The organism is Nocardioides sp. NPDC057577 (genome assembly GCF_042801335.1).
GTDB lineage: Bacteria > Actinomycetota > Actinomycetes > Propionibacteriales > Nocardioidaceae > Nocardioides.
The window spans coordinates 1-49,859 of the sequence record NZ_JBHVGB010000025.1; the positions used below are offsets into that span (position 1 = coordinate 1).

Here is a 49,859-nt window from a genome sequence, read left to right on the forward strand (position 1 = left end):
GCCACCGTGGTGGCCGCGGCGACGTACGAGGTCAGCTGGGTGCGCCCGCCCACGGCGTGGCCGATGGCGGTCCTGCTGCCGCTGCTGCTGACCGGGAACCCGTGGACGAGCGCCGAGCCGAGATTGGCCCCACCCAGGGCGAGCAGCTCCCGGCGAGCGTCGACGCGTTCGCCGCGGCGGGCGAAGGCGCGGCCGGTGAGGATGTTGTCGGTGTAGCCCACGAAGGCGACGCCGAGCGCCGGGCCGAGCATCGAGACGATGGCGCCCGGGTCGAGTGCCGGTAGGCCCGGGGCCGGGGGCCGGCTCGGGATCTCGCCGACCAGCCGCAGCCCGGAGTCGTCTCCGAGCAGCGCCACCAGCGCGGTGGCGGCAAGCATGCCGATCAGCGCGACCGGGGCGCGCGGGGCGAGCAGGGAGCCGACGATCATCGCGGCGGCCGCGCCGCCACCGAGCAGCAGCGTGGGGACGTGGACCTGGTCGAGGTTGCCGATGAAGCTGCCCACCTCCGCCAGCACCCCGTCGCCGGTGACCGTGACGCCGGTGAGGTTGTCGAGCTGGGAGACGACCATGAGCACCGCGATTCCCGCCATGTAGCCGACCAGCACCGGCCGCGAGAAGAGCTCGGCCAGCACCGAGACCCGCAGGAACCAGCCCACCACGCAGATCGCGGCGACCACGAGCGCGAGCGTCGCCGCGAACGAGGCGGGGTCCTCGGCCGCGGCCGGGATGGCGCCGATCGCCGCCGCCGTCATCAGCGCGGTGGTCGACTCCGGACCGACCGAGAGCAGCCGGGAGGTGCCCAGCAGCCCGTAGACCACCATGGCGCCGACGCACGCCCACAGCCCGGTCTCGGGAGGCAGACCGGCCAGCTCGGCGTACGCCATCACCTGGGGCACCAGGTAGGCGGTGATCGTCACCCCGGCGAGCAGATCGAGCCACAGCCAGCGCCGCTGGTAGCCGCGGGCCCACGACGGCATCATGCGGCGTACGTCCATGGCAGCACTGTCCCACGAGCCGCCGTCCGCCGGCCGCGGTCAGCCCAGAGGGACCGACCACTCCACCAAGGTCCCCTTCGGGGGCGCCGGTTTCACGATGCACCGCCCGCCGTGAGCCTCGGCGCGGTGGCGCATGTTCGCGAGACCGCCCTCCACCACGCCCTCCGGAATCCCGTCTCCGTCGTCGCGCACGCGAAGCACGAGGTCATCGGCGGCGGAGAGCGACACGTGCACCGCGCTCGCGTGCGCGTGACGGACCGTGTTCGAGAGTGCCTCGCCGAGGACGGCGACGACGTCCTTGGCCAGCTCCGGAGAGGTCCGCAGCCGGATCGGGCCGTCGAAGTCGAGCTTCGGGCGGAACTTGAGGGACGCCGCCGCTCGGTTCACCAGGTCGGTGACCTGGGACTGGATGTCGCCGTCGTGCTGGGGAGTGCCGAGCTCGAAGACCGCGCGCCGGAGGTCACGGATGGTGTCGTCGATGTCGTCGACCGCCTGGTCCAGGCGGTCGCGCAGCTTCGGGCTCTCGGCCATGTTGAGGCCTCCCTGGAGGCGTAGGCCGATGACGAAGAGCCGCTGGATCACGATGTCGTGCAGGTCGCGACCGATCCGGTCGCGGTCGTCGTAGACGGCGAGCCGCTGCCGCTCCTCACGGTTCTGAGCCAGCCGGATGGCCAGCGCCACCTGGCCCGCGAACGCGTCGGCGACAGCCAGGTCGATGTTCTGGGCCTGCTCGGCGTTCGCCCGCCGCCAGGTCAGGGCGAGCACGCCGACCGCGTTCATCTCCTCCGACGGGTCGGTACGTCCCAGCGGCACGAACACACCGGGGCCAAGGTCGCTCATGTCGATGACCGCGGCGGCGCTTCCGCCCGCGGCCGCGCTGGCGACGTCCTCCACCATCATCGGCACTCCATCGAGGATCGCCCGTCCCGCGATCGACTCCCGCAGAGGGGCACGCTTCAGCACGTCGAGGTCGACCTCGGTGCCGGAGACCACCTCCACCCGCAGACGGTCGGCGGCGGGTCCCGTCACGATCCAGGCGACGTCGGCGCCGGAGATCTCACGGGCCCGGTCCGCCACGAGCTGAAGGGCGGTGCCGCGGTCGATATCTCCCATGAGCGCGCTGGTGATCTCGGCGCGCGCGTCGAGCCAGCGACCGCGGCGCGCGGCCTCCTCGGCCAGCAGAGCGTTCTCGATCGCGACGCCGGCAGCCGCTGCCAGGGCGACCACGATGCTCTCGTCCTGGTCGGTGAACTCCGCGCCGTCGGTCTTCTCGGTGAGGTAGAGGTTGCCGAACACCTTCTCACCGATGCGGACGGGAACACCCAGGAAGGAGCGCATCGGCGGATGGTGCGCGGGGAACCCGAAGGAGGCCGGATGCTCCTCGATGTCGCGCAGACGGACCGGCTCCGGATGGTCGATCAGCAGTCCGAGCAGACCGTGACCGGTGGGCAGATCTCCGATCCGGAGCTCCTGCTCGGGGGTGAGACCACGGTTGATGAACACCCGCAGCCGCCGCTCGCCACCGCTGGCCAGGACCCCGAGAGCCGCGTACCTCGCTCCGGCAAGGGCCTTGGCGACCTCCACGATCCGGTTCAGCAGGTCATCGATCGACAACCCGGCACCCATCGTGACGATCGCGTCGAGCAGCAGTCTCCACCGCACCTGCTCGTCTCGAGCGACCGTGACTCGGTCGAGCACTTCGGTCAACAGCTCGTCGAGCGGTGTGTTGCTCAGCGTCTTCGTTGCCGTGTCATCCGGTGAACGGCGCGGCCGCGGTGGCGTACTTCCCACGTCGACCCTCCACGTCACATGAGTGGTACACCCCTTAACGTATCAGCCTTGCAACGTCTTGGTGACAAGAATCGCGGCCTGCGTCCGGCTCTCCAGGCCCAGCTTGGCGAGCAGGGAGGAGACGTAGTTCTTGACCGTCTTCTCCGCCAGATGCATCTCCTTGCCGATCTGCCGGTTGGTCATGCCCTCGCCGATGAGCTCCAGGATCCGGCGCTCGTGGTTGGTCAGGTTCTCGAAGACCGAGTTGGACTTCGGCCCGCTGCGGATCCGCTCGAGGACCTGTGCGGTGACCGCGGGGTCCAGGGTCGATCGGCCCGCGGCGACCTGGCGCACGGTGTCGACGAGGTCGGCGCTGCGGATCTGCTTGAGCAGGTAGCCGGCCGCGCCCGCCATGATCGCGGAGAACAGCGCGTCGTCGTCGTCGAACGAGGTCAGGATGAGCGCTGCGATGCCGGGGTCGACCGAGCGGACGTCGCGGCACACGTCGATGCCCGACCCGTCGGGAAGCCGGCCGTCGAGGATCGCGACATGGGGACGCAGCGCGGGGATCCGGCGCCGGGCCTCCTCGGCGAGCCCGGACTCACCCACGACGACGATGTCGTCCTCGTCCTCGAGGAGATCCTTGATCCCGCGGCGGATCACCTCATGGTCGTCGAGCAGGAAGACCCGAATGGGCTCTGCTGCTCTCTCGGGGTCTGCAGATTCGGTCACCTGCTCAACCTACGACCGAGGACGGCGCTCGCCAATGCTCGTCTTACCCGTGCGCCGAGGACCAAGGTCCCGCGACGCACCCGCGGGAGCGCGCTCACGGCTGCCCGGTTCCGACCGGGTCCTCGACGGGCTGCGGCACCAGCGCCTCACCCGTCGGCGCGGACGGTTCCGGCGGCGCGGGCCCGACCGGGTCGCTCCCGCCCTGGTCGAGCCGGAAGGGCGGGTAGCTGTCGGTCATCAGGAAGACGTACGCCCCGACCCGGGCCGCCCACCGGTCCATCCCGAGGACGAGGTCGAAGATGCCTCGCGGGTAGCCGCGCCCGAAGAGCATCGCCACGCCGGCGAAGAGGACCAGCAGCCCGATGATCCCGCTCCCCCAGGCCCAGGCCCAGGTGTCGGGATCGCCGCTGGTCTGCGCCACGTACAGGCCTCCCCCCAGGAAGAAGCTCAGGAGCATCAGGTGCGGGATCGCCAGCAGCCACGACTTCACCAGCACCAGACCGCGCGAGAGCCGCTCGGGGTAGGCGATGTGCAGACGTGCCGGGTATCCGGGGACGTCCTCGAGCGTGAACGGCGGGTAGGCGTCGGTGCCGAGCGCGGCGTAGCCGTAGTAGTCCACCCGCCAGGTCCAGCGCAGGACGCCGAGGTTGAAGTCGAAGATCGCGCGCGGATAGCGGGCGGTGAACAGGATCGCGAACCAGGCGACGACGGTGAGCACGGAGAAGGCGATCCAGAGGAAGAACAGGATGATGTAGTGCGGGATCAGCAAGAGCCACTTGATCAGCCACAGGGCTCGACTGACCCTGGTGTCCAGCTGCCCCTCGAGCACTACCGGGGAATGGGAAGTGTTCATGCCTCCAGCCTCCGCACCGCAGGACGCCATGGCATCGGACCAAGGTCCTCTGGTCGGGGACGTGTGCCACTGCCTGGGCACGTACGTTCGGCCGCAGCGTGGTGCCAACGGCACCACGCAGGGGGCGTGGCGCTGACGGAAGGACGTGAACAAGATGCGAGCAGCCGTCGTCTACGAGTCGATGTTCGGCAACACCGCGACCATCGCCACCTCGGTCGCCAACGGTCTGCGCAGCGCCGGTGTACAGGTCAGGGTGATCCCGGTGACGGCGGCCGGCGACGACGTGCTCCGCACCCACGATCTGGTCGTCATCGGCGCCCCGACGCACGCATTGGGCCTGAGCAGGCCGAGCACGCGCGCCGACGCCGTCCTGCGGGGCGCCCCGGCGGAGGTCGAGGCCCGTGGTGTCCGCGAGTGGCTCGACGACCTCCAGGACGCGCGCTCGGTGCGCATCGCCGTGTTCGACACCCGGGCGCGGGCGATGCGCCGCCTCCCCGGCTCCGCCGCCCGGCACGTCGCCCACCTGCTCCGCCGCCGCGGCTACGACGTCGCCCCCTCGGCGAGCTTCTACGTCGGCGGCACGGAGGGACCCCTGGGCCGCCACGAGGAGGCGCGCGCCGGTGACTGGGCCACCGACCTGGGCCATCAGGTGATGCGGCAGGTCGTGGCCTGAGATGTCGGTGCTCCCCGACGAAGCGACGCTGCGGGCGATCCTGACGCTGGCCTGTCGCGCACCGTCGGTGCACAACACCCAGCCCTGGGTATGGGCCGTACGCGATCGGATGCTGGTGCTGCGCGCCGACCCGCATCGCAAGCTCCTCCACGCCGACCCGAACGAGCGCGCAGCGATCAGCTCCCGTTGTGCTCGATGGCGACGCGCGTGGTCTTCGGCTCCCCGACGGCGTACGGGACCCGGACCTCCAGCACGCCGTTGATGTAGGTGGCACGGACCTCTTCGGCCTTGGCACCGCTGGGCAGCTGAAGGGTGCGCTCGAACGAGCCGTAGTGCAGCTCTCGCCGGTTGCGGTCGTGCTCCTCCTCCCGGCGCTCACCTCGGATCGTCAGGAGGTCGCCGCTGACGTCGATCTGGATGTCCTTGTTCGGGTCGACCCCCGGCATCTCCGCGCGTACGACGTAGTGGTCGTCCTCGACGAAGTCCTCGACCCTGATGTAGGGCGTCACACCGAAAGAACGCATCGCCGCCGACCCCGACTCCAGCCAGCCCAGCAGGTCCGCGAGCGGGTTGGCCGGGCGCTTGATGATGGTGCTCATCTGATCTCCCTCGATCTGCGGGCGCCCGTGCGGCACCCCGTGCGGTCCCCAGTCTTGTTCCGATCGAACCCGACCTCACGAGACCTTGGTCATCTGTGCCGGGACCTCCGCCACCTGCCTCGTCCAGCCCGCGATGGTTGCCTGGGAGGCAGCCCGACGACTCAGGAAGGTCCCAGATGCACGCCTCACCCGACGTCGTCACCATCACCTTGAACCCGGCGCTGGACGACTCCTTCTCCGTTCCTCGGCTGATCCCGGGCAGCAAGATGCGATGCAGCACACCCCGGATCGATCCCGGCGGCGGCGGCATCAACGTGGCCCGGGTCCTGCACGTGCTCGGAATCCCCACGCTGGCGGTCTTCCCGGTGGCAGGCCATATCGGCCGGGCCCTGAGCGAGCGGCTCGAGATCGAACGGCTTCCGTTCGCGGGGGTCGAGGTCCCGGGTGAGACCCGGCTGAGTCATCACGTGACCGAGCTCGAGACCGGCTTGGAGTACCGCTTCGTGCTGCCTGGGACGGAGCTCGCCCGCGCCGATCTGGATCGTTGCCTCCAGGCGGTGCGGCGCGGAGGGCGACACGCGGCGTACGTCGTCCTCAGCGGCAGCCTGCCGCCAGGGGTCTCCGCAGACGTCGTCCCTCGGGTGCGGTGCCTGAGCGATGCCCTCGGCGCCCGGCTCGTCCTGGATGCCTCCGGGGGCGCCCTCGCCCAGGCTCACGGGGCCTATCTGATCAAGCCGAGCGTGCGGGAGCTGAAGGAGCATCTCGGGCGCGAGCTGGACACGCTCGCCGAACAGGTGGCGGGAGCGCGAGAGCTGCTCGACGACACTCACGCGAGCGCCGTCGTGCTCTCCCGCGGTCACCTGGGGATCGCACTGGTCACCCCGACGGGTACGCAGCTGCTTCCCGCGGTCGCCGGCGACGTGGTCAGCGGCGTGGGTGCCGGTGACGCTCTCGTCGCCGGGATCGTCGCCGGACTGACGCGCGGGTGGGATATCCCCCGGGCGGCCCGGCTCGGTCTCGCCTGCAGCGCGGCCATGATCGCGACCGCGGGCACCTCGGTGTTCTCCCGCGACGACCTCGCCGCGTTCACCGACGTCCTCCCGGGCGAGGCCGCCCGAGGGCGGACACTACGGCGCGACGCGGTCTGAGCCTGATGGCTTCGTGCCCCGCCCGCTCGTCATCGGGTCGCGTCCAGGACCGCGACGCCACGCACGCGGTCCTCGGCGAGGTCGGCGAGTGCCCGGTCGGCCTCCCCCAGGGCGTACGGAGTGACCTCGGCGCGCAGGCCCAGCCGGCCGGCGAGCCGGAAGAGCTCGGCCCCGTCGGCACGCGTGTTGGACGTGACGCTGGTGAGCGTGCGCTCGCGGAAGAGGTGGCGCTGGTAGTCGAGAGGGGGGAGGTCGGAGAGGTGGATGCCGGCGACGGCGCAGGTCCCGGACGGGCCCAGGCCGGCCAGCGCCTCGCGGACGACCTCGCCCGCCGGCGCGAACACGATCGCGGAGTCGAGCGGCGGGACGGCATCGCCGGGCGCGACCGCAGAGGCAGCGCCGAGGTCGAGCGCGAGCCGGCGCGCCACCTCACCCCGGGTGACGACGTGCACCTCGGCCCCTTGGCGGATCGCGATCTGCGCGGTCAGATGAGCGCTCGCCCCGAACCCGTAGAGCCCCAGGCGACCTCCCGGCGGGAGGACCGAGCGCCGCAGGGCCCGGTAACCGATGATCCCCGCACACAGCAGCGGCGCCGCCTGACTCGGTTCCAGCGAGTCCGGGATCCGGTAGAGGTACGCGGTCGGGGCGACGGCGTACTCGGCGTAGCCGCCGTCGGCGTCCCACCCGGTGTATCGAGACTGCTCGCAGAGGTTCTCCGCGCCCGTACGGCACCAGCGGCAGCGCCCGCACGTGGAGCGCAGCCACGGCACGCCGACCCGGGTGCCGATGCGCGGTCCGTCGGCGTGGTGGTCGAAGCGGGCCAGCACCCGACCCACGATCTGGTGACCCGGCACCACCGGGCTCCGGCGAGCGGGAAGGTCGCCGTCGACGACATGAAGGTCGGTCCGGCACACGCCGCACGCCTCCACCCCCACGAGGACCTCGCCCGAGTCCGGCTCCGGGACGGGGAGCTCGGCGATCGAGAGGCAGCCGTCGCCTCTCGTCCGCCACCCTCGCATCGCCGCCATCAGGGTTCCTGTCCGGCGCCGGCGGGCGGGAGCAGGCCTCTCAGGGCGGGCTCCGGGGCCTGCGGCGACGGTTGCAGCCGGACCTTCGCATCGACGACGGAGATCCCGCGCTCGTGCACGATCAGGGGATTGAGGTCGATCTCGGCCACCTCGGGCAGATCGTCGGCGAGACGCCCGAGGGACACCAGGAGATGCTCGACGGCGCCGGCGTCCGCCGGCGGTGCGCCGCGGTATCCCCACAGCAGCGGCGCGGTGCGCAGGTCCCGGAGCGCCGCTGCCGCATCGGAGCGGCTGAGCGGCGTCAGCCTGAAACTGCGATCACCGATCAGCTCGGTGAAGGCGCCTCCGTATCCCACCATGACCAGCGGCCCGAAGAGCGCGTCCTGGGTGACGCCGGCGATCAGCTCGACGCCGGCGGCGACCTGGCGCTGGACGATCAGGCCCGGATGCTCGACCCGGACGCCGAGGAGCGCGTGGGCGGCGACGCGTACCTCGTCGGGACCCTTCAGGCCGACACGAACGCCACCTACATCGGTGCGATGCACCAGACCGGGGTCGGCGACCTTGAGCACGACCGGGTAGCCCACCCACTCGGCGGCGTCGACAGCCTCCTCGACACCGTCGGCGAGCACGCTCGGCAAGACACCGATCCCGTACGCAGCGAGCAGCTGGCGCGTGTCCGGCTCGGTCAGCCGGCCCCCTTCCGGTGTCGCCCGCAGCGTACGGGCGATCACGTCGCGACCGGTCGCGCGGCTTCCGGGAGGCGCCTCGGTGACGGGGGTGTGGGGCCCGGCGCGCCACTCCGCGTACCTGACGATCGGGCCGAGGGCACGCGCGGCATCCTCCGGGAACGCGAAGACGGGCACACGACCGGTTCCGACGCTGATCGGCCGGCCGGGGCCGTGCGGGTCGAGCATGACGGCCACGGTCGCGACCGGCGGTGCGGTCTGTCTCGGATCGGCGCGCAACGCAGTGCGCAGCGCACGCGTGAAGGCTGCGTACGGAAGAGCCGGCAGCGGCGTGCGCAAGGCGATCAGCATGTCGACCTCGCCGCTGCGGATGATCGTCGAGACCACCTCGGAGTAGGCCTCCCAGCCGATGCCGGAGCCGAGGTCGATGGGCACCTGGACGGACGACGCGTCGGGCACGATCGCCCGGATCGCGGCCATGGTCTCCGCGCTCAGCGTGGCGAGCCGCAGATCTTCGCCCTCGCAGGCGTCGGCGGCCAGGACGCCCGGCCCGCCGGCGTTGCCGACGATCCCGACCCGGCGGCCACCGGGCAGCGGCTGGTTCGCGATCACGCTGGTGGTCTGCAGCAGCTGCTCGAGGCTGTGCACGCCGATCACCCCACACTGCCGGAAGAGCGCGTCGACGGCCTCCGCGGACGTCACCGCCGAGGCGGTGTGGCCGACCGCCGCCCGCCGGCCGGCTTGGCTTCTCCCCCCGACCAGGGCGACGACCGGCGTGTGGTCGGCCAACCGCCGGGCCAGCCGAGAGAACTTGCGCGGGTTGCCGAACGACTCCAGATAGAGCGAGACCACCTCGGTCGCCTCGTCCTCGGCGGCGTACATGAGGAGGTCGTTGCAGCTGACGTCGGCCTTGTTGCCCGCGGAGATGAACGCCGACAGCCCCACGCCGAGCTCGTCGGCCCGTTGCAGCGCGGCGATCCCCACCGCGCCGGACTGCGCCATCATCGCCACCCTCCCGCGGCCGGTCGAGGTGGGCGAGAAGGTGGCGTCCAGACGGACGTCGGGGTCGGTGTTGGCGATCCCGAGGCAGTTGGGTCCCACCACCCGCATGCCCGATTCGCGGGCGACCGCCAGGATCTCGTCCTGCAGGCGTCGTCCGTCCGGGCCCGCCTCGGCGAAGCCGCTGGAGAGGATCACCAGGTCGCGTACGCCGCTGCGGGCACACTCCTTCACGACCTTCAACACCTCGGCCGCCGGCACCGCGACCACGGCCAGGTCCACCGGCCCGACGTCGAGCACCGACGGGTGGCAGCGCTGGCCCAGCAGGAAGTCACAGTGGGGGTTGACGGGGTGGACCGTGCCGGCGAACCGCGCCCGCAAGAGGTTGCGCACGACCTGGTGGCCGGGATGGTCCGCGCGCCGGCTCGCGCCGATCACCGCCACCGAGCGCGGCCGCAACAGCGCGGCGACGGAGTCGGCGTCCGTCCGCTGCTCACGGGAGATCATCGCCTCCAGCACGCGCTCGGTGAGCCGCACCGGGAAACGTACCTCGACGGTGTCCTCGTGCGCGGTCGAGGTGAGGTCGAAGCCGGCGTGCTGCAGGACGTCGAACGCGGGGGCGTTCTCAGCCATCACGTACGCCACCAGGTCAGTCACGCCCGCTCCGGCCGCCGCGACGGCCAGGTGCTCCAGGAGAAGGGTGGCCACGCCGTGGTGGACATACCGGTCGGCGACGACCAGGGCCAGCTCGGCCTCCCCGGCCGCACCCGTCCTCGTGCCGCTCGCCAGCCCGACGATGCGGCCGTCGACGACGACCACCTTGGCGACCGCCTCGCCGACGGCCAGGCGCGGCAGCAGGTCCTCGACGAAGCGGAGACCGTCGAGCTCCCCGACGTGGAAGAACCGCTCGTAGCGATGGCGGTCGGAGAGCAGGTCATGGAGCTCGACCAGCTGGCCCCGGTCCCCCGCCGCGGCATCGCGTACGCGGGCGATGGTGCCATCACGTAGCAGCACGTCCTCCCCGGCAGCTCCCTCTCCCTCGGGCACTCTCATGGAGCCTCTGCCACCGGAGGAACCACCTCGACGGGACATCCGGACTCGCGCAGCAGAGCGTGGCCGGTGCCGCCCAGGCGGCGCAGCGGGAAGGCGTGCCCGCGGCGGCCGATGACCAGTAGGGCTGCCTTCTTCGCTGCCTCCATGACCACCTGGGCCGGCTGACCCCGGTGTACCTCGATCCACGCGTCGACGCCGGCAGAGTTCGGGACCAGCTGTCGTGCGCGTTCGAGGGTCTGCATCAGCTGGTGACGCGCGTCCGCCGCCAGACCTGCCGCATCCAGCTTCCCCAGCGTCGACTCGTAGTAGATGGCCGGGACCTCCCAGGCGTGCACGATCACCAGGCCGCCACCACGCTCCACCGCCTCTCCGAGGGCCCGGACGACGAGCTCCGTGGAGGCGTCGCAGTCGGCGACGGCCACGACCACCGTGCGGGCGTCCTGGCCGTCGGGCCAGACGGCCGGCACGATCACGACGGGCACCGGCGCGCGAGAGGCGACCCGTCCGGTCACCGAGCCCGTCACGATGCGCGACAGGCCGTGGTGGCGCTCGTCGCCGAGAACGACCATCGTCGAGTCGGCCGCCGCGTGCACGAGCTCCGTCACCACTCCCCCGTCGCGGAGCGTCGAGGTCACGTTCTCCGGCCCGACGATCTCGGCGGCTTCCTTCTCCGCGTGCTCGAGCGCGGTCGTCCCGGCCTCGCGAATCTGGTCCGCCAGGCCCGCATAGCCGTACGGGTAGAAGACGCCCGTCGCGATGGCGAGGTCGATCACATGGACGAGCCACAGATGTGCACCGCTTCGGCCGGCTCGCTCGGCGGCATGCCGGATCGCCGCTCGGCCACCTTCTCCCCCATCGATGCCGACCAGGATCCGGTCGTGCTCGGCCATCTTCCCTCCTGCGGGCTCGGTGTGTACGTCGGGTGATGCTCCCAATCTCGCCGGGCCTCTTCACGGGTGTCAGGGCCATCGGTGCCGCGGGAACGGGACCTAGGTCCGCAGCCCGCACGGGGTGCCGGCTGGTCCGGACCCTGATGACGTTCGTCCGTCGGATCGATGACGAAGGTCCTTCCGTCGGGCCGAAGGTCTTGTGCCGACGGGACCTTGCACTCATGACCGCTCTCGACCGCTCCACGAGGCTCGCCCCATAGCAACCGAACCCTTGCCACGGAGTTGATCATGCTGGTCCGAGAGATCATGACCTCGTCACCCGTCACCGCACGGAGAGACACTCCCGTCCGGGAGGCGCTCGCGCTTCTTCGTGACCACCACATCACCGCGATGCCGGTGGTGACCTCCACGGGACGGCTCTGCGGCGTCGTCGCCGAGATCGACCTGATCCGCGACCGTGTCCTGCCGGACCCGCGCGCCCACGTGCTCTCGCCGGAGCCGGTGACCGACCTTCCCCCCGCGTACGTCGAGCGGGTGATGAGCCCGGTGACGGTCGCCGTACGCGAGAACGCGGAGGTGTCCGTCGCCGTCGACATCATGGCCGAGCGGGCCCTGAAGAGCCTGCCGGTCCTCGATGACGACGACGCCCTGGTCGGCGTGATCAGCCGGAGCGACGTCGCCGCCGCCCTGGCCCGCGACGACGACACCTTGGATCGGGAGCTGACCGCGCTCATCACCAAGCTCGGCCATCCCGACTGGCTCGTCGTGGTCGCCGACGGGAGCGTCGTGATCAGCGGGCCGAGCACGCCGAGGGACCGCGCCCTGGCCGAGTCCGCCGCGGCGACGGTCACCGGAGTCACCCGGGTGCGGATCCACCAGCCGGAAGCCCTGAGCCCCGAGGTGTGAGCGGGGCGCCTCTCGGGTCGGCAGGCGCTATCCCTTCACCGCCCCCTCGAGCCCCTCGCTGCGCAGGAAGAGCCGCTGGAAGAGGAGGAAGAAGAGGATCGGCAGCGCCGCGGAGATCGCCATCGCGGCGAGCAGGACGGAGAGGTCGGTGGTCGGGGCGATGGACGGCAGCCGGACCGCGATGGGCTGCTTGGCCGGGTCGGGCAGCACGATCAGCGGCCAGATGAAGTCCTTCCACGCGGCCAGGACGGCGAAGACCGACACCACGCCGAGCACCGGGCGCGACATCGGCAGGACCACCGACCAGAAGAGCCGGTACGGCCCGGCGCCGTCGATCCGCGCGGCGTCCAGGATCTCCCGGGGCAGGCTGTCGAAGAACCGCTTCATGATCACCACGTTGAACGCCGAGGCGCCCGCGGGCAGGAAGGCTCCGGCGTACGTCCCGACCAGGGACCAACCCACGACCGGCAGGCTGAGCACGGTGAGGTAGAGCGGGACGAGGAGCAGCACGATCGGCACGAACATGGTGGCGAGCACGGCTCCGTAGATGACCCGTCCGAACCGCGGCCGCAGCACCGAGAGCGCATAGCCCGCGGTCGTGGCGACCACCACCTGGACGGCCCAGGACCCGGCGGCGATGACCACCGTGTTGACCAGGTAGGCCGACAGACCCAGCTCGGTCCACGCCTGCGTCACGATCGAGAGGTCCGGCCCGTTCGGCCACAGCGAGATCGGCGAGCGCAGCGTGTCCTGGGTAGGGGTCACCGCCGACTTCGCCAGCCACAGCAGCGGCCCGAGGCAGACCACCACCAGTCCGAGCAGCATCGCCGCCTGCACGCCGCGAAGACCCCAGCGCACCGAGGTACGCCGCCGGTCGAGGGAGGAGACGAAGCTCATCAGTCGCTCCATCCGCGAGTCAGCCGGAAGTAGAGCCACGACAGCAGCGCCAGCCCGACCGCCATCATCAGGCTCAGCGCGGTCGCCGAGCCGTAGTCGCCGCCGCCGGTGGTGCTGCCGAAGGCGTACTCGTAGATCAGGAGCAGCAGCGTCAAGGACGCGTGCGAGGGTCCGCCGCCGGTGAAGAGGTAGGGCTCCAGGAAGACCTGGGCGGTGCCGATGATCTGGAGGATCAAGGTGATCAGCAGCACCGGGCGCAGGTGCGGGAGGGTGACGTGCCAGACCTTGCCGAGCACGCCCGCCCCGTCGGCCGAGGCGGCGTCGTAGAGCTCCTGCGGCACCGTGGTCAGCGCCGCGAGATAGATGATCACCGTGCCGCCTGCCGCGGCCCAGGTCGCCTCCATCACCAGCGAGGGCAGCACCCAGTCGGCCGACTCCAGCCAAGGCACCGGCCCGAGCCCGACCCAGCCCAGGACCGTGTTGAACACTCCCCCGGACCCGGCGTCGTAGAAGGTCTTCCACAGCAGCACCGCAACGGCCGGCGGCACCACGACCGGCAGGTAGGCCAGGCAGGCGTAGAGGCCGCGCAGCCTCCGCAGCGAGCTGAACACCACCGCCATGACCAGCGGGATCGGATAGCCGAAGACGAACGCGATCGCCGCGAAGACGGCCGTGTTGCGCAGCGCCACCGGGAGCAGCGGGTCGCTGAGCACCGTGCGGAAGTTGTCCAGGCCCACCCACTCCGCGGGCCCGACGAGGTTGGTCTCCTGCAGGCTCATCACCACGGTCCGGGCGATCGGCCACCACGAGAACAGCCCGAAGACGAGGAGCATCGGCAGCAGGAAGACCAGGGTCGCCGCGCTGCCGCGCCACCATCCCGCGACCAGGGAGACGAAGGACGTACGCCGGCGGGCCGGCCCTCTCACGAGAGCCGGCCCACCCACGCGGGAGATGTCGACGGCCACCCTCACCCCTTGTCCAGGATCTGCTGCACCGAGGCGTCGGCATCCTTCAGCAGCGCGGGGATGTCGGCGCTCTCGTCGCTGAGCACCTTCTGAACGACCGGGTCGAGCGCGCCGTACACGGCCTGCGTCTGCGCGGGCGGCTCGGCGACCAGCGTGAGGTCGAACATCCTCGAGGTGTAGCCGGTCATCTGGTCCAGAGGCACGTTGACGTAGTCCTTCACCCAGCCCTGGTAGGTGGTGTACGACGCCTCGTCGAAGATCGGGAAGGTCGGCGTCCCCACGGGCTGCTCGGCCGCGGTCTGGGTCTTCGCGTCGGCGACGGCCGCGTCCTCGTCGGTGTACTTGCGGACCCGGAAGAAGTCCGCCCAGGCCACGGCTGCCTCGGCCTCCGCCTCGCTCGCCTTGGCGCTGACGACGTTGACAGAGCCACCGCCGAGAGCGCCGGCGTCGGCCGAGTCCCCCATCGGGACCGCGGTGAGCCCGTACGACTCGGGGTCGATCGCCGCGGTGGTGACGAGGGAGTTGTAGACGTCAGAGCCGCTGATGAACATCGCGACCTTCCCCGCCGCGAACGCCTGGTTGATGCTGTTCCAGTCGTAGGCGGTGCTGCCGGAGAAGGACTTGTCGGTCCAGCGCATGTCCTGCAGCAGCTGCAGCGCCTGCTCGGTCTGCGGGTTGTCGACGGTCGCGGTGAACGCGTCCCCGTCCTGTGTCTCCATCCGGCCACCGAGGGCATAGACCAGGGTCGTGAGGATCCAGCCGCCGGTGTTGCCCGTGGTCATCTCGGCATACCCGGTGGCACCGGTCCGGTCGTGGATCTGCTTGGCGGCCGAGCGCAGCTCCTCCCACGTGGTCGGCGGGTTGTCGGGGTCGAGACCCGCCTTCGTGAACAGGTCGCGGTTGTAGTGGAGCGCGTTGGCGTAGACGTCGGAGGGCAGCCCGTAGACCTTCCCGTCGGTGCCCTGCGCCGCGGCCAGCACCGTCGGGTTGAGCTGATCGAAGTAGGGCAGCTCACGGACCTCCGCGTCGACGTCGGCGACCTGCTTGCGCTCGACGAGACCCTTGGTGTCGGTGAACGGCACCCGGAACGAGATCGGCAGCGTGCCGCCCGAGAGCTGGGCAGGGAAGGTCTGCGCGTTCCACTGCCACTCCACCGGCTTCACGGTGATGTCGGGATGCTCCTTGTTGAAGGCCGCCGCCTGCGCCTTGACGGCGTCGATCGTGGCCTGCTTGTCGCCGGGGCGCCAGCCCTCGACGGTGATGGTGACTCCGTCGCCGTCGTCCGACGACTCGCCGCAGGCGGCGAGCGAGCCGAGCGCGACGGCCGCGACCGCGGCGAACGCGACACTGCGCAACCGAGTGGATCTCATGGGTCTGTCTCCTGGAATGTTGTGGTGGGGTCTCAGGTCGTGGGCCGCAGCCAGACCGCGGCATCGGGGGCGAGCCGACCCGCGTCGAGCGGCGAGCTGGCGAGCCAGACGTGGTCGCTGCTCGGCAGCTCCACGGACGTGTCGGTCAGGTTGACGACGCACGCGAAGTGCGCGCCGCGGCGGAAGGCGATGATCCCGGGAGCGGTCTCGATCCAGCCGAAGTCGCCGGTGGCGAGGTCGGGATGCGTACGCCGGATCAGCAGCGCCATCCGGTGGAGGCTGAGCATCGAGCGCGGGTCGGCCGACTGCGCCTGCGCGGTCAGGTGCGCCCAGCCCTCGGGCTGAGGCAGCCAGGTCTTCGCGCCCGTCGGGCTGAAGCCGTACGGCGGCCGGTCCCCGCTCCACGGCAGCGGCACCCGGCAACCGTCCCGGCCGGGGTCGACACCACCGCTGCGGAAGTGCATCGGGTCCTGGATCCGGTCCGGCGGGATGTCGGCCTCGTCCAGGCCCAGCTCCTCGCCCTGATAGAGGTAGTACGCCCCGGGCAGCCCCATCGCCAGCATCGCCGCCGCCCGCGCCCGCCGCTCGCCGAGAGCTCGGTCGGTCGGGGTGCCGTAGCGCTTGGTCTCGAACGCGAACGCGGTGTCCACGCGGCCGTAGCGGGTCACCGGACGGGTGACGTCGTGGTTGGAGAGCACCCAGGTGGCCGGTGCGTCGGCCTCGCCGTGCACACGCAGCGTCGTCTCGATGGAGGTACGCAGCGCCTGGGCGTCCCACGGCGCGGTCATGAAGTCGAAGTTGAACGCCGCGTGCAGGGCGTCGGGGCGCAGGTAGCGGATGAACCTGGCGGTGTCGGGGAGCCAGACCTCGCCGATCAGGGCCCGGTCGGTGCCGTACTCCTGGGCGATCCGGCGCCAGCCACGGTAGATCTCCTGGAGCTCCTCGCGGTCGACGTAGGGGTGCTCCCCCGGTCGCGGGTCGGCGGGGACGTCGGGGAGGTCCGGGTCCTTGGCGAGGAGCGCGGCGGAGTCGATCCTTATCCCGGCAACCGCGCGGTCGAACCAGAACCGCAGGATCTCCTCGTGCTCGAGGCGTACGTCCTCGTGCTGCCAGTTGAGGTCGGGCTGCTCGGCGGAGAAGAGGTGCAGGTACCACTGCTCGGGGACGCCGTCGGGCGTCGAGAGCCGGGTCCAGGCGGTGCCACCGAACTCCGAGGTCCAGTCGTTGGGCGGCAGCTCGCCGTCAGGGCCACGGCCGTCGCGGAACCAGAACCGGTCCCGTTCGGGTGCGCCCGGTCCCGCGGCGACCGCGGCCCGGAACCAGCGGTGCTGGTCGGAGACGTGGTTGGGGACGACGTCGATGATCGTGCGGATGCCGAGCTCGAGGGCGTCCTGGATCAGCGCCTCCGCCTCGGCGAGGTCGCCGAAGAGCGGGTCGATCGCGCGGTAGTCGGCGACGTCGTAGCCGCCGTCCGCCATCGGCGAGGGGAACCAGGGGGTGAACCAGATCGCGTCGATCCCGAGGTCGCGCAGATAGGTCAGACGGGCTCGCACCCCGGCCAGGTCACCGGTGCCGTCGCCGTTGGCATCGGCGAAGCTGCGCGGGTAGATCTGGTAGATCGCCGCGGAGCGCCACCAGTCGGCAGGGCGCTCGGTGAAGACCGGGAGCGGCGCCGGTGCCGGCTCGCTCCGTCGAGATTCCGTGGCGGTCACGGGCACTCCGTTCTCGGCAGCTCACACTCATGTGATAGCCGTCACCCTGACGGCGTGCAGCGACCGTAGAGCCAGCCGCAGAAGGTGCGCAAGAACTTGACAGTGCGTAATTAATTTCAGGACTTTGCGCGCCGGCTTGCAGGTCCGGTCGAGCGCCGGACCACCAGCTCGCCCTCGAAGAGCAGCTCGTCGACCGGCCCGAGCGTGCCGTCGATCTGGCTCACCAAGAAGTCGACCGCCGCCCGGCCCATCGCCTCGATCGGCTGCCGGATGGTGGTGAGCGGCGGGTCGGTGAAGGCCATGAACGCCGAGTCGTCGAACCCGATCACGGACACGTCCGCAGGCGTCGAGAGCCGGGCCCGGCGCACCGCCCTGACCGCTCCCAGCGCGAGCGGGTCGCTGGCACACACGATGCCGGTCGCGCCCTGCTCGACCAGCCGCGCCGCGGAGGCCTGTCCGCTCTGGAGCGAGTAGAGGCTGCGGACGACCAGATCCTCGTCGAACGGCACGCCGGTCCGGTCGCAGACGGCACGGAAGGCGGTCAGCTTGCGCTCGGAGGGAACGTGGTCGCGCGGGCCCAGGACCAGCCCGATCCGCTCGTGCCCGAGCGCGATCAGGTGCTCGGCGGCCTGCTCCATCGCATCGGCGTCGTCACAGACCACCCGAGGGAACGGCAGGTCGTCGATGGCCGCGTTGATAAGCACCACGGGAAGGTTGCGGCCGGCGAGGCGGTCGTAGTGGGCATGGCCCGCGTCCCGCTGTGCGTAGGCGCCGCCGGCGAACACGACGCCGGCCACCTGCTGCTCCAGGAGCAGGTCGACGTACTCCGACTCGGTCACGCCGCCGGCCGTCTGTGTGCACAGCACCGGGGTCAGCCCCTGCTGGGCGAGGTGGGCGCCGAGGACCTCGGCGAGCGCCGGGAAGATCGGGTTCTGCAACTCAGGCAGAACCAGACCCACCAGCCTGGCACGCTCACCGCGAAGCTTCACCGGCCGCTCGTAGCCGAGTACGTCGAGCGCGGTCAGCACCCGTTCGCGGGTCGCCGCCGAGACCCCCGGCTTGCCGTTGAGCACCCGGCTCACGGTCGCCTCGGAGACCTTGGCGCGGGCCGCTGCGTCGGCAAGACGTCTACTCATGAGCGCAAGAATATAACTGCTTTACGCAAGCTGTCTGCAAGCATCGTCGTCCTTGACGCACAATTCAATAAGTGATTTAGTCACTTTCTGTGACCAGCAACACACCATCGCTCTCTGAACGCATCGCCGACGGGATCGTCGCCATGATCGAGGCCGCGGGCCTGGAGCCGGGCGACGCCCTGGCCTCCTCCCGCGAGCTGGCCAAACGGTTCGAGGTGACCACACCGACGATCCGGGAGGCGCTGCGCCGCCTGGAGGCGACCGACGTGATCCGCTTCCGGCACGGATCGGGCACCTACGTGAGCGGCGGGGTGAACCGGCGGCTGCTGGTCAACCCGCATGTCTCGGAGTCGCGCAGCGAGTCGGTCATCGAGCTCCTCGACGCCCGGATCGTGCTCGAGCCGCCGGTCGCGGCGGCCGCGGCCGTGCAGCGCACCGACGAGGACCTCGCCGCGCTGACCCTCTCGGCCGACAACTCGCTCAAGCCGCAGTACGCCGACGAGCGGCCCGAGCTGCACTTCCACGTCGCGCTCGCCGGCGCGTCGGGCAACCTGCTGCTGCGCGAGACCGTCGAGGCGCTGCTGCAGGTGAGGGCCCGCGACCAGATCGAGATCCGGCACCGCTACACCGACCGCGACCGCGACCACGCCGACCACCTCCGGATCGTCGAGGCCGTACGCGACGGGGACGCCGACGCCGCAGCCGCCCTGACCCGTGAGCACCTGGTCGCGATCCGCGAGGCGATCGCCTCCACCCTCGGTCCGGAGCAGGCCCGATGACCCCGAAGCTCGCCGAGATGACCACCCTCGAGGCCGCGGCGGCCGCCGAGAGCGGGACGGTCGTGGTCATCCCCGTCGGTGCTTTCGAGCAGCACGGTGCCGGCCTGCCCCTGGCCACCGACCAGATCCGCGCCGAGGCCCTCGCCGACTCGGTTGCCGAGGCCCTCCCCGGCAAGGTCGTCATCGGTCCGGGCGTACCGGTCGGCGTCTCTCCCCACCATCAGGCCTTCGCCGGCACGGTGAGCCTGCGCCCGGCGCTGTTCGCCGCCGTCGTACGTGAGTACGTCGAGTCGCTGGCCGCCCACGGCTGGCGCCGGTTCCTCGTGGTGACCGGTCACGGCGGCAACAACGCCACTCTCGGCACGCTGGCCCAGGAGCTGCTGCGAGACCGGCCCGACCTGGAGCTCGCCTGGACTCCGGTGACCGCACTCGCCAAGGACGCCGTGGCCGGCATGGAGCTGAGCGAGGTCTCCGGTCACAGCGGCGAGGCCGAGACCGCCCAGATGCTGCACATCGCCCCTCATCTCGTACGCCACGACCTGCTCGCCCCGGGCACGACCGCGCCCGACCAGCTCGACCCGTTGGCCCGGTTGGCCCGCTCGGTGAGCCATCCCGCCGTAGCCCTCCCCTACGACCGTCTCTCCCCCACCGGCGTGCTCGGTGACCCGCGTCGCGCCACCGGCGAGGACGGCCGCGCGATCCTGGGCGAGGCCACCGACCGCCTCGTCGCCTTCATCAAGGAGTGGCTCGACACCTAGGCCACCCGCCCACCCTCCAGCTCGGGACCCCGACCGGGACGCGCACCGCGTCGCCGGGCGATCCAGCACACCCTCATGCACCCAGATGATGCCCCGAAAGGAGCACGACATGTCCCCACGACACCTCCGCCTGCTGGCGCCGGCAGCCGCTGTCGCCGCCGTGGCCGCGCTGTCCCTGGCCCCGACCGCGACCACCGCACTGACCTCGACCTCGGCCCCGGACCGTGCGACCGGCGAGACGACGCGCTGCGCCAAACCCACCGACCAGGAGCCCGACAGCAGCCAGAAGTACGAGCTGACCAGCGGCGACCTCGAGCGCAGCTACGTGCTGCGCCTGCCCGAGGGCTACGACCGCCGTGACGACTGGCCGCTGATCGTCGCCTACCACGGCCGCGGCAGCACCGGCGTCGAGGTCGAGGGCTTCTCCGAGCTCTCCGACCTACCCGCCGTGGTCGCCTATCCCGACGGCGCGATCGGCACCGGATCGGGCTACCGCAAGGCCTGGCAGGGCGCCCCCTATGAGGCACCGGGAGTCGACGACGTCGCCTTCACCCGCGACCTGCTCGCCGCCATCGAGGCCGACCACTGCATCGACACGACACGCGTCTATGCGACCGGCAAGTCCAACGGCGCCGGCTTGGCCGCTCTGCTCGCCTGTCAGCTCCCGAACACCTTCGCTGCCGTCGCCCCGGTCGCACCTGCGCTCTATCCCGGTGCCCGCACCGGCTGCGCCGAGGCGCCGCCGACGCCGATCCTGGAGATCCACGGTGTCGCCGACGCGACCATCCCCTACGCCGGCGACGCCGACCGTGACCTGCCCGCGATCCCCGAGTGGGTCCAGGGCTGGGCCGAGCACAACGGCTGCACCACCTCCACCACCCGCACCCGCCGCGACATCGCGACCACCCGGTGGACCGGGTGCGACCAGGGTGCCGAGGTCCAGCACGTCGCCGTCGCCGGCGGCGGCCACGTCTGGCCGGGCGGCGACATCTACTCCGGTGGCGGCCACGTCACCCACACCATCGAGTCCGCGACGGTGATCTGGGACTTCTTCTCCCGCCACCGCCTCACCAGCGAAGGGTGACTGACATGACCAGCACCGCAACCCCCACCAGCAGCGACAGACTGCCGTGGATCATCCGCGCCATGGGTGTGGTCGAGCGCGTCGGCAACGCCCTGCCGCACCCGTTCTGGCTCTTCTGGATCCTCGCCGCGATCCTCGCCGTGATCAGCGCGATCTGCGCCGCCGCCGGCGTCTCGGTGATCTCGCCGAGCGACGGGGAGGAGGTCGTCGTCCAGAGCCTGCTCAGCGGGGAGGGCCTGGCGATGGCGGTCTCCACGATGGTCTCCAACTTCGCCGAGTTCCCGCCGATGGCGACCATCGTCGTGGTCATCATGGGCGTCGCGGTCGCCGAGCGCACCGGGTTCCTGACCGCGGCGATGAAGACCGGCATCTCCCGGGTGCCCGTCGGCTGGGTGGTCTTCGCCGTCGCCTTCACCGGAACGGTCGCCCACGTCGCCTCGGCCGCGGCGTACATCATCCTGGTTCCGCTCGGTGGACTCGCCTTCCGGGCCGTGGGACGCTCCCCGATCCTCGGGATCGTGGTCGCCTACACCGCGATCGCCAGCGGGTACGACGCCAGCCCGATCCCGACGCCCAACGACGCGATCTTCGCCGGTATCACCACCGCCGCTGCCCAGATCGTCGACGAGAGCGCGTACGTCTCCCCCGTCAGCAACTGGTTCTTCAACATCGCCTCCTCGCTGCTGCTGGCCGCGGTGATCACCCTGATGACCAAGTTCGTCCTCTCCAAGCGGCCCGACCTCGACGCCGACGAGGACGCCGACGACGGCGACTTCGGCACCCTCGAGCTCGACGGCCGCGAGCGTCGTGCGCTGCGCTGGTCCCTGGTGAGCCTGCTGGTCGCGATCGTGGTCGTCGCCGCCGTCGTGATCCCGCCGTCCTCGCCCCTGCGCGGCGAGGACGGGTCGCTGACCGAGTCGCCGTTCCTCACCGGCATCGCCGCGATCGTCGCGGTGCTCTTCGGCCTCGCCGGCACCGTGTACGGCACGCTGTCCGGTTCGATCACCAAGGCCGGTGACGTACCGGCGCTGATGGGCCAGGGGATCAAGCAGATGGCGCCGGTGCTCGTGCTCTTCTTCGCGATCGCACAGTTCCTGGCGTACTTCGAGTGGTCCCACCTCGGCGACGTGCTCGCGGTCAACTCCGCCGAGGCCCTGGAGACCAGCAACATCCCGGTGTGGGTGGTCTTCCTGCTCGTCCTGGTGCTGCTCAGCGTCGTCAACATCATGGTCACCAGCGGCTCGGCGATGTGGTCCATCGCCGCACCGGTCCTGGTGCCGATGCTGATGCTGCTCTCGGTGCCGCCGGAGACCACCCAGGCGCTCTTCCGGATCGCCGACTCCGGCTCCACCGCGATCACCCCGATGAGCCCGTACTTCGTGATGGCCCTCGGCTTCCTGCAGCGCTACCGCAAGGACGCCGGCATCGGCACCCTCGCGTCCTACACGCTGCCGCTGGCGATCGCGATGAGCCTGGCCTGGACCGCCCTGTTCTTCCTGTGGTGGGCGCTCGGGATCCCGCTGGGGCCGGGGGCTCCGGTCCGCTGACCCACCTCCGGCAGGGCCGGCCGGCCTCGCCTCAGGCGCGCCCGGCCGGTACCGGCTCAGGTGAAGGTGAAGGCGATGGCGCGAGCGCTGTCGCCTGCTCCTCGGCGAGCTTCTTGTAGAGCCTGCGCAGCCGGACCACACCGAGGTCGTGCTGATAGAGGTTCTCGGCCTGGTCGGCGTCCTCGGACATGGCCTCGAGCATGACCCGGTCCTGCTCGAGCACGTGCCAGTGGCGGGCCTCGAGCTTGGTGCGGTAGAGGAAGCGCCACACGTCGCGCTCCCAGCCGCTGACCTTGCGGTAGCGCCAGAAGAACACGGCGGTGGTGTGCTCGTCGATCGGGGTGCCCATGCCGACGATGCCGAAGGAGCCGCCGGGGCCGGCGGTCGGCGGGTACGGGATGGAGAGGTCGACCCAGTCGATGCCGGTGCGGCAGAACTCGACCCAGTCGAAGTTCACGCCGCGCTGGTCGGTCTTCTCGAAGAAGAAGCCGCGGTCGGTCTCGCGGATGCGGAACCTGGCCTCGACGTCACCGCCGAACATCGAGTGTGACTCGCGGTGCAGGAACGCACCGTGCATCGGGTCGAGCAGGTTCTCCATGGCGTAGCGCCACGGGGTGTCCCACTCGGCGTAGCAGAGGAACGAGGAGATCTCCTCGTCGACCAGTGGGTCAGGCAGGGCGACCGGGGCGGGATCGGGGTGCTGCTCGTCGCCGATGTAGGCGAGGATCGCGCCGCCCAGCTCCTGCAGCGGCGGGCTGGGCACCAGCGTCTTGCCCTCCAGGTTGCAGCCGGGCAGGCCGGGAACCGAGACGACCTTGCCGGTGCCGTCGACCTGGACTCCGTGGTAGGCGCAGGCGATCTTGCTGCCGAGGTGCTGACCCTGCGAGAGGGGCGCGCCCCGGTGGGGGCAGCGGTCCTCGAGCATCCGCAGGGTGCCGTCGGACTCCCGGAACAGCACCCAGTCGATCCCGAGCCGGCGCACCCGGTGGACACCGCCCTGCGGCACCATGTCGGAGGGGCAGATCGCGTACCACTGGTTGCGCAGGCCGGTCGCGAGGATCTGGTCCGCGCTCAGCTGTCGTTTGACCATCGGTCCCATGGCTCAGTCCTCCTGCTTCCCCGCCGCGGCGAGCTCGGCGATCGCTGTCGTGAATCCCTCGGCGGTCCAATGACCGCCGCCGGGAGCCGGGATGCCGAGCTCGTTGAGCCCGTCGACGAGACCCGGCAGGTCGTGCCGCCCGCCACCGAAGACCTCTTCGATGGCACCGGCGAGCTTGGTCTCCCACGGCGTCGTCTCGGTGACCGCCGCCTGGATCGGCGCTAGATAGCCCATTGCTGTGTTCTCCCTCGTGTGCAGTCGATACGGCGCGTCAGATGTCGAGCGCCAGCTCGGGGGTCCGCGCCCGGGAGACGCAGATCATCATGGTGGAACCGGTCGCCTGCTCGGTGTCGCTGAGCAGGGAGTCGCGGTGGTCGGGGGTGCCGGCGAGCACCTTGGTCTCGCAGGTGCCGCAGATGCCGTCGCGACACGAGCTCGAGACCGTGATCCCGGCCCCCTCGAGGGCATCGATGACCGGTACGTCAGCAGGAACCTGCACGACCCGGCCCGATCGGCGGCAGTCGACCGAGATCGGCTGCTCGCCGTCGGGGTCGACCTCGATCTGCTTGGCCTTGAAGCGCTCGACCTGGAGCGTCCCGTCGGGCCAGCCCGCGGCGTGCTCCTCGACAGCGGCCAGCAGCCCCTCGGGTCCGCAGCAGTAGACCAGCGTGCCGGGGTCGGGCGTCGGCAGCGCAGCGGCGAGGTCGAGCCGGCCGTGGGTCTCCTCCGGGATGACCCTCACCCGGTCCCCGTACGCAGCCAGCTCGTCGAGGAACGCCATCGAGTCCTCGCGGCGGCCGCCGTACCACAGCTCCCAGTCGGTGCCCTGCCGCTCGGCCTCGGTGAGCATCGCGAGCAGCGGGGTGATCCCGATGCCGCCGGCGACGAAGACGTAGCGCTTGGCGGGCAGGAAGTCGAAGTTGTTGCGGGGGCCGACCACGCGGAGGCGGTGTCCGGGGCGCAGCCCCTCGTGGACGTACTCCGAGCCGCCGAGGGCGGCCTGCTCGCGCAGCACCGCGACCCGGTAGCCGCCGCGGTCGGCGGGGTCGCCGCACAGCGAGTACTGCCGCACCAGCGACCCCTTCAGGGTCAGGTCGACGTGGGCGCCCGGGCTCCACTCCGGCAGCGGGTCGCCGTCGGGGTGGACGAGCCGCAGCGAGAGTACGCCGTCGGCCTCCAGGGTCATCTGCTTGACCAGGAGCTCCAGCTCCTGCTCCTCGGTGGCGAGACTCATGACGACCTCCTCGTGGTCGGTTCGGGGACCTTGACCGGTGGGGTGAACGGCCGCGGCATCGGGCCGAAGGAGGTCAGATCGACCTCGACGAGCACCGGCCCGCGCCGGGCGACGGCTCGGTCGAGCTCGGTCGCGGCCTCGGCGGCGGTGCCGATGCGCTGGTACGGCAGGCCGAGCGCGCCCGCGAGCGCGGCGAAGTCGGGGGTGGTGAGGTCGACGCCGGCGCGGTCGACGCCGCGGGCCTCCTGCATGTTGCGGAGCACGCCGTAGCCGCCGTCGTTGAAGACCAGCAGCACCAGCCACGGACGCTCCTGGGCGAGGGTGAGCAGCTCGCCGAGATGTACGGCCAGGCCGCCGTCACCGGCGATCACCACGGTCGGCTCGTCGGGGCGGCCCATCGCGGCGCCGAGACCCATGCCGAGGCCCTGGCCGATGCCGCCGCCGCGCGGGAAGACGTTGTCGCGGGGGTCGTAGACCTCGAAGAGCCGGTTGCCCCACGACGAGGACGCGATCGTAACGTCGCGGGCGAGCACCGATCGGCGCGGCAGCGCGGAGCGCAGCGCGTCGGCGAGCACGGCGTGGTCGCCGAGCCCCTCGCGCTGGGTGGCGCGTACGTCCTCGCGGGCCCGGGTCACCCGGCCCCGCCACTCCCTCGAGATCTCACTGCGCTCGCGCACGGCGGCGGTGAGGGCGGGCAGCACGTCACGAGCGTCGGCGGCCACGCCGGCGGCGATCGGGAAGACCCGCCCGAGCGCGGCCGGGTCGAGGTCGACCTGGACGTGCACCGCGGGCAGGACGAGGTCGTAGTCGCGGGTCTCGTTGGACCGGAAGTGGGTGCCGATGCTGAGCAGCAGGTCGGCCTCGGCGAGCAGCTCGCCGCCACCGGGGGTGGCGCCGTAGTTGCCGACCACGAGCAGGTGGTCCTCGGGGACCGCACCGCGACCGGAGTTGGAGGTCAGCAGGCCCGCGCCCCAGGTCTCGACCAGCTCGGTCAGCTCCGCGCCGGCCTCGGCGACGCCGCCGCCGGCCCAGATCAGCGGCCGCTCGGCGGCGAGGATCAGCTCGGTCAGCGCATCGAGGCCCGCGGGCGCCGACACAACCGGCTCCTCGGCCTCCGCGACGACCTCGACGACCTCGCGCTGGGGCAGGTACTGCAGGTCGATCGGCCACTCGACGCTCACCGGGCCGCCGGCGCGCCCGCGACCACCGAGCGCCCGGTCGACGGCGGCGCGCAGGATGCCGGCCGACTCCTCGAGCGAGGGCACGGAGACCGCGTCGAGCGAGACCGCCTCGAGCATCCCGAGCTGGTCCTTGGTCTCATGGATGAAGCCGCGTCCGGAGCCGAGGTAGGCGGACTCGACCTGCCCGGTCACGTGCAGCACGGAGGTGGCCGAGCTCAGCGACTCGATCAGCGAGCCGGCCGCGTTGCCCGCGCCGGTGCCGGTGCTGGTCAGCGCGCAGCCGAGGCCGCCGGTCGCCCGGGCGTAGCCGTCGGCCGCGTTGACGGCGCTCGCCTCGTGGCGTACCGGTACGAAGCGGAGCTCGCGCGAGACCGCCTCGACGAGCGGCAGGTTGTGGACGGAGATGACGCCGAAGACGGTGTCGACGCCCACCTCGCGAAGCACCGCGACGAGCAGGTCGCCGCCGTCGGCGTAGGTCACCACATCGGGTGCGGGGGCGGTGGTCAGGTTGGTCATCTCGGTCTCCTCAGGCCACGTAGCGGGCAACGCCGCCACACACGTCGAGCGCAGCGCCGGTGACGTACGAGGCGCGCGGGGACAGCAGGGTCACGACCATCGCGGCGACCTCCTCGGCCCGGCCGAACCGGCCGAGCGAGATGCCGCGGTCGGCGGCGAGGTCGCGTTCGAACGCCTCGTAGGAGGCGGCGGTCTCGTCGGCCTCGAAGCGCCGCCGCCACTGGCCTGTGTCGATCAGCCCGAGGCAGACGCTGTTGACCCGGATGTCGGGTGCGTACTCGGAGGCCATCGACTTGGTCAGGTTGAGCAGCCCGGCGCGCGCGGCCGAGGTGGTGACCAGGCGCGGCTCGGGCTGGCGGGCGAGCACCGCGTTGATCGTGACGATCGCGGCAGCGTCGGAGGCCCGCAGGTGCGGAAGCGCGGCGCCGGTGACGTTCAGGACACCGCCGAACTTGAGGTCGAGCTCGTCGCGGAAGTCCGCGACGGTCGCCTTGTCCAGCCCGAGCATCCGGGACTGGCCGGCGTTGTTGACCAGCCCGTCGATCCCGCCGAACCGGGCCACCCCGGCCTCGACGAGCGCGTTCACCTGGTCGGCGTCGCGTACGTCGCAGCTGATCGCGAGCACCCGGTCGGCGGGCGCACCGAGGTCGGCGAGCGCCTTCTCGAGCACGTCGAGCCGACGGGCACAGGTGATGACGTTCGCGCCCTCCTCGAGGAGGGCGGCGACGGTCGCGAGGCCGACGCCGGAGCTGCCGCCCGTGACGAGCACGGTGCGATCGGCGAGATGGAGGTCCATGGTCTGGGGTCCTGTCAGTGGAAGACGAAGCCGCCGTCGACGACGAGCTGCTGTCCGGTGATGTAGGCGGCCTCGGGGCCGAGCAGGAAGGCCGCGGCTCCGACGACGTCGGCGGGCTCCTGGTCCCGGGTCAGCGCCCGGTTGTCGCGGTAGAGCTGGTGGCGGTGCTCGGGGATCTGCTGCGCCGCCTCGGTGGTCGTCAGGCCGGCCGCCAGGGTGTTGACGGTGATCCCGTAGGGACCGAGGTCACGCGCCATCGCCCGGGTCAGCGCCGCAAGACCGCCCTTGGAGGCGATGTAGTGGGCGAGGTTCGCCGAGCCGTAGAGCGCCGAGTCCGAACCGATGTTGAGCACCCGGCCGCCGCCCGCCTCGATCATCCCGGGGACGACCTCGCGGCTGACCAGCCACGGACCGCGCAGGTTGACCGCCATCAGCGAGTCCCACTCGGCGGGGTCGATCTCGTGGACCGGCTTGCCGCCGACCCCGTCGGCGCGGGCGGCGTTGTTGACCAGGCCGTGAACCGGCCCGGTCTCCTTCACCATCGCCCGCACCGACGCCTGGTCGGTGACGTCGACCGGGACGGTCGAGACGTCGTGGCCCTCCTCGCGGAGGGTGGCTCCGGCAGTCTCCAGCCAGTCCTCGCGAATGTCCGCGAGCCACACCCGGGCACCGGCCTGGGCCAGGCGCCGGGAGATCGCCAGCCCGAGGCCGCGGCCCGCGCCCGTGACCAGAACCGGTGCACCGTCGAGACTCATGGGTCAGTCCCGGGTGACGCCGTGCATCGCCGAGGTCTCCGGGTACGTCGGGACCTGCGGCTTCTGGGCACCGATGATCACGCAGAACAGCGCGTCGGTGTCGCCGTTGTTCTTCAGGCTCCGCGGCACGCCGGCCGGCACCACGATCATGTCGCGGTAGCCGAGGGTGCGCTTGACGACCTGGCCGTCACGGTGCACGCCGACCTCGACCTCGCCCTCGAGGACGAAGAAGGCTTCCTCCGCGTCGTGGTGGGTGTGCTCGGGGCCCTCGCCGCCCGGGGGCAGCAGCATGTTGGAGAAGGTGAAGCCCTGGGACTTGATGGTGCGGTTGTCGTTCTCGTGGTTTCCGGTCGCGCCGGAGCCGACGTAACGGACCTGGGCACGCTTGAACTGGTCGCCCGCCTTGGCCTGGAAGCCGAGCGTGTCCCAGTCCTCGTGCCGCGAGGCGCGGGTCAGGATGATGGAGTCGGTGAACTCCTCCAGGCTCTCGGCCGTCTCGTACGTGAGGGGCTGTTGGGTGATCGACATGGGGTGGTTCCTTTCGGTGCGGTGTTCGTTATCGGGTTTCGGGAGTGGCGTCAGCCGTAGAGGCGCTCGACGATCCCGACGAAGGAGGAGAGCCAGGCGTTGAACGCCTCGGGCGACTCCTGGTTGGCAAGATGGCCGGCCCCGCGCAAGGTCACCAGGACCGCGTCGGGGATGCCGCCGGCAAGCGCCTGCGACTCGGTGATCCCGGTGACCTGGTCCTGGTCACCGCAGAGCACGAGCGTCGGGGTGTCGATCGCGCCGAGCTCGGTGGTCAGGTCGGTCGCCGCCATCGACTCGGCCGCCAGGGCGTAGCCCGGGACCCGGATCGAGTCCCGCATCGTGGCGATCACCCGCTCGACCAGCTCGTCCGACGCCGCCGGGCTCACCAGCCGGGGGCCGCGGCCACCGGCGAAGGCCGCGCTGCCGGCGGCATCCAGCTCGGCGGCCCGCGTACGCATCGCCGCGGCCTTCTCCGGGGCCGTGCCGGAGCCGCGGCTCGCGTCGGCGAGCACGAGGCTGCGGACCAGCCCGGGGTGTCGGGAGGCGAGCCGGACCGCGATGACCCCGCCCCAGGAGACACCCAGGACGTGGACCGGGCCGGCTGCCGCGTACTCTTCGATGACGGCGGCCGCCGCGTCGGCGAACCCGTCGAGGTCGAGAGCGGTGTCGGGGTCGGCGGAGCGGGCGTAGCCAGGGGCGTCCCAGGCCAGCAGCCGGAACTCGCCGGCGAGCGCGGCGATCTGGGGCGCGAACGAGGCCGAGCTCGAGCCGATGCCGTGCAGGCACAGGATGGTCGGGCCGCTGCCGGCGTCCTCGACGTGGACCCCGGTGGCGCGGAGCGTGGTGGTGGTCATCGCGGCCTCAGATGATGCTGACCGCGCCGACCGGCCGGCCGACGAGCATGGACAGGGACCGGACCACGGCGCGCGAGACCACACCGCTCGTACGCGGGTTGGCGGCCGAGGGGTGGTTGCGGATCTCGAAGCGGTAGCTGCCGGCGTCCGCGTCCGCCTCGATGACATGGCTGGTCAGCGAGGCGGCCGGGTCGGCGATGAGGCGGACCTCGACCAGCTCCAGGTCGCCCACGGCCAGCCCGACGGTCGCCGCGACGTTGAGCGAGCGCGGGAAGTAGAGCGCGGCCTCCGCGGCCGAGCCCTGGAAGATGGTCGTCGGCTCGGTGGTGGCGCGGACCCGCGCCTGGGTCTCGTCGTCCATCCACGGCTGCAGCAGGGTCGCGGGCAGCTTGGTGGTGGTCACCGACGCCCGGTGCACCGCACCGTGGCTCGCGGCGCTGACCAGCAGGTCGATGCCGCCGATGGCGCCGGAGGTGATGAACATCCGACCCGGGCCGGCGGCCCTGAGAGCGGCCACCAGCTCCTGGTCGGCCAGTGCCCCCGCCGAGGTGATCAGCAGGTCACGACCGGCGTCGAGGATCTCGGCACCGTGCCGGGAGACGACCGCCTGACCGGCACACTCGACGATCACGTCGCTCGACTCGATCGCCTTCGCGAGCCGGATCTGCGGCACCGGACACTCGCCGACCGGGGTGTCGTTGACGACACCCACGACCTCGACGTCCTCGACGGCGCCGCCGACCAGTGCCTCGATCACGGGCCGGCCGATGGCTCCCGCGCCGATGATGCTGACCTTCGTCATCGGGCCACCTCCACCAGGTCACGAGCCGTCGCCGGGGCGTAGGACGCGGCCAGGTCAGGACGGTCGGCGAAGACGCCCGCGTCCTCGATGCCGGCCATGTGGCTGCGTACGTCCTTGGACGGCGGGCCTGCGGTCCCCCACAGGTCGGACAGCTCGGGGACCCGGCGCCAGACCTTGCACAGCCACTGGTCCTCGACGACCTGGGCGACGTCGGAGGTGTACTCGCACACGAGCCCGGCGGGGTCGGCGAAGTAGGAGAAGGTGTTGTTGCCCGGACCGTGGCGACCGGGACCCCACAGCGGGGGGACGCCCTGCTGCTTGAGCGAGCCGATGCCTCGCATGAAGTGGTCCATGCTCGGCATCTCGTAGGCGACGTGGTTGACCGAGGTCCAGGCTGCCTGGTTGAAGGCGATGCTGTGGTGGTCGGTGTTGCAGCGCAGGAACGCCATCTGGTGCTCGGACCAGTCCGAGACCCGCATCCCGAGGACGTCGGTGTAGAACGCCACCGCGCGGTCGATGTCGACCGTGTTGAGCACGACATGCGTCACCCCGATCGGGACGGGACGGTCCCGGTCGAGCGGCTTCACGGCGTGGACGTCGGCGACGAGCTCGATCACCCGGCCCTCCGGGTCGGCGAAGCGGATCCCGTAGCCGCCGCCCGCCTGGTCCAGGGCGCCCGGCTCGGCGAGCATCGGGATCCCACGGAGGGCGAGCCGGCGAGCGGCCTCGTCGACCTCGGCCGGCGTACGCACCGCGAACGAGATGGCGCCGAGACCGTTGCGCGCCGCGCGGGTCAGCTGGAGGACGTGGTGGTTCTCCCCGGTGCCGCGCAGCCAGGTGTCGTCGTGGTCCTGCTCGACGACCGAGAGGCCCCAGACCTCGGAGTAGAAGTCCGTCGACTCGGCGAGCGTCGGCACCTGCAGCTGGACGCTGCGCAGTGAGTGCAGTGTGGCGATCGACATCTCGACTCCTTTCTCTTAGTGATTAATATTTAAGCGCTTAGGCTTTTTCATGTCAAGAGGAAACCGTGGCCCAGGTCACCTTGTGCTCAGCCGGCCCAGGGGTGCGGCGCCTCGTCGAGCCCCCAGTAGAGGCTCTTCTGGCGCGTGTACTCCGCGATGCCGCGACGGCCCTTCTCGGTGCCGAGGCCGCTCTCCTTCATCCCGCTGAACGGGGTGGAGATGCTGAACTGCTTGTAGGTGTTGATCCACACCGTGCCGGCGTCGATCCGGCGGGCCACCCGCCAGGCGGTCCGGTAGTCACCAGTCCACAGGCCGCACGCCAGCCCGTAGACCGAGTCGTTGGCACGGGCGACGAGGTCGTCCTCGTCGTCGTAGGTGAGCACCGAGAGGACCGGTCCGAAGATCTCCTCCTGGCAGGTCGGCGCGGAGTTGTCCAGGCCCGCGATGACGGTCGGCAGGTAGTAGGCACCCTCTGCGTACGCCTCCCCCTCGGGCACGTCGCCACCGACCAGCACCTCCCCGCCGGCCGCGCGGGCGCGGTCGACGTGACCGGCGACGCTGTCGCGGTGCCGGTGATGGACCAGCGGCGCCACCTGGGTGAGCGGGTCGAGCCCGTGGCCGATGCGCAGCCGCGCGACGGCCTTGACCAGCCGTTCGAGGAACTCCTCGGCGCGGGCAGCGGGGAGGAAGAGCCGCGACCCGGCGATGCAGCTCTGCCCCGAGCTGGAGTAGATGCCGAACAGGATCCCCGCGATCGCGGCCTCGACATCGGCGTCCTCGAAGACGATGGTCGGGGACTTGCCGCCCAGCTCGAGCGTGACCGGCATCAGCTTCTCGGCAGCGGCGTGCGCGATGAGACGGCCGGTCGTGGTGCCGCCGGTGAAGGAGACCTTGCCGACGCCGGGATGGCGCACGATCGCGTCGCCGACGACCGATCCCCGGCCGGGCAGCACCGAGACCAGGCCGGACGGAAGCCCGGACTCGGTGATGATGCGGCCCAGGGCGAGCGAGACCAGCGGCGTCCACTCGGCCGGCTTGAGCACGACGGCGTTGCCGGCGGCGAGCGCAGGTGCGATCTTCTGGGCATCGCTGGCGATCGGCGAGTTCCACGGGGTGATCGCACCGACCACCCCGATAGGCTCATGGACGCTCATCGTGAGCGAGCTGCCCCGAGGAGCGGTCAGCTCATCGTCGAAGGTCTCCAGCGCGGCGGCGACGTAGCGGAAGGTGCCGGCCGCGCTCGCGACGAGGGCGGAGGTCTCGGTCAGCGTCTTGCCGGTGTCGCGGGTCTGCAGCCGGGCGAGCCGCCCGGCCGAGCCCTCGATCCCGTCGGCGATCCGGTGCAGGTGGCGCGCCCGTTCGTGCGGGAGCCGCCTGCCCCACGCTGCGGCGGCCTCCGCTCCACGAGTGACCGCCTCGTCGACATCGGCCTCCGTGGCGTGGTGCACGGTCGTGATCACGCTGCCGTCGGCCGGGTCGATGCTCTCCGACCCCGCTCCGCCGCCGCGGCGCCACTCCCCCGCGACCAGGATCTCGTCGGCGGGGACGACCAGGTCCGTCAGGTCCGGAGCGCTCACTGGGAGATCTCCTCCAACGTACGCTCGCGGGTCTCGACCGCGAACACGGCCGTGGTGAGCGCGCCGACGACGGCGACCGCACCCATGACGACGAAGACGTCGGCGATCGAGAACCCGCGGCCGATGAGGCCACCGACCACGAGCGGGCCGACGATGATGCCGAGCCTGCCGAACGCCCCGCCGACGCTGACGCCCAGCGCCCGCATCCGGGTCGGGTAGAGCTCGGCGGTGTAGACGTAGAGCGCGAGGCTCACCGCGAAGATGAACATCGCGGAGAGCGCCGACCAGATCAGGACGGTGCCCGCGCTGGTCGCGCCGGTCGAGGCGAGCACGAACAGGGTCGCGGCACTGCCGAGCATCGCGACCGCGATCGCCGCCCGGCGCCCGATGACGTCGATGGTCAGCGCGATGACGATGCAGCCGATGATGCCCGCGACGCTGGTGGCGACGCTGTAGCGCAGGGCGGTGTCGACGTCGAGGTGGAAGACCCGGCCGTAGATGGTCGGCAGCCAGGCGGCGATGCCGTAGTTGACGAAGTACGCCGTGAGCCAGGCCGTCGCCAGCATCAGCGTGCGCCGCAGGTAGACACCCTGGAACAGCTCCGAGAGACGGGCCCGGCCCTGGCGGACGGCCTGCGTCGCACCGGTCGCAGGCTCGGGCAGCTCACCCTTCTGAGCGGCGACCTCCGCCTCGATCCGGCGCGTCGCCTGGTCGGCCTCCTCCAGGCGGCCGCGGGCGGCGAGCCACCGGGGCGACTCCGGGACGCGCCGCATGAACGGCACCAGGATCAGCGGGATGGCGCCGAGCGCGAACAGCCAGCGCCAGCCGAAGGTGGGAACGACCCAGGCCGCCACCAGCGCCGAGGCCACCAGCCCGGCCGGGAAGATCAGCTCGTAGATCAGGACGAAGCGACCGCGGCGGTGGGCGCGGGTGATCTCACCGATGTACGTCGCCGCGACCGGGACCTCCGCGCCGAGCCCGAAGCCCTGGACGAACCTGAGCACCAGGAAGATCCACAGCGTGGAGGTGCCCGCCATGAGCAGGCTCATGACGGCGTACAGCACCAGCGAGCCGATGAGGACCGGCACCCGGCCGACCCGGTCGGCCAGCCAGCCACCAGCCAGCGCGCCGAGCAGCATCCCGATGCCGCCGATGGCGATCGTCCAGGCGATCAGGCCGGGGTTCAGGCCGAAGAACGGGATGAGCACCGGCAGCGCGTAGGCGATCATCAGCTGGTCGAAACCGTCGAAGAACGTGGCCACGCCGACGAGCACGCGGGTCTTGACGTGCCAGCGCGAGAGCGGCAGCCGCTCGAGCCGGGCACTGATCTGCTCGGCCGTGACGGCCGGCGGCACCGGGGTGATGTTGACCATGTGAGGGGTACTTTCGGTTCGCAGCACTCTACAGACGAAGAATCCCTAAGTGCTTAATCGTTAAGTGCTTAGAGTGTGCGCTGCGTCACGAACGGCCGTCAACCCCTCGTGCGTTAACTTCCTGTCTCATCACGCCCGACCCGGCTCGTACACTGCGACCATGACCGACACCGGATCCAGCGCCGACCAGCCCTCGGGCAGCGACGACGCGGTCGACGCGATCGTCTCCCAGTGGGCTCACGAGCGCCCCGACCTCGACCCCTCTCCGATCGCGCTGTTCGGACGGGTGCACCGGATCTACCTGCGCTACCAGTCGGTCCTGACCCAGGTCTTCGGCCGCCACGACCTCAACTCGGCCTCGTTCGACGTCCTCGCCGCGCTGCGCCGCGCGGGCGCGCCCTACCGCAAGACCGGCCGCGATCTCGCGAACGGCTCGCTGCTCTCCTCGGCAGGCGTGACCTTCCGGCTCGACCGCCTCGAGGCTGCCGGGCTCATCACCCGCCAGCGTGACGCCGACGACCGCCGCGTCGTCTACTCCCAGCTCACCGACGAGGGCCTCGAGGTGATCAACCGCGCGATCGAGGACCACCTGCGCGCGGAGGACGCACTGCTCCACCACCTCACCAGAGCGGAGCGCGACGAGCTCGCCCGGCTGCTCAGCAAGCTCGAGCGCTCCATCGTGGAGGCCGACTTCGACACCGACGGCGAGGTCGCCTCCTGAGACGTCCCCGGTGAGGACGTACGCCCGACGGTCAGGAATCCGTCGGCGATGACGGCGTCGCCTCGGGGCCGACGAGGTCGAAGAGTCGCTCGATCTCCTCAGCGGTCGGCTTGGGAAGGCCGGACCGGCCGTGGGCGAAGCCGATGCCCGCGTAGACCAGCAGGCCGGCCAGGACACGGGCCTCGGCAGGGTCGCCGCGAAGCTCGAGCAGGGCGCCCTCGACGAGGGAGAAGACGAACCGGTCGCCCTCGGCGATCACCTCGGCGACGGTGGGCTCGGTGCGGGCCCAGTCGCGCAGCGCACGCTCGACGCCCCAGTTGGAGTCGTCGAGGAGGCGCATGGTCATCGCCCTGAGTCGTTCGCGCGGTGGTAGCAGGTCGAGCTCGGCCAGCTGCTCGAGGACCTCCCGGGTCTGCGCCGACCAGTGCTCGGCCATCGCCGCATGCAGGGCGGCCAGGTCGGCGAAGTGCCAGTAGAAGCTGCCTCGCGTGACGCCCGCGTGACGACAGACGGCATTGATGTCGACGGCGCCGATGCCTTCGGCCACCAGCACGTCGAGAGCGGCCGCGGCCCAGTCGTCGGCCGTGAGCCGGGATCCGCGGGAGCGTCGCACCTGGGTCGCCATCGCCCCATCCTCCTCGGTCGGTCAAACAGAACCATACACAGATGTACGGTTCTCGGTTAGGGTGACGGGCAGCACGAGCGATCAGGAGATCCCATGAGCACCGACGTGCACACCCCGCCACCCCCGTCCGGAGCCCCGGGCGAGGTCTGCCCGACGCGGTTCCAGTACTGGAACCGCAAGGACCTCCCCCACTGGCAGCGCCGGCGCAACGTGTTCCGGAGGCTGACCGGGCACGACCTCTTCCCCACCGACGAGCAGGCCCGGCTGCTGTGCGAGGACCAGTTCGCCGGCGACCCGCTGGCTGAACGGTTCGTCGCCGAGGTCTTCTTCGGCGGGACGTACGGGCATGGCGAGGGCCGCGCGATGCTCGACCAGGCGCTCGACCACGGCATCGAGTCCGTGCCCGACGCACCGGAGTCGATGAAGGCACTCTTCGCCGACCTGGAGACCGTGCCGGACTGGGTCGACCGCGACCTCGTCGAGCAGGGGGCAGCCGTCTGGACCCGCTGGGGAACGATGCTGTTCAGCGTCGCCGGCGCGATCACGCTGGAGATCTACACCGAGGGCGCCGTGGCGATGCCGCTGTCCCTGGCGGGCGGGTACGCCGGGGACACCGCGTTGCGCCGCTTCCTCGAGACCGTGAAGTTCTGGATCGACGTCTCCGAGCCGGGCCAGCTCTTCGAGAGGAACTCCCAGGCGCGCAAGACCGCGATGCTGGTGCGGGTCATGCACGTCGCGGTCCGCAAGCGGGTCGGCGACCACCCCGAGTGGGACCACGAGGCATGGGGCCTGCCGATCAGCCAGACCTACGAGCAGATGACCCAGATCGGCGGCGCCGTCGCGCCCGCGCTGGCTCTGTGGCTCACCGGCGTCCAGACGACGCCGAAGGAGATGCGGGCGCTGATCCACTTCAACCGCTACATGGGCCACCTGCTCGGGGTGCAGCCGCGCTGGGCACCGACCACGATCATCGAGCAGCTGCAGGTGCTGTTCATGAGCACCGCGGCCCGCAGCTACGACGCCGGCCCCGCCGGCAAGGAGCTGATCGAGTCGTTCCCGGCGGCCTTCGCCCCGCGGCCGGGGCAGCACGGGCTCAAGCGGCTCCGGGCGGCGTACAACTACCGGATCTACTCGGCCTACTGCGCCCTGTGGATGGCTCCGGAGACCCGCCGGATGTACGACATGCCACCGGCGTTCCCGTGGCTGCTGATCATCCTCGTGCGGTTCCCGCTGGTGACGGTCGTCGAGCTGCTGCGTCGACTGCCCGGCCTGCGTCAGCTGCACGCGAGGGTGATGAACCGCCATCGCCGCAGCTGGTACGCGGCTCAGATGGAGGGCCGGCAGGCCGAGTTCGACGCGACAAGTGCGCTGCGGCGCTGACCCCAGGAGAGAGCGACGTGGCGATCACCATCACCGAGGGCTGGAGCGGCCCCGGCAGCAAGGACGGCAAGCTGACCGTCGTCGAGCCGCGCGACAACGCGCTGCACCCCGCCGACTCGAAGTGGGCCTTCGAGCACTGGTACTTCGACGCCCGCCTCGACACCGGTCACACCGTCGTCGTCTTCCTGCAGAAGCGCCGGCCCGAGGAGCCGCCGGGCAGCAAGCCGGTCGTGGAGGTCGTCGTCTACCACCCCGACGGCACCCGCAGGCAGGTCATCAAGCACTACCCGCACATGGCCTTCGAGGCCTCCGCCGAGCAGTGCCGGGCACGCGTCGGCCACAACATCGCCGAGCTGGTCGGCGCCGACCCGCTGCCCGCGCACCGGGTCAGGGTCGCCGAGGACGGCATCGAGTTCGACCTCACCTTCACCAACCGGACGCCGTCGTGGATGCCCGGCCAGGGCTGGACGAAGTACGGCGACAGCGACTTCTTCGGCTGGGTGGTCCCCGGCCCGCGGGCCGTCGTGACCGGCACCGTCGTCCTCGACGGCGAGACCATCGAGGCCCACGGCATCGGCTACCACGACCACAACTGGGGCGTCGGCAACATGCCCCGGATCATCGACCGCTGGCACTGGGGCCGCCTCTACACCGAGGACCTCTCGCTCGTCTACGCGATGGTGAGGACGCAGAAGCGGTTCGACCACCACGAGTCGAAGCCGCTCATGCTGGCTCTCGGCCACACGATCGTGCTGAGCACCGGGGAGGTCACCGTGACCGAGGGTCCGCTCGAGCACCATCGCGACGCCCATCGTGGCTACCCCACCTGGCTCCGCCTGAAGACCGCGGCATCGGCCGACGGGGTCAGCGAGGCATCCGTCGACCTGCGGCTCGACGTACGCGAGGTCATCCACGGCCACGATCTGCTCGACGACGTCCCGGTCGTCGGCACCAGGGTCGGCGGCGCGCTGCTCAAGCCGATCGTCCGTCGACTGGTCGGCGAGCCCGGCTACTTCCGCTTCCTCTCCGACTTCGAGCTCACCGTGACGATCGGCCGCGAGACCCGGGTCGAGCGCGGCCGCACGCTCCACGAGCTGGTCGCGCTGCACTAGTTTTCTAACCCACATTCAATTCTGACGCTACACTCGGAGTACGCCGAATCGGGACGGAAGGCAGGCCCGCATGAGCATCGCCGAACAACCCACCGAGACCAACGAGAACGATGCGTACGGACTGGCCGATCTCATCGCCGAGCAGGCGCTGATGCTCGGAGCCGGATCGACCGTGTTCTTCCAGCTCGCCGAGAAGGGGGTCGGGCTCGGCGTCGCCGAGCACAGCACCACGCTGCAACGACCCGCCGACCGGCTGCGGACGACGATGACGTACGTCTATGTCATGATCCTCGGCTCCGAGGAGGAGCGCCGGGCGATCTCGAAGATGGTGAACAGGGCCCACCGCACGGTCCGCTCCCCCGGCCGCTACACCGCCTTCGACCCCGAGCTGCAGCTGTGGGTCGCCGCGACGCTGGCGCACAACGGGATCTTCATCCACGAGCGGATCTGGGGTCCACCGAGCCCGGAGGTGCGGCTACGGCTCTACCGCGACGCGCAGATCTTCGGCAACGCCCTGCAGGTGCGCCCCGAGCAGTGGCCCGAGACGCTCGAGGAGTTCGACGCCTACTGGGAACAGAAGATCGCCGACCTGGAGCCCGACCCCGCCGTCCAGGACTTCTGCCACCGGCTGATCACCCAGGGCGCACCGGTCTGGCTGCGCTGGATGACGCCGCTCCAGGCCCTGCTCGACCGCGGCAACCTGGACCCGCACACCCGCGAGATCCTCGGTTTCGAGTGGACGGCGAAGGACCAGCAGCGCTACGACCTGTTCTGGAGGGCGTTCCCGCCGATCTACCGGCGGATGCCCCGCCGGCTGCGCCAGTTCCCCGCCCGCCTGACGCTGTGGGACATGCGCCGCCGGATGCGCACCGGGGCGCGGGTCATCTAGAGCTCCTCGAGCATCGCGACCAGGGCCGCGCCGAGCTGCCTGCGCGCCTGCTCCGGCGAGATCGTCCTGTGCTCGACGATCTCGCGAGCCATCGCCTTCACCGCACCGCCGAAGGCGCGTACGGTCGCGTGCGCCACCGCGCGCTCGGCCTCGGTGCCGGCGAAGCCGATCACGTCCAGCACCCGGTCCGCGGCCCGGTTGTCGGCTTCGTCGAGGATCTCGCGGACGTCTGCGTCGGCACCGCCGGCTCCGGCGTACCTGAGCCAGATGACGCCGTAGGTGTCGATGACGTTCACCAGCCAGCCGACAGCGGCATCGACCCGTTCGGCGATGGTGCCCGAGACCGGGCCGATCTCCTCCGGCGGCGGCAGGAACAGCATCGTGCGCACGGCCTCGAGGTAGAGGTCGCGCTTGGTCCCGAAGTAGTGGTTGAGCAGCCCACGCGCCACGCCCGCCTGCGCGGCGATCTCCGTGGTCGAGACCGCCGCGTAGGGACGCTCACCGAAGAGCCGGACCGCGCACGCCAGGATCTGGTCGCGCCGCTCGTCCGGATCCAAACGACGCCACCGTGGTGCGACAGCGGTGGTCATGTCCGCCATCGTAGGAGATCGCTAGAAGGGGCGGATGTCGGCAACCTTCCAGGTCTCGCCGCTGCGGCGCAGCTCCACGACGACACGGCTCTGCGCGACGACCATCGGCGCCTCGTTCTCGGTCTGCTTGCTGGCCACCAGCACCTGGTCGACGAAGACCAGCGTGGTCACCTTGCTCTCGCCCGCGCTGAGGACACCGCCACCACGGACGACCGCCCTGGTCACCGCCTGCTTGTCCTTCGCGAGCTTGCCGACGGTCTCGTCGTAGGTCCCCGCGAACTCCGCGGCGAAGGCCGGCGTCATCTGGGCGGTCGCCTTCGCGCGGCTCTGGTCGAGGGTGCGGTAGTCGTAGGTCAGCGCCGCGGGCAGGGCCTCGACGGCCACCTCGAGTGCGCCCTGCGCGGTCGGCACCGTGCCGGCCCGGTAGCCGTCCTTCGAGGTCACCGGGCGAACCGGGTCGTCCGCGGGTGCGCCGAGCAGCTGCCAGGCGAGCAGGCCCGCGGCGACGAGGACCAGGGCGGCCAGCGCGGCGTGGAGGCGGTTGGCGCCGAGCGTGGACCGCAGCGATCCGAGGTCGAGGCGGCGGGCCTCCTCGACCGTCCGGTCCGAGGTCTCTTCCGGGGTCTCCTCAGGAGTCTCCTCAGGGGTTTCCGGAGCAGTCTCCTGCGTGGTCTCGCTCATCCGATCTGCTCCAGTCCCGACACCTTCCAGGCGCCATCGTCCTGCTTCGTCAGCCGCACCCGGGTGCGGTAGCGCGAGTCGCTCGACTCGCTCTTCGAGGTCGAGTGCACGTCGACGGCGACGAGCACCTGGGCCGAGGTCCGCGACAGATACTCCAGCGCGGCGCCGTCACCGGGCACCGTCGCCTTCACGACCATCTTGTTCGTGGTGACGCTCTCGACGATGGCGGAGCGCTTGGCGGCGTACTCCTTCTTGAACGTGCCCGTCGAGAGCGCCACGACCGCGTCGACGTCCTTGCCGGGGTCGGCGTGGTTCAGGCTGAAGAACCCGGTCACGGCCTGCTGGGCGACCACGCGTGCGGCCCTGCCGTCCTCGTCGGTCGTGGCTCGGATCCTGACCACGACGTTGGCGGCGACCAGCAGCACCAGCGCGAGCGCCAGCACCCCGGTCACGATCTTTCGCGTGCTCATCGTTCTCCTCTCATGGCGCCGGTCAGAAGCCAACCGAGCCGGTCGCCCGCCGCGGACGGCGGCGCGGACGTGTCCATCCGCACCGTCCCGTCAGGGGTCGCGACGGTGTGGGTGGTGGGGTCGTAGAGCGCGATCTGCGGCGCCGAGGAACCCTGGGTGGAGTGCTGCCGTTCGACCCGTGGCGTCGCCGGGACCTCGACGTTCTGGGAACCGCGTACGTCGGGAGCGACCGGATCGGTCGGGTCGACCGTGCACCGTGCCTCGAGATTGGGATCGGCATCCTTCTCCTGCGGCGGCCCGTCGCCCTCGAGCGGGGTGCCGTCGGGCAGGTAGCGGGTGGTGCCCTCGTAGCCCTCGGTGCACGGGAAGTAGGACTGGCCGCCCCGACGGCCGGGGACCTCGGGGAGCTGCAGCCCCACGTAGGCCGAGTAGAGCGGTCGACCGTGCTGGTCGTAGTGGCACGAGCTCTTCACCGGCTCGGCCGTCTTCGGGTCGATCTCGTCGCAGTAGCGGAACACGGCCGAGACCGACTCCTGGATCCACGGCAGCATGACCAGCAGCTTGCGGACCGACGGCAGCCGCGCATCGAGCATCTCCACGGTGTGGAGCGTGTCGTCGAGGAGCAACGCGATGGCCGAGGAATTGGCGGAGAGCAGACCGTTGAGCTCGGTGCCGGCGCGTACGCCCTGGGTGAACACCTCGCCGATCTCCGGATCGATCGCCTCGAGCTGGGAGAGCAGCCCGGCGATCTGCTCGAGGAACATGCTCGTGGTCGGTGCCAGGTCGGCCTGGGTGTCGAGGACGGTGCGGGCGTTGTCGATCAGCGAGTTGATCTCCTCGACGTTGTCGAGGGCGACCTTGGAGATCTCGGCGGAGTCGTCCAGGATCTGCTCGGTGGCCGGTCCCGAACCGCCCGAGAGGCCGGTCGAGAGCTCGTCGAGCACCGTGCCGAGGTCGTCGGGATCGACCGAGCTCATCAGCGCGTCGACGTGCTCGAGCAGCGTCGCGGTGTCGACCGGCGTCTGGGTCGCCGCCACCGGGATCACGTCACCGGCCCGGAGATGGGGGGCGCCGGCACGGGTGGGGGTCAGCTCGACATACTGCTCCCCGATCGCCGATTTCACCCGGATCCGGGCCTCGACCGCTCGGGGGATCTGCACACCCTCCTCGACCGCCATGACCACGGTGGTCCCGGTGCCTGGGCCGGGCCTGAGCTCGGTGACCTCGCCGACCTTGGCGCCGAGCAGCTCGACGTTGGCCCGCGGGTAGACACCACCCGAGCCGGCGAACTCCGCCGAGACCTCGTAGGGCGGGGAGACGAGGTGGCCCGCGTCGAGATAGCGCACCGCTCCGTAGCCGATCGCCAGCACGGAGACCAGCACGAAGGCGGTCAGCTGGACCCGGGTCACGCGCCTCATGGGGTGCCTCCGCCCAGCATGCCGCCGAGGATGCCCTCGAGGTCCATGGGCGGCGCGGAGCCGAGCAGATCGCCCAGCGGGAGCTCGGCCAGCGGGTCCGGACCTTCCTTCTGCTGCGTCGCGCCGTCCCCGTCCTCGGCGTCCTTCGCCGTCTCGGCCGCCAGCGAGCCGGCCTGGGGCATCAGCAGCTGGTTGAGGAGGTCGACGTCGACCACGATGTTGGCGAGCGCCCCGCCGTAGTCGCCCTTCATCACCGCCATCGTGTTGGTCGGGAAGGGGAACGTGCTGAGCCGCTCGATCATCATCGCCAGGTCGTTTCCGCTGCTGGCCAGCGACTCCATGACCGGTACGAGCCTCTCCAGGTCGGCGACGGTGGCTCGCTTGCTCCGGTCGATCACGCTGGTCGCCCGCTCGGAGAGGTCCTGCACGGCGACCAGGGTGCTGACCACCTGGGGTCGCTCCTGCTCCAGCACCCGCAGCCCGGCGGGGACCGAGTCGATCGCGGCCGCGATCGCCCTGCGCTGCTCGGCCAGCCGGGCCGCGAACCGGTCGAGCGAGTCCAGCGTCCTCACCAGGGTGGCGCGGTTGGTGTCCATCGTGGCGACGAACCGCTCGAGCGCCTTCAGTGTCGCCGGGACATCGGTGCCGGCGAGCACCGCGTTCAGCTCGTCGACGATCGAGGCGACCTTGCCGAGGTTGCCTCCGTTGAGCACCTGGGAGAGGGCGCTGAGCACCACCTCGACGTTCGGGCTGATGTGGGTGGCGGCCTCCTCGATGGTGGCGCCGGCGGCGAGCACGCCACGCTCCTCCTCGCCCGCGGGCGGCTCGAGGGCGACGTACTTCTCCCCCAACAGGCTGGTCTCGGCCAGCGTCGGGGAGAGGTTGGCGGGCAGCTTCACCGACCTTCGCACCCGGCACACCACGTGTGCGCGCAGGTCCTTGCCCAGGGTGACCGACTCGACCGACCCGACGATCGCGTCGTTCATCCGGCAGGTCTCGTTGGGCACCAGGTTGTTGGCGTCGGCGAAGACCACCGTCACCGGATAGGTGTCGTCGCCGTGGACCGCACCGGGCAGCGGCAGATCCTGTACGCCGGTGAAGGAGCATCCGCTCATCGCGAGCGACCCGGCGGCGAGCGCGATGGTCAGCCTTCTCATTCGACGCCTCCGGTCAACAGACCCGGCAGGGTGGTGGTCCGGCCGCCGGAGAGCTGCAGGATCCCGTCGGGTGATGCGTGCACGAGCATGTCGAGCACCTTTCCGATGTCCCCGCCCGCGGAGCGCAACGCGCCGCAGATCCCCGCGAGCTGCACCTTCAGGTCGGCCGGGAACTCGGCGCAGATCGTGTCGAAGACCGTGGCCAGGGTGACGTCGAGGCTGTCGAGGAGGTTGGCCCGCAGCACCAGCGACCCGGCCCGCGCGGCCGGGTCGAGCTTGGTGACGTCCTCGATCTTCGAGTTGATCGGGACGAACGACTCGATCAGGTTCGACAGCCCCGCGGGGGTCAGGCTGAGCACCTCGCCGACCTCGGCGCTGTGGTCGTCGACCTGGTCCACGACCGCGGTCAGGTCGGCGATGGTCCGGTCGAGATTGCCACGGTTGCCGTGCACGAAGTCGGCGAGCGCCCGCAGCGCCAGCCGCAGCTGGACGACGGCCGCCTTGATGTCGCCGCGCTGGCCGTTGAGCTGCACACCGATGGTGGCCAGCGCGGTGACGACCGCCCGGATCTCCTCGTCGCTGCCGGCCAGGGTCTTGGTGGTGGTGTCCAGGTTGGTCACGGTCGCGGACGCGTCGTCGCTGCTGGTCGCGAGCGTGTCGAGCGCGGCGGCCAGCTCGGTCACCGTCTCGCGGTAGAGCTCACCGTTGCCGTCGAGCGCTTCCGCGGAGGAGGCGAGCAGGTCCGAGAGCGCACCGTCCCGGTTGGCCCCGTCCGGCCCGAGCCCGACCGCGAGCTCGTCCAGTCCCTCGAAGGTGTCGTCGAGCTCGAGCGGCACCCCGGAGCGTTCGACGCCGAGCCGGGAGTCGTCGGGCAGCACCGGCCCGTCGAGGTAGGCCGGCGCCAGCTGCACGAACCGGTCACCGACCAGCGAGGGCGGCACGATCATCGCGTGCACGTCCTTCGGCAGGAGTACGTCCCGGTCGTAGGTCATCGTGACCGCGACCTCGGTGCCGTCGACCTCGATCCGGGTGACCCTGCCGACCTTGACGCCGAGGACCTTGACCGCGGCGCCCTCGTAGAGGCTGGTGGTGCGGCTGAACATCACCGTCAGGCGACGTTCCCGCTCGTGCAGGTCGAGCACCGTGGCGCCGGCCGCGACGAGCAGGATCGCCACCACCAGCGCCATCCAGATCCTGAAGGTTCTCATCGGCTCACCTCTTCACCGCGGGTCCGGCCGGCAGGCACGGCTGGCCGGACTGGTTGAGGGCCTCGTTGACCCCGCTCAGCAGCCCGCCGACCAGGTCGCCCAGGTCGCCGGCGTCGGGCTGCAGGCACACCGCGGCGCCCTGGGGCAGCCCGACGGTCGCGTCCAGCCAGCGCCCGGTGCCGGCAACGCCCATGAAGGAGCGGGCGTAGGCGAGGCTGTTCTCGAAGATCGCGTCGAGCTGCTCGCGGTTGGCCCGCAGCACCTGGAGCACCGCGTCCAGCTTGGCCAGGGTGGGCTCGAGCAGCTTCTCGTTCTCGGTGATCACCGCGCGCGCCTGGGTGGCCAGCAGCTTGGTGCCGGCGATGAGCTGGTCGAGCACCTCACGACGCTCCTCGAGCATCTGCAGGACCTGCGCGGAGCTGGCCAGCAGCTCCTGGAGATCCTGGTCGCGGGCGGCGACCACGCCGGAGACGGTCCTGGTGTTCTCGAAGAGCTCGCGGATCTTCTCGTCGCGCGAGCTGATCGCCTGGGAGATGTCGGTCAGCGACCTCAGCGTCGGCTCCAGCTGGGGCGCGGCCCGGTCGAGCACCGTGGCCAGCGCCGCGAAGGCCTCGGCCATCTTGGCCGAGTCGAGCTCGGCCGTCTTCCTCCCGAGCTCGTCGAGCGTGGGGACGATGTCGACCGGGGTCGAGGTGCGCGCCAGCGGGATGGTGCCGCCGTCCTGCAGCGGCTCTCCGTGGGTGCGCAGGCTGACGTAGTGCTGGCCGAGCAGGGTCTTGATCTCGATCCGGGCCGTGCTCTGCTCGCCCACCTCGATGTCGGCGACCTCGAAGCCGACCAGCACCTTGCCTCTGCCGAGGCTGATGTCGGTGATCGTGCCGACCTTCACCCCGGCCACCCGGACGTCCTCGCCCTCGACGAGTCCGGAGGCGTCGGCGAACTCCGCGGTGTAGGTCGTGGTGCCACCGCTGACCAGCGGCAGCCGCTGCCAGTTCATGACCGTGACGAAAGCGAGCGCGATGGCGAGCGTGCCGAGCAGGGCGAAGCGTACGAGGTCCTTGTCCGAGCGTGTCCGGTTCACAGCTCACCCCCACCGCAGACCGTGTCGCGTTCGTTGGCCGAGACCGACGGGCTGCTCAGGTTGATCACTTGCCCGTCCAGCAGCGTGATCTGCAGGCCGATCTGGCAGGCGAAGAAGTTGAACCAGGAGCCGTGCGAGGCCGCCCGGTTGGCCGCGCGCAGCTTGATCGGCGCGCGATCGAGCGACTTGTCGAGGATGTCGCGGTCGTCGTTGAGCTGGGCAGCCAGGTCGCTGAGCGGGACGAGGTTGTCGTGCAGCGGGCTGCGTACGTCACGCAGCAGCGCCCCGCCCGTGGTCAGCAGCTCCGCGGTGTCGGTGAGCGAGGCGCTGATCGTGTCCTTGTCGGCGGCCAGGCCGGCCATCAGCTGCTTGAACTCCACGATCAGCGCGGTCAGGTTGGCGTCGCGCTCGCCGACCGTGGTGAGCACGGTGTTGAGGTTGTCGATGACCCGGTCGATGACCTGCTGGCGGTCGGCGATCGTGCTGGTCAGCGACTCCAGGTGGGTCATCAGCGAGGTGATCCGCCCGGCCTCGCCCTGGAAGGCGCGCACCAGCTCCAGGCTCAGCTGGTTGACCTTCTCCGGGTCGATCGCGCGGAACAGCGGCTGGAAGCCGTTGAACAGGTCGGTCAGGTTGAGCGCCGGGGTGGTGTGATCGACCCCGTAGGTGCCCTCGGGCGGCATCATGACGCCGGAGCCGGGCTCGGCGGCGATCGAGAGATAGCGCTGGCCGAGCAGGTTCTCGTAGCGGAGCTGGAGCCGCGCCGCGGCGTACATCGGGATCTCCTCGTCCACCTCGAAGATCACCCTCGCCAGGTCGTCCCCGTCGAGCTCGACGCCCTGCACCGAGCCGACGTCGACACCTGCGAAACGCACCCGGTCCCCGTGCTGTACGCCGGTGGCGTCGGTGAACAGCCCGACATAGGTGTGGGTGGTGCGGAAGCTGATGTTGCCGATCGTCACCGCGAGCAGGCCCAGCAGGACCGCGCACACCGCGGCGAAGCCGAGCAGCTTGACCGCGGAGGCCGGCAGCGGGCTCCTCCTCATGGCAGGTCCACCTCTCCGTCGGAGACCAAGGGGGTCAGCAGCATCCCGGCGTAGCCGGGCACCTCGTCCTGCGGCGTGCTGGTCAGCGAGGCGGCCATCGCCCGGGCCAGCGCCTCACGCGCCCGGGCGACCGCCGCGTCGGTCATCGCGGCGCTCTCGCGCTCGCCGGCCGGCGGGGTCTGGGCGCTTCCCGCCTCGTCGGTCCCGCGAGCCTCGTCCAGGTCGAGCACGACGCCGGGGAGCAGCTGGGAGTAGGGACCGTGGTTCCGCATCGCCAGCACCGCGTCGGTGAACTCCGGGCAATGCGGCTCCCAGCCCGGGTAGATCGCGGGCAGCCTACTGTCGTGAGCGGTCGACGACGGGTTGGTCGGAAGGTCGTCGGGGTAGGTGTAGGGCGCCTGGTCGGTGAGCATGTCGATGGTCAGGCTGACGTAGGGGCCACGCGAGCCCATCACCTCGTTGGCGAGGGTGTCGACGATCCGCGTGCCGGTGATCGTGCACCCGAGCACCGAGGAGTACTCCTCCAGCAGCTCGGTCACCGGCTCGAGGCGCCCGCTCACCTTCACCAGCGTGTCCCCGCTGGTGTCGAGAAGGTCCGAGGTCTGCTTTGAGACGCCCGTGACCTGGTCGAGCATCTGGTCGAAGGTGCGCTGTCTCGGCACGAGCAGGTCCTGGCTCAGGCCGGCGGCCGAGGTGAGGATCGTGCCGAGATCGTCGGCGCCCTCGGCGTAGACGTCGGCGGTGCGACCGAGCGAGCGCAGGTCCGCCACCAGCGTGGGTAGGTGGGGGTCGACCTGCTCCAGGAACTCGCGGGTCCGGTCGAGCGTGGCAGCGATCTGCCCGCCGCGGCCGTGGAGCACCTCGGCGATCACCGACAGCACCGTGGACAGCTTCGCCGGGTCGACCGCCGCCAGGATGGGCTCCAGCCGGCTGAACAGGTCGCTGACCTCGACCGCGACCTGGGAGACACGCAGCTCCTGGCCCGACCTCAGCCGCCGCGGACCGGGGTCGGGCGAGCCGACCAGGTCGACGAACTTGTCGCCGAAGAGGGTCTTCGGCACCACCCGCGGGGACACGCTCGCCGGGATGAGGGCGAGCTTGTCCTTCTCGATGGCCAGGTCGACGCGTACGCCGTCGGGCCGGGGGTGCACCGCCGAGACCTGACCGACGAGGACGCCTTGGAACTTCACGTCCGACTGCGGGTTCAGCCCGAGCCCGGCCCGAGCCGCGACCAGGGTGACCTCCGCGGTGCGCTGCCAGGGCATCGCCTTGCGGTAGATGCCGACGCACAGCGTGACCAGCAGCGCCAGGACGAGGCAGTAGACCACGCCGTACGCCGCTCGGCGACCGATCCGCGACATCACCTCACCCCGCGATCCGGACGGTGGTGGTCGACCCCCACAGCGCCAGGCTGAGGAAGAAGTCGGTCACCACGATCATCACCAGCGAGAGCCGCACCGCGCGCCCGACCGCGACCCCGACCCCGGCGGGGCCGCCGGTCGCGTTGAAGCCGTAGAAGCAGCAGATCAGCGTCATGACGAGCGTGAAGACGATGACCTTGCCGAAGGAGTAGAGGATGTCGATCGGCGGCAGGAACAGGTCGAAGTAGTGGTCGTAGGTGCCGACGGTGAGCTCGTAGTAGTGCACCGAGACGGCCTGGGTGGCCGCGTACGTCCCCATCAACCCGATCAGGTACAGCGGGATCACGGCGAGCAGCGCGGCGACGATCCGGGTGCTGATCAGGTAGCGGACCGAGTGGATCGCCATCACCTCGATGGCGTCGATCTCCTCGCTGATCCGCATCGCGCCCAGCTGCGCGGTGAACCCGGCGCCGACCGTGGCGACCAGGGCGTTCGCGGCGACCAGCGGCGCCACCTCGCGGGTGTTGAAGTAGGCGGAGAGAAAGCCGACGTACGGCTGGATCCCGACCTGCTTCAGCCCCTGGTAGCCCACCAGCCCGACGACGCTGCCGACCGCGAGCACCTCGAAGATGATGATGCCGACCGTGCCGGCGACCAGGACGAGCGCGCCGCGGCCGAAGCTCACCTCGGCGAGCTGGCGCAGCACCTCCTTGCGGTGGCGGACCAGGGTCAGCGGTACGCCGGCGAGTGCACGTCCGAAGAAGACCACCTGGTCCCCCAGGCCGGCGAAGGCCTCGACGCCGGCACTCACAGCTCGTCTGGTGGACGCCATCACATGCCCTTCGGCGGGACGATCTGGTAGTAGAGCAGCGTCATCGCGGCATTGACGATGAAGAGCAGCACGAACGAGACCACCACCGACTGGTTGACCCCGTCGCCGACGCCCTGCGGCCCGGACTTGGCGTTGATCCCCTGATAGCAGGCGACCGTGCCCGTGATCAGCCCGAAGACGAACGCCTTGAACTCCCCGATCCACAGGTCGGCGAGCTGGGAGAGGGTGGTGAAGGAGTGGATGTAGGCCCCGGGCGACCCACCCTGCACGAGTACGTTGAACGCGTAGCCGCCGCCGACCCCGACCGTCGTCGCGACCGCGTTGAGGAGCGTGGCCACCACCGCGAGTGCGACCACGCGCGGCACCACCAGACGGCGGATGGTGTTGATGCCCAGCACCTCCATCGCGTCGATCTCCTCACGGATCGTGCGCGCGCCCAGATCGGCGGCGACGGCCGTGCCCGCGGCGCCGGCCACCACGAGCACCGTGACCACCGGAGCGGCCTGCTGCACGATCCCGAGGACCGCGACCGACCCGGTGAACGACTGCGCCCCGAGCTGGGCGAACAGCGACCCGATGTGAAGCGAGAGAACCGCCCCGAACGGCACGGTGATCACCGCCGTCGGCAGCAGCGAGACGCGCACCGCGAACCAGGCCTGGTCGAAGAAATCCCGCGTCGCGAAGCCGCCGCGGAACAGCTCGCGCAGGACGTCCCAGGCGAAGGCGAAGTAGGCACCGACCGGCACCATCACACGCGTGGCGGCAACCGCTGGCTGCAGGCTCACGAGGGCCTCCTGCGTTGGGGGACGGTGCTTGTTGGCAAACTGACAACGAGAGAGGTGCACGAAAGTAACGCACGTCACGCCGATCCGTCGAGAGCACTAAGTAAATCGTGATTCACACGCTTGGTCGCTCCTCGGAAACGCGTCAGCCGTCCCGGGACAGCAGGAGGCCCCCCCACCAGGGGGGCGCCCGGCCCCCCCCCAACGGTCTGCACATGCCAGCCACACCAGGAGCGCCATGGCGGT

Annotated in this window: 48 protein-coding genes; 11 read left to right on the forward strand and 37 right to left on the reverse strand. The window is 70.9% G+C overall.

Annotated features, from left to right (window positions below):
- The 4 genes from ACFU7D_RS07760 to ACFU7D_RS07775 all read right to left on the reverse strand — a co-directional run.
- A partial coding sequence (locus ACFU7D_RS07760; protein WP_378865364.1) for a SulP family inorganic anion transporter occupies positions 1-995 on the reverse strand: 995 nt, incomplete at its 3' end.
- A gap of 39 nt (positions 996-1,034) precedes the next feature.
- A complete protein-coding gene (locus tag ACFU7D_RS07765) occupies positions 1,035-2,786 on the reverse strand; it encodes a GAF domain-containing protein (RefSeq protein WP_378865367.1) in 1,752 nt (583 codons plus the stop codon).
- A gap of 42 nt (positions 2,787-2,828) precedes the next feature.
- Positions 2,829-3,497: a response regulator gene (locus ACFU7D_RS07770; protein WP_378724103.1), complete on the reverse strand. Its 669-nt coding sequence runs from the start codon at positions 3,495-3,497 to the stop codon at positions 2,829-2,831.
- A 94-nt stretch (positions 3,498-3,591) separates the two neighbouring features.
- A complete protein-coding gene (locus ACFU7D_RS07775; RefSeq protein ID WP_378865370.1) occupies positions 3,592-4,350 on the reverse strand; it encodes a DUF4389 domain-containing protein in 759 nt (252 codons plus the stop codon).
- Between the two features lie 154 nt (positions 4,351-4,504).
- Here ACFU7D_RS07775 and ACFU7D_RS07780 point away from each other — a divergent pair, with 154 nt between their 5' ends.
- Positions 4,505-5,023: a flavodoxin family protein gene (locus tag ACFU7D_RS07780; protein ID WP_378865479.1), complete on the forward strand. Its 519-nt coding sequence runs from the start codon at positions 4,505-4,507 to the stop codon at positions 5,021-5,023.
- Positions 5,024-5,199: 176 nt separating this feature from the next.
- On the opposite strand, the gene ACFU7D_RS07785 is transcribed toward ACFU7D_RS07780, so the two are convergent.
- Positions 5,200-5,622: an Hsp20/alpha crystallin family protein gene (locus ACFU7D_RS07785; RefSeq protein WP_378865373.1), complete on the reverse strand. Its 423-nt coding sequence runs from the start codon at positions 5,620-5,622 to the stop codon at positions 5,200-5,202.
- A 176-nt stretch (positions 5,623-5,798) separates the two neighbouring features.
- On the opposite strand from ACFU7D_RS07785, the gene ACFU7D_RS07790 reads away from it, so the two are divergent.
- A complete protein-coding gene (locus tag ACFU7D_RS07790; RefSeq protein ID WP_378865376.1) occupies positions 5,799-6,770 on the forward strand; it encodes a 1-phosphofructokinase family hexose kinase in 972 nt (323 codons plus the stop codon).
- Between the two features lie 29 nt (positions 6,771-6,799).
- Here the strand turns inward: ACFU7D_RS07790 and ACFU7D_RS07795 are convergent, their stop codons facing one another.
- The 3 genes from ACFU7D_RS07795 to ACFU7D_RS07805 are packed head-to-tail and all read right to left on the reverse strand — an operon-like array spanning position 6,800 to position 11,429.
- Positions 6,800-7,798 (reverse strand): zinc-dependent alcohol dehydrogenase family protein, encoded by a 999-nt coding sequence (locus tag ACFU7D_RS07795; protein ID WP_378865379.1) that lies wholly within the window; start codon positions 7,796-7,798, stop codon positions 6,800-6,802.
- A complete protein-coding gene (locus ACFU7D_RS07800; RefSeq protein ID WP_378865382.1) occupies positions 7,798-10,539 on the reverse strand; it encodes a GNAT family N-acetyltransferase in 2,742 nt (913 codons plus the stop codon). Before ACFU7D_RS07800 ends, ACFU7D_RS07795 begins: the two co-directional genes overlap by 1 nt.
- Entirely contained in the window at positions 10,536-11,429 is an 894-nt protein-coding gene (locus ACFU7D_RS07805; protein WP_378865385.1) for a universal stress protein, read from the reverse strand. Before ACFU7D_RS07805 ends, ACFU7D_RS07800 begins: the two co-directional genes overlap by 4 nt.
- A 288-nt stretch (positions 11,430-11,717) precedes the next feature.
- Here ACFU7D_RS07805 and ACFU7D_RS07810 point away from each other — a divergent pair, with 288 nt between their 5' ends.
- Positions 11,718-12,335: an HPP family protein gene (locus tag ACFU7D_RS07810; RefSeq protein ID WP_378865387.1), complete on the forward strand. Its 618-nt coding sequence runs from the start codon at positions 11,718-11,720 to the stop codon at positions 12,333-12,335.
- Positions 12,336-12,362: 27 nt separating this feature from the next.
- Here ACFU7D_RS07810 and ACFU7D_RS07815 read toward each other — a convergent pair whose 3' ends face one another.
- From ACFU7D_RS07815 to ACFU7D_RS07835, 5 genes are all read right to left on the reverse strand, one after another.
- Positions 12,363-13,232, reverse strand: coding sequence for a carbohydrate ABC transporter permease (locus tag ACFU7D_RS07815; RefSeq protein WP_378865390.1), 870 nt, complete (start codon positions 13,230-13,232; stop codon positions 12,363-12,365).
- Entirely contained in the window at positions 13,232-14,197 is a 966-nt protein-coding gene (locus ACFU7D_RS07820) for a carbohydrate ABC transporter permease (RefSeq protein ID WP_378865393.1), read from the reverse strand. The genes ACFU7D_RS07815 and ACFU7D_RS07820 overlap by 1 nt, the downstream gene beginning before the upstream one ends.
- 2 nt (positions 14,198-14,199) lie before the next feature.
- Positions 14,200-15,567, reverse strand: a complete 1,368-nt coding sequence (locus ACFU7D_RS07825) for an ABC transporter substrate-binding protein (RefSeq protein ID WP_378865395.1) — start codon at positions 15,565-15,567, stop codon at positions 14,200-14,202.
- Between the two features lie 32 nt (positions 15,568-15,599).
- Positions 15,600-17,279: a glycoside hydrolase family 13 protein gene (locus ACFU7D_RS07830; RefSeq protein ID WP_378865398.1), complete on the reverse strand. Its 1,680-nt coding sequence runs from the start codon at positions 17,277-17,279 to the stop codon at positions 15,600-15,602.
- Positions 17,280-17,395: 116 nt separating this feature from the next.
- The gene (locus ACFU7D_RS07835; protein ID WP_378865401.1) at positions 17,396-18,415 is read right to left on the reverse strand and encodes a LacI family DNA-binding transcriptional regulator; all 1,020 of its coding nucleotides are present in this window, start codon (positions 18,413-18,415) and stop codon (positions 17,396-17,398) included.
- An 89-nt stretch (positions 18,416-18,504) separates the two neighbouring features.
- Here ACFU7D_RS07835 and ACFU7D_RS07840 point away from each other — a divergent pair, with 89 nt between their 5' ends.
- The 4 genes from ACFU7D_RS07840 (at position 18,505) to ACFU7D_RS07855 (ending at position 22,583) form a co-directional block, all read left to right on the forward strand.
- Positions 18,505-19,194 (forward strand): FadR/GntR family transcriptional regulator, encoded by a 690-nt coding sequence (locus ACFU7D_RS07840; protein WP_378865403.1) that lies wholly within the window; start codon positions 18,505-18,507, stop codon positions 19,192-19,194.
- Positions 19,191-19,952 (forward strand): creatininase family protein, encoded by a 762-nt coding sequence (locus ACFU7D_RS07845; RefSeq protein WP_378865405.1) that lies wholly within the window; start codon positions 19,191-19,193, stop codon positions 19,950-19,952. Before ACFU7D_RS07840 ends, ACFU7D_RS07845 begins: the two co-directional genes overlap by 4 nt.
- A gap of 109 nt (positions 19,953-20,061) precedes the next feature.
- On the forward strand, positions 20,062-21,036 hold the full coding sequence (locus ACFU7D_RS07850) for an alpha/beta hydrolase family esterase (RefSeq protein WP_378865408.1): 975 nt from the start codon (positions 20,062-20,064) through the stop codon (positions 21,034-21,036).
- A 5-nt stretch (positions 21,037-21,041) separates the two neighbouring features.
- Positions 21,042-22,583, forward strand: coding sequence for an AbgT family transporter (locus ACFU7D_RS07855; protein WP_378865411.1), 1,542 nt, complete (start codon positions 21,042-21,044; stop codon positions 22,581-22,583).
- 31 nt (positions 22,584-22,614) lie between these two features.
- On the opposite strand, the gene ACFU7D_RS07860 is transcribed toward ACFU7D_RS07855, so the two are convergent.
- From ACFU7D_RS07860 to ACFU7D_RS07915, 12 genes are all read right to left on the reverse strand, one after another.
- Positions 22,615-23,682 (reverse strand): Rieske 2Fe-2S domain-containing protein, encoded by a 1,068-nt coding sequence (locus ACFU7D_RS07860; protein WP_378865414.1) that lies wholly within the window; start codon positions 23,680-23,682, stop codon positions 22,615-22,617.
- 3 nt (positions 23,683-23,685) lie between these two features.
- Entirely contained in the window at positions 23,686-23,916 is a 231-nt protein-coding gene (locus ACFU7D_RS07865) for a recombinase-like helix-turn-helix domain-containing protein (RefSeq protein WP_378865418.1), read from the reverse strand.
- Between the two features lie 37 nt (positions 23,917-23,953).
- Complete coding sequence (locus tag ACFU7D_RS07870; RefSeq protein ID WP_378865420.1) at positions 23,954-24,916, reverse strand: PDR/VanB family oxidoreductase; 963 nt, start codon at positions 24,914-24,916, stop codon at positions 23,954-23,956.
- A complete protein-coding gene (locus ACFU7D_RS07875) occupies positions 24,913-26,613 on the reverse strand; it encodes a thiamine pyrophosphate-binding protein (protein WP_378865423.1) in 1,701 nt (566 codons plus the stop codon). The genes ACFU7D_RS07870 and ACFU7D_RS07875 overlap by 4 nt, the downstream gene beginning before the upstream one ends.
- A gap of 10 nt (positions 26,614-26,623) precedes the next feature.
- The gene (locus ACFU7D_RS07880) at positions 26,624-27,409 is read right to left on the reverse strand and encodes an SDR family oxidoreductase (protein WP_378865426.1); all 786 of its coding nucleotides are present in this window, start codon (positions 27,407-27,409) and stop codon (positions 26,624-26,626) included.
- Between the two features lie 14 nt (positions 27,410-27,423).
- Positions 27,424-28,164 (reverse strand): 3-oxoacyl-ACP reductase family protein, encoded by a 741-nt coding sequence (locus tag ACFU7D_RS07885; RefSeq protein ID WP_378865429.1) that lies wholly within the window; start codon positions 28,162-28,164, stop codon positions 27,424-27,426.
- 3 nt (positions 28,165-28,167) lie between these two features.
- Positions 28,168-28,692, reverse strand: coding sequence for a cupin domain-containing protein (locus tag ACFU7D_RS07890; protein WP_091047114.1), 525 nt, complete (start codon positions 28,690-28,692; stop codon positions 28,168-28,170).
- A 50-nt stretch (positions 28,693-28,742) separates the two neighbouring features.
- Positions 28,743-29,546: an alpha/beta fold hydrolase gene (locus ACFU7D_RS07895; RefSeq protein WP_378865432.1), complete on the reverse strand. Its 804-nt coding sequence runs from the start codon at positions 29,544-29,546 to the stop codon at positions 28,743-28,745.
- 7 nt (positions 29,547-29,553) lie between these two features.
- Positions 29,554-30,348, reverse strand: coding sequence for an aspartate dehydrogenase domain-containing protein (locus ACFU7D_RS07900; protein WP_378724039.1), 795 nt, complete (start codon positions 30,346-30,348; stop codon positions 29,554-29,556).
- On the reverse strand, positions 30,345-31,310 hold the full coding sequence (locus tag ACFU7D_RS07905) for a VOC family protein (RefSeq protein ID WP_378865435.1): 966 nt from the start codon (positions 31,308-31,310) through the stop codon (positions 30,345-30,347). Before ACFU7D_RS07905 ends, ACFU7D_RS07900 begins: the two co-directional genes overlap by 4 nt.
- Positions 31,311-31,396: 86 nt before the next feature.
- On the reverse strand, positions 31,397-32,887 hold the full coding sequence (locus ACFU7D_RS07910) for an aldehyde dehydrogenase (protein ID WP_378865438.1): 1,491 nt from the start codon (positions 32,885-32,887) through the stop codon (positions 31,397-31,399).
- On the reverse strand, positions 32,884-34,260 hold the full coding sequence (locus ACFU7D_RS07915; RefSeq protein WP_378865441.1) for an MFS transporter: 1,377 nt from the start codon (positions 34,258-34,260) through the stop codon (positions 32,884-32,886). Before ACFU7D_RS07915 ends, ACFU7D_RS07910 begins: the two co-directional genes overlap by 4 nt.
- A gap of 160 nt (positions 34,261-34,420) precedes the next feature.
- Between ACFU7D_RS07915 and ACFU7D_RS07920 the strand changes: the two genes are divergently transcribed.
- Positions 34,421-34,981: a MarR family winged helix-turn-helix transcriptional regulator gene (locus ACFU7D_RS07920; protein WP_378724029.1), complete on the forward strand. Its 561-nt coding sequence runs from the start codon at positions 34,421-34,423 to the stop codon at positions 34,979-34,981.
- Between the two features lie 31 nt (positions 34,982-35,012).
- On the opposite strand, the gene ACFU7D_RS07925 is transcribed toward ACFU7D_RS07920, so the two are convergent.
- Entirely contained in the window at positions 35,013-35,606 is a 594-nt protein-coding gene (locus ACFU7D_RS07925; RefSeq protein WP_378865444.1) for a TetR/AcrR family transcriptional regulator, read from the reverse strand.
- A gap of 93 nt (positions 35,607-35,699) precedes the next feature.
- Between ACFU7D_RS07925 and ACFU7D_RS07930 the strand changes: the two genes are divergently transcribed.
- The 3 genes from ACFU7D_RS07930 to ACFU7D_RS07940 all read left to right on the forward strand — a co-directional run bounded on the left by ACFU7D_RS07930 (position 35,700) and on the right by ACFU7D_RS07940 (position 38,987).
- On the forward strand, positions 35,700-36,986 hold the full coding sequence (locus ACFU7D_RS07930; protein ID WP_378865447.1) for an oxygenase MpaB family protein: 1,287 nt from the start codon (positions 35,700-35,702) through the stop codon (positions 36,984-36,986).
- 17 nt (positions 36,987-37,003) lie between these two features.
- On the forward strand, positions 37,004-38,098 hold the full coding sequence (locus ACFU7D_RS07935; RefSeq protein ID WP_378865450.1) for a hypothetical protein: 1,095 nt from the start codon (positions 37,004-37,006) through the stop codon (positions 38,096-38,098).
- A gap of 70 nt (positions 38,099-38,168) precedes the next feature.
- The gene (locus ACFU7D_RS07940) at positions 38,169-38,987 is read left to right on the forward strand and encodes an oxygenase MpaB family protein (protein WP_378865453.1); all 819 of its coding nucleotides are present in this window, start codon (positions 38,169-38,171) and stop codon (positions 38,985-38,987) included.
- On the opposite strand, the gene ACFU7D_RS07945 is transcribed toward ACFU7D_RS07940, so the two are convergent.
- Genes ACFU7D_RS07945 through ACFU7D_RS07995 form a run of 11 tightly spaced genes read right to left on the reverse strand, consistent with a single transcriptional unit; the run spans position 38,984 to position 49,580 of the window.
- A complete protein-coding gene (locus tag ACFU7D_RS07945) occupies positions 38,984-39,577 on the reverse strand; it encodes a TetR/AcrR family transcriptional regulator (RefSeq protein ID WP_378865456.1) in 594 nt (197 codons plus the stop codon). The two genes, ACFU7D_RS07940 and ACFU7D_RS07945, sit on opposite strands and share 4 nt — an antisense overlap.
- A 21-nt stretch (positions 39,578-39,598) precedes the next feature.
- The gene (locus ACFU7D_RS07950; protein WP_378865459.1) at positions 39,599-40,258 is read right to left on the reverse strand and encodes a hypothetical protein; all 660 of its coding nucleotides are present in this window, start codon (positions 40,256-40,258) and stop codon (positions 39,599-39,601) included.
- Entirely contained in the window at positions 40,255-40,728 is a 474-nt protein-coding gene (locus ACFU7D_RS07955) for a hypothetical protein (RefSeq protein ID WP_378724011.1), read from the reverse strand. The genes ACFU7D_RS07950 and ACFU7D_RS07955 overlap by 4 nt, the downstream gene beginning before the upstream one ends.
- Positions 40,725-42,146, reverse strand: coding sequence for an MCE family protein (locus tag ACFU7D_RS07960; RefSeq protein ID WP_378865462.1), 1,422 nt, complete (start codon positions 42,144-42,146; stop codon positions 40,725-40,727). The genes ACFU7D_RS07955 and ACFU7D_RS07960 overlap by 4 nt, the downstream gene beginning before the upstream one ends.
- The gene (locus ACFU7D_RS07965) at positions 42,143-43,303 is read right to left on the reverse strand and encodes an MCE family protein (RefSeq protein ID WP_378865465.1); all 1,161 of its coding nucleotides are present in this window, start codon (positions 43,301-43,303) and stop codon (positions 42,143-42,145) included. The genes ACFU7D_RS07960 and ACFU7D_RS07965 overlap by 4 nt, the downstream gene beginning before the upstream one ends.
- Entirely contained in the window at positions 43,300-44,511 is a 1,212-nt protein-coding gene (locus ACFU7D_RS07970; RefSeq protein WP_378865468.1) for an MCE family protein, read from the reverse strand. The genes ACFU7D_RS07965 and ACFU7D_RS07970 overlap by 4 nt, the downstream gene beginning before the upstream one ends.
- Positions 44,512-44,515: 4 nt before the next feature.
- Positions 44,516-45,592, reverse strand: coding sequence for an MCE family protein (locus ACFU7D_RS07975; RefSeq protein WP_378724003.1), 1,077 nt, complete (start codon positions 45,590-45,592; stop codon positions 44,516-44,518).
- On the reverse strand, positions 45,589-46,638 hold the full coding sequence (locus tag ACFU7D_RS07980; RefSeq protein WP_378865471.1) for an MCE family protein: 1,050 nt from the start codon (positions 46,636-46,638) through the stop codon (positions 45,589-45,591). Before ACFU7D_RS07980 ends, ACFU7D_RS07975 begins: the two co-directional genes overlap by 4 nt.
- Positions 46,635-47,999: an MCE family protein gene (locus tag ACFU7D_RS07985; RefSeq protein ID WP_378865473.1), complete on the reverse strand. Its 1,365-nt coding sequence runs from the start codon at positions 47,997-47,999 to the stop codon at positions 46,635-46,637. The genes ACFU7D_RS07980 and ACFU7D_RS07985 overlap by 4 nt, the downstream gene beginning before the upstream one ends.
- A gap of 4 nt (positions 48,000-48,003) precedes the next feature.
- Positions 48,004-48,831, reverse strand: a complete 828-nt coding sequence (locus tag ACFU7D_RS07990) for an MlaE family ABC transporter permease (RefSeq protein WP_378865476.1) — start codon at positions 48,829-48,831, stop codon at positions 48,004-48,006.
- Positions 48,831-49,580, reverse strand: coding sequence for an MlaE family ABC transporter permease (locus ACFU7D_RS07995; protein WP_378865482.1), 750 nt, complete (start codon positions 49,578-49,580; stop codon positions 48,831-48,833). Before ACFU7D_RS07995 ends, ACFU7D_RS07990 begins: the two co-directional genes overlap by 1 nt.
- Between the last annotated feature and the right edge of the window lie 279 nt (positions 49,581-49,859).

Excerpts from the sequence above, each read along its gene's own strand:
- ACFU7D_RS07790 (WP_378865376.1), top strand. The coding sequence starts at position 5,799 with ATGCACGCCTCACCCGACGTCGTCACCATCACCTTGAACCCGGCGCTG.
- ACFU7D_RS07900 (WP_378724039.1), bottom strand. The coding sequence starts at position 30,348 with ATGACGAAGGTCAGCATCATCGGCGCGGGAGCCATCGGCCGGCCCGTG.
- ACFU7D_RS07775 (WP_378865370.1), bottom strand. The coding sequence starts at position 4,350 with ATGAACACTTCCCATTCCCCGGTAGTGCTCGAGGGGCAGCTGGACACC.
- ACFU7D_RS07805 (WP_378865385.1), bottom strand. The coding sequence starts at position 11,429 with ATGGCCGAGCACGACCGGATCCTGGTCGGCATCGATGGGGGAGAAGGT.
- ACFU7D_RS07995 (WP_378865482.1), bottom strand. The coding sequence starts at position 49,580 with ATGGTGCCGGTCGGTGCCTACTTCGCCTTCGCCTGGGACGTCCTGCGC.
- ACFU7D_RS07860 (WP_378865414.1), bottom strand. The coding sequence starts at position 23,682 with ATGGGACCGATGGTCAAACGACAGCTGAGCGCGGACCAGATCCTCGCG.
- ACFU7D_RS07795 (WP_378865379.1), bottom strand. The coding sequence starts at position 7,798 with ATGGCGGCGATGCGAGGGTGGCGGACGAGAGGCGACGGCTGCCTCTCG.
- ACFU7D_RS07890 (WP_091047114.1), bottom strand. The coding sequence starts at position 28,692 with ATGTCGATCACCCAACAGCCCCTCACGTACGAGACGGCCGAGAGCCTG.
- ACFU7D_RS07965 (WP_378865465.1), bottom strand. The coding sequence starts at position 43,303 with ATGAGAAGGCTGACCATCGCGCTCGCCGCCGGGTCGCTCGCGATGAGC.
- ACFU7D_RS07845 (WP_378865405.1), top strand. The coding sequence starts at position 19,191 with ATGACCCCGAAGCTCGCCGAGATGACCACCCTCGAGGCCGCGGCGGCC.
- ACFU7D_RS07990 (WP_378865476.1), bottom strand. The coding sequence starts at position 48,831 with ATGGCGTCCACCAGACGAGCTGTGAGTGCCGGCGTCGAGGCCTTCGCC.
- ACFU7D_RS07905 (WP_378865435.1), bottom strand. The coding sequence starts at position 31,310 with ATGTCGATCGCCACACTGCACTCACTGCGCAGCGTCCAGCTGCAGGTG.
- ACFU7D_RS07950 (WP_378865459.1), bottom strand. The coding sequence starts at position 40,258 with ATGAGCGAGACCACGCAGGAGACTGCTCCGGAAACCCCTGAGGAGACT.
- ACFU7D_RS07880 (WP_378865426.1), bottom strand. The coding sequence starts at position 27,409 with ATGGACCTCCATCTCGCCGATCGCACCGTGCTCGTCACGGGCGGCAGC.
- ACFU7D_RS07785 (WP_378865373.1), bottom strand. The coding sequence starts at position 5,622 with ATGAGCACCATCATCAAGCGCCCGGCCAACCCGCTCGCGGACCTGCTG.
- ACFU7D_RS07955 (WP_378724011.1), bottom strand. The coding sequence starts at position 40,728 with ATGAGCACGCGAAAGATCGTGACCGGGGTGCTGGCGCTCGCGCTGGTG.
- ACFU7D_RS07985 (WP_378865473.1), bottom strand. The coding sequence starts at position 47,999 with ATGTCGCGGATCGGTCGCCGAGCGGCGTACGGCGTGGTCTACTGCCTC.
- ACFU7D_RS07885 (WP_378865429.1), bottom strand. The coding sequence starts at position 28,164 with ATGAGTCTCGACGGTGCACCGGTTCTGGTCACGGGCGCGGGCCGCGGC.
- ACFU7D_RS07800 (WP_378865382.1), bottom strand. The coding sequence starts at position 10,539 with ATGAGAGTGCCCGAGGGAGAGGGAGCTGCCGGGGAGGACGTGCTGCTA.
- ACFU7D_RS07915 (WP_378865441.1), bottom strand. The coding sequence starts at position 34,260 with ATGGTCAACATCACCCCGGTGCCGCCGGCCGTCACGGCCGAGCAGATC.
- ACFU7D_RS07835 (WP_378865401.1), bottom strand. The coding sequence starts at position 18,415 with ATGAGTAGACGTCTTGCCGACGCAGCGGCCCGCGCCAAGGTCTCCGAG.
- ACFU7D_RS07945 (WP_378865456.1), bottom strand. The coding sequence starts at position 39,577 with ATGACCACCGCTGTCGCACCACGGTGGCGTCGTTTGGATCCGGACGAG.
- ACFU7D_RS07825 (WP_378865395.1), bottom strand. The coding sequence starts at position 15,567 with ATGAGATCCACTCGGTTGCGCAGTGTCGCGTTCGCCGCGGTCGCGGCC.
- ACFU7D_RS07810 (WP_378865387.1), top strand. The coding sequence starts at position 11,718 with ATGCTGGTCCGAGAGATCATGACCTCGTCACCCGTCACCGCACGGAGA.
- ACFU7D_RS07925 (WP_378865444.1), bottom strand. The coding sequence starts at position 35,606 with ATGGCGACCCAGGTGCGACGCTCCCGCGGATCCCGGCTCACGGCCGAC.
- ACFU7D_RS07940 (WP_378865453.1), top strand. The coding sequence starts at position 38,169 with ATGAGCATCGCCGAACAACCCACCGAGACCAACGAGAACGATGCGTAC.
- ACFU7D_RS07855 (WP_378865411.1), top strand. The coding sequence starts at position 21,042 with ATGACCAGCACCGCAACCCCCACCAGCAGCGACAGACTGCCGTGGATC.
- ACFU7D_RS07780 (WP_378865479.1), top strand. The coding sequence starts at position 4,505 with ATGCGAGCAGCCGTCGTCTACGAGTCGATGTTCGGCAACACCGCGACC.
- ACFU7D_RS07895 (WP_378865432.1), bottom strand. The coding sequence starts at position 29,546 with ATGACCACCACCACGCTCCGCGCCACCGGGGTCCACGTCGAGGACGCC.
- ACFU7D_RS07930 (WP_378865447.1), top strand. The coding sequence starts at position 35,700 with ATGAGCACCGACGTGCACACCCCGCCACCCCCGTCCGGAGCCCCGGGC.
- ACFU7D_RS07815 (WP_378865390.1), bottom strand. The coding sequence starts at position 13,232 with ATGAGCTTCGTCTCCTCCCTCGACCGGCGGCGTACCTCGGTGCGCTGG.
- ACFU7D_RS07850 (WP_378865408.1), top strand. The coding sequence starts at position 20,062 with ATGTCCCCACGACACCTCCGCCTGCTGGCGCCGGCAGCCGCTGTCGCC.
- ACFU7D_RS07970 (WP_378865468.1), bottom strand. The coding sequence starts at position 44,511 with ATGAGAACCTTCAGGATCTGGATGGCGCTGGTGGTGGCGATCCTGCTC.
- ACFU7D_RS07865 (WP_378865418.1), bottom strand. The coding sequence starts at position 23,916 with ATGGGCTATCTAGCGCCGATCCAGGCGGCGGTCACCGAGACGACGCCG.
- ACFU7D_RS07875 (WP_378865423.1), bottom strand. The coding sequence starts at position 26,613 with ATGACCAACCTGACCACCGCCCCCGCACCCGATGTGGTGACCTACGCC.
- ACFU7D_RS07870 (WP_378865420.1), bottom strand. The coding sequence starts at position 24,916 with ATGAGTCTCGCCACCGAGGAGCAGGAGCTGGAGCTCCTGGTCAAGCAG.
- ACFU7D_RS07920 (WP_378724029.1), top strand. The coding sequence starts at position 34,421 with ATGACCGACACCGGATCCAGCGCCGACCAGCCCTCGGGCAGCGACGAC.
- ACFU7D_RS07960 (WP_378865462.1), bottom strand. The coding sequence starts at position 42,146 with ATGAGGCGCGTGACCCGGGTCCAGCTGACCGCCTTCGTGCTGGTCTCC.
- ACFU7D_RS07980 (WP_378865471.1), bottom strand. The coding sequence starts at position 46,638 with ATGAGGAGGAGCCCGCTGCCGGCCTCCGCGGTCAAGCTGCTCGGCTTC.